Origin of the sequence: Salinivibrio sp. ML323 (assembly GCF_001995745.1) — a bacterium.
GTDB lineage: Bacteria > Pseudomonadota > Gammaproteobacteria > Enterobacterales > Vibrionaceae > Salinivibrio > Salinivibrio kushneri.
Genome location: NZ_MUES01000014.1, coordinates 1 through 57671 on the forward strand (window position 1 = coordinate 1; position 57671 = coordinate 57671).

50 protein-coding genes and 1 rRNA gene (1 of these 51 running past the window's edge) are annotated in these 57671 nt (G+C 51.9%); 32 read left to right on the forward strand and 19 right to left on the reverse strand.

All coding sequences use genetic code 11. The features are described from left to right. A 16S ribosomal RNA gene (locus tag BZG13_RS09690) occupies positions 1–670 on the reverse strand; the annotation flags it as partial. 663 nt (positions 671–1333) lie between these two features. On the opposite strand from BZG13_RS09690, the gene BZG13_RS09695 reads away from it, so the two are divergent. Next, positions 1334–1666, forward strand: a complete 333-nt coding sequence (locus BZG13_RS09695) for an SMR family transporter (protein ID WP_077486472.1) — start codon at positions 1334–1336, stop codon at positions 1664–1666. Between the two features lie 77 nt (positions 1667–1743). Here the strand turns inward: BZG13_RS09695 and groL are convergent, their stop codons facing one another. Together groL and BZG13_RS09705 are read right to left on the reverse strand one after the other, a co-directional pair. Further along, the gene (gene groL / locus BZG13_RS09700) at positions 1744–3393 is read right to left on the reverse strand and encodes a chaperonin GroEL (protein WP_069361508.1); all 1650 of its coding nucleotides are present in this window, start codon (positions 3391–3393) and stop codon (positions 1744–1746) included. A 43-nt stretch (positions 3394–3436) separates the two neighbouring features. Further along, the gene (locus BZG13_RS09705; RefSeq protein ID WP_046074554.1) at positions 3437–3727 is read right to left on the reverse strand and encodes a co-chaperone GroES; all 291 of its coding nucleotides are present in this window, start codon (positions 3725–3727) and stop codon (positions 3437–3439) included. Between the two features lie 218 nt (positions 3728–3945). Between BZG13_RS09705 and BZG13_RS09710 the strand changes: the two genes are divergently transcribed. Beyond that, a complete protein-coding gene (locus BZG13_RS09710) occupies positions 3946–5295 on the forward strand; it encodes an MATE family efflux transporter (protein ID WP_077486473.1) in 1350 nt (449 codons plus the stop codon). Here BZG13_RS09710 and BZG13_RS09715 read toward each other — a convergent pair. Next, positions 5265–5753, reverse strand: coding sequence for a MarR family winged helix-turn-helix transcriptional regulator (locus BZG13_RS09715; RefSeq protein WP_241824795.1), 489 nt, complete (start codon positions 5751–5753; stop codon positions 5265–5267). The two genes, BZG13_RS09710 and BZG13_RS09715, sit on opposite strands and share 31 nt — an antisense overlap. 232 nt (positions 5754–5985) lie before the next feature. Between BZG13_RS09715 and BZG13_RS09720 the strand changes: the two genes are divergently transcribed. Genes BZG13_RS09720 through BZG13_RS09735 form a run of 4 tightly spaced genes read left to right on the forward strand, consistent with a single transcriptional unit; the run spans position 5986 to position 10775 of the window. Further along, a complete protein-coding gene (locus BZG13_RS09720; RefSeq protein ID WP_077486475.1) occupies positions 5986–7125 on the forward strand; it encodes a homogentisate 1,2-dioxygenase in 1140 nt (379 codons plus the stop codon). 14 nt (positions 7126–7139) lie between these two features. Continuing rightward, the gene (locus tag BZG13_RS09725; protein ID WP_077486476.1) at positions 7140–8126 is read left to right on the forward strand and encodes a fumarylacetoacetate hydrolase family protein; all 987 of its coding nucleotides are present in this window, start codon (positions 7140–7142) and stop codon (positions 8124–8126) included. A gap of 60 nt (positions 8127–8186) precedes the next feature. Next, a complete protein-coding gene (gene maiA / locus BZG13_RS09730; protein WP_077486477.1) occupies positions 8187–8807 on the forward strand; it encodes a maleylacetoacetate isomerase in 621 nt (206 codons plus the stop codon). Positions 8808–8816: 9 nt separating this feature from the next. Next, positions 8817–10775 (forward strand): acetoacetate--CoA ligase, encoded by a 1959-nt coding sequence (locus BZG13_RS09735; RefSeq protein ID WP_077486478.1) that lies wholly within the window; start codon positions 8817–8819, stop codon positions 10773–10775. Positions 10776–10847: 72 nt separating this feature from the next. Here the strand turns inward: BZG13_RS09735 and BZG13_RS09740 are convergent, their stop codons facing one another. Next, on the reverse strand, positions 10848–11366 hold the full coding sequence (locus BZG13_RS09740) for an FxsA family protein (protein WP_077486479.1): 519 nt from the start codon (positions 11364–11366) through the stop codon (positions 10848–10850). A gap of 294 nt (positions 11367–11660) precedes the next feature. Between BZG13_RS09740 and aspA the strand changes: the two genes are divergently transcribed. After that, the gene (gene aspA, locus BZG13_RS09745) at positions 11661–13124 is read left to right on the forward strand and encodes an aspartate ammonia-lyase (RefSeq protein WP_077486480.1); all 1464 of its coding nucleotides are present in this window, start codon (positions 11661–11663) and stop codon (positions 13122–13124) included. Positions 13125–13223: 99 nt separating this feature from the next. On the opposite strand, the gene BZG13_RS09750 is transcribed toward aspA, so the two are convergent. Next, on the reverse strand, positions 13224–14534 hold the full coding sequence (locus BZG13_RS09750; RefSeq protein ID WP_077486481.1) for an anaerobic C4-dicarboxylate transporter family protein: 1311 nt from the start codon (positions 14532–14534) through the stop codon (positions 13224–13226). A 355-nt stretch (positions 14535–14889) separates the two neighbouring features. On the opposite strand from BZG13_RS09750, the gene BZG13_RS09755 reads away from it, so the two are divergent. Further along, the gene (locus BZG13_RS09755) at positions 14890–15159 is read left to right on the forward strand and encodes a type B 50S ribosomal protein L31 (protein ID WP_069361518.1); all 270 of its coding nucleotides are present in this window, start codon (positions 14890–14892) and stop codon (positions 15157–15159) included. Further along, complete coding sequence (gene ykgO / locus BZG13_RS09760) at positions 15156–15299, forward strand: type B 50S ribosomal protein L36 (RefSeq protein WP_074214039.1); 144 nt, start codon at positions 15156–15158, stop codon at positions 15297–15299. The genes BZG13_RS09755 and ykgO overlap by 4 nt, the downstream gene beginning before the upstream one ends. On the opposite strand, the gene BZG13_RS09765 is transcribed toward ykgO, so the two are convergent. Both BZG13_RS09765 and BZG13_RS09770 read right to left on the reverse strand, forming a co-directional pair. Next, complete coding sequence (locus BZG13_RS09765) at positions 15296–15589, reverse strand: DUF2218 domain-containing protein (RefSeq protein ID WP_069361520.1); 294 nt, start codon at positions 15587–15589, stop codon at positions 15296–15298. The genes ykgO and BZG13_RS09765 overlap by 4 nt on opposite strands. Positions 15590–15633: 44 nt before the next feature. After that, a complete protein-coding gene (locus BZG13_RS09770) occupies positions 15634–17649 on the reverse strand; it encodes a TonB-dependent receptor domain-containing protein (RefSeq protein ID WP_077486482.1) in 2016 nt (671 codons plus the stop codon). 169 nt (positions 17650–17818) lie between these two features. Between BZG13_RS09770 and BZG13_RS09775 the strand changes: the two genes are divergently transcribed. The 7 genes from BZG13_RS09775 to BZG13_RS09805 all read left to right on the forward strand — a co-directional run bounded on the left by BZG13_RS09775 (position 17819) and on the right by BZG13_RS09805 (position 23509). Beyond that, a complete protein-coding gene (locus BZG13_RS09775; protein WP_069361522.1) occupies positions 17819–18793 on the forward strand; it encodes a helix-turn-helix transcriptional regulator in 975 nt (324 codons plus the stop codon). A gap of 48 nt (positions 18794–18841) precedes the next feature. Continuing rightward, positions 18842–19351 carry a thioredoxin fold domain-containing protein gene (locus tag BZG13_RS09780; protein ID WP_077486484.1) on the forward strand — a complete coding sequence of 170 codons (510 nt, stop codon included), beginning with the start codon at positions 18842–18844 and terminating at the stop codon, positions 19349–19351. 87 nt (positions 19352–19438) lie between these two features. Beyond that, positions 19439–20071 carry a response regulator gene (locus BZG13_RS09785; protein WP_069361524.1) on the forward strand — a complete coding sequence of 211 codons (633 nt, stop codon included), beginning with the start codon at positions 19439–19441 and terminating at the stop codon, positions 20069–20071. Positions 20072–20107: 36 nt separating this feature from the next. Continuing rightward, positions 20108–20740, forward strand: coding sequence for a MarC family protein (locus BZG13_RS09790; protein ID WP_077486485.1), 633 nt, complete (start codon positions 20108–20110; stop codon positions 20738–20740). A 180-nt stretch (positions 20741–20920) separates the two neighbouring features. Further along, positions 20921–21187 carry a DUF4212 domain-containing protein gene (locus BZG13_RS09795; RefSeq protein ID WP_077486486.1) on the forward strand — a complete coding sequence of 89 codons (267 nt, stop codon included), beginning with the start codon at positions 20921–20923 and terminating at the stop codon, positions 21185–21187. Between the two features lie 12 nt (positions 21188–21199). Beyond that, positions 21200–22927, forward strand: coding sequence for a sodium:solute symporter family protein (locus BZG13_RS09800; protein WP_069361526.1), 1728 nt, complete (start codon positions 21200–21202; stop codon positions 22925–22927). Between the two features lie 69 nt (positions 22928–22996). Continuing rightward, complete coding sequence (locus tag BZG13_RS09805) at positions 22997–23509, forward strand: hypothetical protein (RefSeq protein ID WP_241824796.1); 513 nt, start codon at positions 22997–22999, stop codon at positions 23507–23509. Between the two features lie 41 nt (positions 23510–23550). On the opposite strand, the gene BZG13_RS09810 is transcribed toward BZG13_RS09805, so the two are convergent. The 3 genes from BZG13_RS09810 to BZG13_RS09820 form a co-directional block, all read right to left on the reverse strand. Then, positions 23551–23775 (reverse strand): hypothetical protein, encoded by a 225-nt coding sequence (locus BZG13_RS09810; protein WP_069361528.1) that lies wholly within the window; start codon positions 23773–23775, stop codon positions 23551–23553. Further along, entirely contained in the window at positions 23772–27218 is a 3447-nt protein-coding gene (locus BZG13_RS09815) for a PAS domain-containing hybrid sensor histidine kinase/response regulator (RefSeq protein WP_077486488.1), read from the reverse strand. The genes BZG13_RS09810 and BZG13_RS09815 overlap by 4 nt, the downstream gene beginning before the upstream one ends. 150 nt (positions 27219–27368) lie before the next feature. After that, positions 27369–28544 carry a 3-phenylpropionate MFS transporter gene (locus tag BZG13_RS09820; RefSeq protein WP_077486489.1) on the reverse strand — a complete coding sequence of 392 codons (1176 nt, stop codon included), beginning with the start codon at positions 28542–28544 and terminating at the stop codon, positions 27369–27371. 195 nt (positions 28545–28739) lie between these two features. Between BZG13_RS09820 and BZG13_RS09825 the strand changes: the two genes are divergently transcribed. The 10 genes from BZG13_RS09825 (at position 28740) to BZG13_RS09870 (ending at position 40934) form a co-directional block, all read left to right on the forward strand. Continuing rightward, a complete protein-coding gene (locus tag BZG13_RS09825) occupies positions 28740–30536 on the forward strand; it encodes a DUF294 nucleotidyltransferase-like domain-containing protein (protein ID WP_077486490.1) in 1797 nt (598 codons plus the stop codon). 1 nt (position 30537) lies between these two features. Then, a complete protein-coding gene (locus BZG13_RS09830) occupies positions 30538–31161 on the forward strand; it encodes a 3'-5' exonuclease (RefSeq protein WP_077486491.1) in 624 nt (207 codons plus the stop codon). A 243-nt stretch (positions 31162–31404) separates the two neighbouring features. Beyond that, positions 31405–33354, forward strand: a complete 1950-nt coding sequence (acs, locus tag BZG13_RS09835) for an acetate--CoA ligase (RefSeq protein WP_077486492.1) — start codon at positions 31405–31407, stop codon at positions 33352–33354. Between the two features lie 340 nt (positions 33355–33694). Next, positions 33695–34150, forward strand: a complete 456-nt coding sequence (gene aroQ, locus BZG13_RS09840; protein ID WP_077486493.1) for a type II 3-dehydroquinate dehydratase — start codon at positions 33695–33697, stop codon at positions 34148–34150. Between the two features lie 26 nt (positions 34151–34176). After that, positions 34177–34629 (forward strand): acetyl-CoA carboxylase biotin carboxyl carrier protein, encoded by a 453-nt coding sequence (gene accB / locus BZG13_RS09845; RefSeq protein ID WP_069361535.1) that lies wholly within the window; start codon positions 34177–34179, stop codon positions 34627–34629. Positions 34630–34639: 10 nt separating this feature from the next. Beyond that, positions 34640–35983 carry an acetyl-CoA carboxylase biotin carboxylase subunit gene (accC, locus tag BZG13_RS09850; RefSeq protein WP_069361536.1) on the forward strand — a complete coding sequence of 448 codons (1344 nt, stop codon included), beginning with the start codon at positions 34640–34642 and terminating at the stop codon, positions 35981–35983. Between the two features lie 206 nt (positions 35984–36189). Continuing rightward, the gene (gene prmA / locus BZG13_RS09855) at positions 36190–37077 is read left to right on the forward strand and encodes a 50S ribosomal protein L11 methyltransferase (protein WP_077486508.1); all 888 of its coding nucleotides are present in this window, start codon (positions 36190–36192) and stop codon (positions 37075–37077) included. 228 nt (positions 37078–37305) lie between these two features. Then, positions 37306–38271, forward strand: coding sequence for a tRNA dihydrouridine synthase DusB (dusB, locus tag BZG13_RS09860; RefSeq protein WP_069361537.1), 966 nt, complete (start codon positions 37306–37308; stop codon positions 38269–38271). A 22-nt stretch (positions 38272–38293) separates the two neighbouring features. Further along, positions 38294–38590, forward strand: a complete 297-nt coding sequence (fis, locus tag BZG13_RS09865; RefSeq protein ID WP_021024113.1) for a DNA-binding transcriptional regulator Fis — start codon at positions 38294–38296, stop codon at positions 38588–38590. 364 nt (positions 38591–38954) lie between these two features. Then, positions 38955–40934: an ATP-binding protein gene (locus tag BZG13_RS09870; RefSeq protein WP_077486494.1), complete on the forward strand. Its 1980-nt coding sequence runs from the start codon at positions 38955–38957 to the stop codon at positions 40932–40934. A gap of 252 nt (positions 40935–41186) precedes the next feature. Here the strand turns inward: BZG13_RS09870 and zntR are convergent, their stop codons facing one another. Continuing rightward, positions 41187–41612, reverse strand: a complete 426-nt coding sequence (gene zntR, locus BZG13_RS09875; protein WP_415767933.1) for a Zn(2+)-responsive transcriptional regulator — start codon at positions 41610–41612, stop codon at positions 41187–41189. A gap of 270 nt (positions 41613–41882) precedes the next feature. Between zntR and purH the strand changes: the two genes are divergently transcribed. Beyond that, positions 41883–43472 (forward strand): bifunctional phosphoribosylaminoimidazolecarboxamide formyltransferase/IMP cyclohydrolase, encoded by a 1590-nt coding sequence (purH, locus tag BZG13_RS09880; protein ID WP_077486496.1) that lies wholly within the window; start codon positions 41883–41885, stop codon positions 43470–43472. Positions 43473–43493: 21 nt separating this feature from the next. Further along, positions 43494–44789: a phosphoribosylamine--glycine ligase gene (purD, locus tag BZG13_RS09885; protein WP_077486497.1), complete on the forward strand. Its 1296-nt coding sequence runs from the start codon at positions 43494–43496 to the stop codon at positions 44787–44789. 147 nt (positions 44790–44936) lie between these two features. Here purD and BZG13_RS09890 read toward each other — a convergent pair whose 3' ends face one another. Both BZG13_RS09890 and hupA read right to left on the reverse strand, forming a co-directional pair. Then, the gene (locus BZG13_RS09890; protein ID WP_077461886.1) at positions 44937–45611 is read right to left on the reverse strand and encodes a DUF1481 domain-containing protein; all 675 of its coding nucleotides are present in this window, start codon (positions 45609–45611) and stop codon (positions 44937–44939) included. 60 nt (positions 45612–45671) lie between these two features. Beyond that, positions 45672–45944, reverse strand: coding sequence for a nucleoid-associated protein HU-alpha (hupA, locus tag BZG13_RS09895; RefSeq protein ID WP_046074522.1), 273 nt, complete (start codon positions 45942–45944; stop codon positions 45672–45674). A gap of 223 nt (positions 45945–46167) precedes the next feature. Here hupA and BZG13_RS09900 point away from each other — a divergent pair, with 223 nt between their 5' ends. After that, the gene (locus BZG13_RS09900; protein WP_077486498.1) at positions 46168–47256 is read left to right on the forward strand and encodes a CNNM domain-containing protein; all 1089 of its coding nucleotides are present in this window, start codon (positions 46168–46170) and stop codon (positions 47254–47256) included. A gap of 45 nt (positions 47257–47301) precedes the next feature. Here BZG13_RS09900 and BZG13_RS09905 read toward each other — a convergent pair whose 3' ends face one another. Next, on the reverse strand, positions 47302–47892 hold the full coding sequence (locus BZG13_RS09905) for a YjaG family protein (RefSeq protein ID WP_077486499.1): 591 nt from the start codon (positions 47890–47892) through the stop codon (positions 47302–47304). Positions 47893–47983: 91 nt separating this feature from the next. Here BZG13_RS09905 and BZG13_RS09910 point away from each other — a divergent pair, with 91 nt between their 5' ends. After that, complete coding sequence (locus BZG13_RS09910) at positions 47984–48889, forward strand: D-2-hydroxyacid dehydrogenase (protein WP_077486500.1); 906 nt, start codon at positions 47984–47986, stop codon at positions 48887–48889. After that, on the forward strand, positions 48890–49477 hold the full coding sequence (locus BZG13_RS09915; protein ID WP_077486501.1) for a uracil-DNA glycosylase family protein: 588 nt from the start codon (positions 48890–48892) through the stop codon (positions 49475–49477). A 42-nt stretch (positions 49478–49519) separates the two neighbouring features. Here the strand turns inward: BZG13_RS09915 and hemE are convergent, their stop codons facing one another. Then, entirely contained in the window at positions 49520–50584 is a 1065-nt protein-coding gene (gene hemE, locus BZG13_RS09920) for a uroporphyrinogen decarboxylase (RefSeq protein WP_077486502.1), read from the reverse strand. 253 nt (positions 50585–50837) lie between these two features. Further along, positions 50838–51608 (reverse strand): NAD(+) diphosphatase, encoded by a 771-nt coding sequence (gene nudC, locus BZG13_RS09925; RefSeq protein ID WP_077486503.1) that lies wholly within the window; start codon positions 51606–51608, stop codon positions 50838–50840. 144 nt (positions 51609–51752) lie between these two features. Here nudC and BZG13_RS09930 point away from each other — a divergent pair, with 144 nt between their 5' ends. Then, on the forward strand, positions 51753–52238 hold the full coding sequence (locus BZG13_RS09930) for an Rsd/AlgQ family anti-sigma factor (protein WP_077486504.1): 486 nt from the start codon (positions 51753–51755) through the stop codon (positions 52236–52238). Positions 52239–52381: 143 nt separating this feature from the next. Here BZG13_RS09930 and rpoC read toward each other — a convergent pair whose 3' ends face one another. Together rpoC and rpoB are read right to left on the reverse strand one after the other, a co-directional pair. Beyond that, complete coding sequence (rpoC, locus tag BZG13_RS09935; RefSeq protein WP_077486505.1) at positions 52382–56596, reverse strand: DNA-directed RNA polymerase subunit beta'; 4215 nt, start codon at positions 56594–56596, stop codon at positions 52382–52384. A gap of 83 nt (positions 56597–56679) precedes the next feature. Then, positions 56680–57671, reverse strand: the final stretch of a protein-coding gene (gene rpoB / locus BZG13_RS09940) for a DNA-directed RNA polymerase subunit beta (RefSeq protein ID WP_077486506.1). Its footprint extends 3034 nt past the window's final position; only the last 992 of its 4026 coding nucleotides appear in the window; its start codon lies off the right edge, out of view — the gene reads right to left on this strand; it ends in the stop codon at positions 56680–56682.

The window sequence follows — 57671 nt, forward strand, 5'->3', positions numbered from 1 at the left end:
GTTTCAAATGCGGTTCCGAGGTTGAGCCCCGGGCTTTCACATCTGACTTAACAAACCGCCTGCATGCGCTTTACGCCCAGTAATTCCGATTAACGCTCGCACCCTCCGTATTACCGCGGCTGCTGGCACGGAGTTAGCCGGTGCTTCTTCTGCAGCTAACGTCAAGCCRTGCACKTATTAAGTACAYCACCTTCCTCACTGCTGAAAGTGCTTTACAACCCGAAGGCCTTCTTCACACACGCGGCATGGCTGCATCAGGGTCTCCCCCATTGTGCAATATTCCCCACTGCTGCCTCCCGTAGGAGTCTGGGCCGTGTCTCAGTCCCAGTGTGGCTGATCATCCTCTCAAACCAGCTAAGGATCGTYGCCTTGGTAAGCCATTACCTTACCAACTAGCTAATCCTAACTGGGCCCATCCCAACGCGATAGCTTACATGTAGAGGCCACCTTTGGTCCCAGCTCGTAATGAACTRAGACATTATGCGGTATTAGCCGTCGTTTCCAACGGTTATCCCCCKCGTCAGGGCAGGTTCCCAGCCGTTACTCACCCGTCCGCCGCTCGACGTCCAGCAAATCCACCGAAGYTTCAATRCTGCCGTTTCCGCTCGACTTGCATGTGTTAGGCCTGCCGCCAGCGTTCAATCTGAGCCATGATCAAACTCTTCAATTTAAGTTTGGTGTTTCCGTAGAAACTGCTCAATGAATACTGATTACTGTTYATCTCCGAAGAGACAAACGAATTGACTGTGCTCCACCGAAGCTTCAATGCTGCCGTTTCCGCTCGACTTGCATGTGTTAGGCCTGCCGCCAGCGTTCAATCTGAGCCATGATCAAACTCTTCAATTTAAGTTTGGTGTTTCCGTAGAAACTGCTCAATGAATACTGATTACTGTTTATCTCCGAAGAGACAAACGAATTGACTGTGCCGAACAACTRTAAAAGTTGTCGYTTGGTCACTCAGTTCATCGAATAAATCTTTTTGTCTATTCTTAACGAGTGCCCACACAGATTGCATAGGTCAAATTGTTAAAGAGCGTGTTGACTTCGTGGTCGGCATTTCGTGACTTGCGTCTCGTTGCCCCGTCAACAGGAAGCGCAGTATAGAGATCTCAGTTTTTCCCGCAACCCCTTTTTGCAAAAAAAATCTCACCTGAACGAAATTCGTACAAATCGTTTTTTTTGTCTATTTTAACCCTTGTGTTTTGCCGCCAGTGTTCACCTTGGCTTACATCGCTCATCATGCTTTTCACTCTTCTCCACTCAAAATGAGGCATACATCATAAAAATTGGCTGGTAGCATGGCCTGCCTGTTTCTCACTTGGGAGTCATCGATATGAAGCATTGGCTTTTTCTAGGGTTTGCTATTGTGGCAGAGGTGATTGCAACCGCATCACTCAAAAACAGTGACGGCTTTTCTAAGCTCGTTCCTTCGATATTAGTGGTGGTGGGATACAGTTTCTCTTTCTATCTACTCGCCCTCACTTTACGCGCAATTCCTGTAGGCATCGCCTATGCGATATGGGCCGGCGCGGGCGTGACATTGATTGCTTTGATTGGTTGGCTAGTCTTTGACCAAAAACTGGATGCACCGGCGGTGATAGGAATGGCACTGATTGTCTCGGGTGTCGCAGTGATGAATATTTTTTCATCTGCGTCTCCGCACTGAGCCGCGTTATTGGCGTCAGCCCGAGAACGAAAAAACCCAGCCGAAGCTGGGTTTTTTCATTTATGAGGGAAAGGCGATCACATCATGCCGCCCATTCCGCCCATGCCACCCATACCAGCAGCAGCGCCCATATCAGCACCACCGTCTTTTTGTGGCAGATCGGTAACCATGGCTTCAGTGGTGATCATCAGACCCGCAACAGAGGCAGCGAACTGTAGTGCACTACGTGTTACTTTGGTTGGGTCAAGAATACCCATCTCAATCATGTCACCGTATTCGCCAGTTGATGCATTGTAGCCAAAGTGGTTATCGCCAGATTTCACTTTGTTAGCAACCACTGAGTCTTCATCACCTGCGTTGGTCGCGATTTGACGAAGCGGTGATTCCATCGCACGCAGTGCAACACGGATACCTACGTTTTGCTCTTCGTTGTCACCTTTCAGCTCGCCAACTTTGCTCGCCGCACGGATTAGGGCAACACCACCACCGGCAACCACGCCTTCTTCAACCGCCGCACGTGTTGCGTGCAGGGCATCTTCAACGCGATCTTTCTTCTCTTTCATCTCGACTTCAGTCGCCGCACCGACTTTGATCACTGCAACACCGCCAGCCAGTTTAGCGACGCGCTCTTGCAGTTTTTCTTTGTCGTAGTCTGAGGTTGCTTCTTCGATTTGCTGGCGAATCTGCGCAACACGCCCTTCAATCGCCGCTTCCTCACCGACACCGTCAACGATAGTGGTGTTGTCTTTAGTGACAGTGACACGCTTGGCTTGACCTAGGTCTTCCAGCGTCACTTTCTCAAGATCCATACCGATCTCTTCAGACACGACAGTACCTGCAGTCAGGGTCGCGATATCTTGCAGCATCGCTTTACGACGGTCACCAAAGCCAGGGGCTTTCACGGCAGCGACTTTGACGATGCCACGCATGTTGTTGACAACCAATGTCGCCAGCGCTTCACCTTCAAGATCTTCTGCAATGATCAGCAGAGGACGAGACGCTTTAGAAACCGCTTCAAGGGTTGGTAGCAGCTCGCGGATATTCGAGACTTTTTTGTCGATCAGTAGGATAAATGGGTTATCCAGCTCAACGTTACCGGCTTCTTGGTTATTGATGAAGTAAGGAGATAGGTAACCACGATCGAACTGCATGCCTTCTACGACGCTCAGTTCGTCTTGCAGTGATTGACCTTCTTCAACGGTAATAACACCGTCACGACCGACTTTTTCCATCGCTTGAGCGATAATCTTACCAACAGTGTGGTCAGAGTTCGCAGAAATGGTACCCACTTGCTCAATCGCATTGTTGCTGGTGCAAGGCGCAGACAGTTTTTTCAACTCTTCAACCGCCGCAACAACCGCTTTGTCGATACCGCGCTTTAGATCCATTGGGTTCATGCCCGCCGCGACTGCTTTCAAGCCTTCATTGACGATAGATTGCGCCAATACAGTTGCAGTTGTCGTTCCGTCACCCGCAGCGTCGTTCGACTGAGACGCCACTTCTTTCACCATTTGTGCGCCCATGTTCTGGAATTTGTCTTCCAGTTCAATTTCACGCGCAACAGAGACGCCATCTTTGGTGATGGTTGGGGCACCGAATGATTTGTCTAGTACTACGTTGCGGCCTTTAGGGCCTAGTGTGACTTTCACGGCATCAGCCAGAACATTCACACCTTCGAGCATTTTCGCACGCGCGTCGTCACTAAATTTAACGTCTTTAGCAGCCATGATTCTATTCCTTTCTTACATTATTGATTGGAGGTGAAATGAATTATTCAACGATTGCCATAATGTCGCTTTCAGACAAGATCAGAACTTCTTGACCCTCGATTTTTTCCGTCTTGGTGCCAAAGCCTTCAGAGAAGATAACAGTGTCACCCACTTGAACGTCCAATGGCTGCACATTGCCGTTTTCAAGAATACGGCCTTTGCCTACCGCCAGCACTTTACCGCGGGTAGACTTTTCTGCAGCAGAACCAGTTAACACGATGCCGCCCGCTGATTTAGACTCAGCTTCTTGGCGCTCAACGATAACGCGATCATGTAGTGGACGAATGTTCATCGGTCGTCTCCTGAATTAGTAATGATGTTCCGTTTGATGAAGTAAGTATGCACACWGGCCGTACATGCGTCCGGTTCCTGATGTAACTCCCTATGTGGGGACGCCCTTTTTCTTTCCCAAGGGTTTTACAGTAATTTTTTTGTTTTTTTAGACTGGCAACTTTCTCCGATTGTGAGGATCCGCTAGGGTAAGCCGTCCCAACCCAGTGATAAGCGATTATGAACGACAAACACGGGCTGCTCTCCGCCCCGATCAACCTCACATTGCGTAAGATGACCGTGCCCATGGTATTTGGGCTGTTCGCGATCATCATGTTCAATGTGGTGGATACATTCTTTATTTCACTGCTTGGCACGGAAGCACTAGCTGCGGTGAGCTTCACCTTCCCCATCACCTTTGCGGTTAACTCCATCACGCTCGGGTTAGGGGTCGGCATTGCCGCCTTGGTGGCGCGATTGCTTGGTCAAGGCGATCATCAAGATGCCGCGCGGGTGTCGAGTCACGGCTTGATCTTGGCGGTATTCATAGTGATGGCCGTCGGTTGGCTGGGGGCGGTTACCATCAATCCAGTGTTCTCCGCACTCGGGGCAAGCGACAACTTATTGCCGTTGATCCACGACTATATGCAGGTATGGTACCTCACCATTCCATTACTCGTGGTACCCATGGCAGGAAACGCCGCTATCCGCGCCACGGGCGACACCAAAACGCCGGCGAAAATCATGATGGTCTCCGGCCTGATTAATGGGACGCTCGACCCCTTACTGATTTTTGGCTTGGGTCCGTTTCCCGAGCTGGGCGTAAAAGGGGCCGCCATCGCCAGCGCCGTCAGTTGGGCGGGGGCATTGATAGCCGCGCTAAGTATACTGATTCGCCGTGAACGGCTACTAATCGCACCACAATGGACCAAACTGGCGACTGACGTCCGTCAAATCCTTAAAATTGGCATGCCCGCTGGGATGACCAATGCCTTAAACCCGGCGGCAGGTGCCATTTTAATGATGATGCTCGCCTCACAAGGCACAGAAAGCGTTGCCGCCTATGGCGCCGCGCAACGCATTGAAGCCATTTTATTAATTGTGATGATGGCGATGACGTCATCGCTCACGCCCTTAATGTCGCAAAACTTTGGCGCGCAATACCATCAACGGGCCTTTCAGGCACTGTTTAGCGCGATGCGCTTTGCCATCTTGTTCCAGTTTGCCCTGTACTTGTCGCTGTGGCCTTTTATCGATCTGATTGCGAATTTGTTCAGTGACGATGTGCGGGTTCAACAAGAAATTGCCCACTATTTGATGGTGGTTCCGGCCAGTTACGGCTTACAAGGCACCTTGATGTTATTGGTCGGCGGCCTGAATGCTATGAAGCGTTCATTGCATTCGTTCGCCTGCAACCTCGTCCGTTTGTTTGTCTTCTTGGTGCCCTGTGCGTGGCTGGGCGGCATGGTCAACGGCACCCATGGCCTGTTTGCGGGAATAGCCATTGCTAATCTACTGGCCGGTATTATGGCGTACCTGTATGCCGTGGTGCTGCGCCGTCAGACACTCGCGGCATCATTGTCCGTCTGAGCCAACTCATGAACGCGGTGCTGCAGAGCGTCTAACGCCTGATAAAGCGCTTGATACTGCGCCGCACTGAGTCCCTCAAGCATGGCTGTTTCCCACTCCAACACCTTGGGGACAATAGTCTGATAATGGGTGCGTCCTTTATCGGTCAAATGGACTAACGCGGCGCGCTGATCACCTTGGCACGCGCGTCGCTCTACCAGTTGGTGCTGCTCTAAACGGGTAAGCAAGCGCGACACTTTTACTTTATCCAGCCGCGTTTCTGYGGCTAAATCTTTCGCCATCACGCCATCCCGTGCCCCCAAAGAGGCCAGCACGCGCCATTCTGGACGCGATAATCCAAACTCTGCTTCATAACGTGCCGCAAGACTATCGGCCACCAACTCCGCCGTGTGGACCAACTTATAAGGCAAAAAGCTATCGAGTGCTAAATGAGGAAGGGTCATATCAGTTAGTTTCAAATGAAATCATATAACCTACTTTACGAGAGGCTTCGATAAGATGCAAAGGTAGTGCTTTGTTTACACTTACGATTTTTAGGCGGCAAAAATACTGAACACTCAAAGTAAAATATTTGTTAACAGAGCGTTGCTTTTTCTCGTCTCTGATCGCTAGTATAAACGGATAGATTGTTTCTTTTGAAACTATTTGGCCGTACCGGTGACCACGGCCGCCCAGCACAAGGAGCGAGATATGCGAAAGTGGTTTTCATTCCCCATTCGTGAAGGGGACGCCTCACGTCAAGCCCACTGCGACTTTCCCGAAGGAACCTACGAGCGCGAATGTGGCAAGGAAGGCTTTTTTGGCCCGGCCAGTCATATGTATCACCGCCACCCTCCGACTGGCTGGAGTGAGTGGGAAGGCCCATTGCGACCGCATGCTTTTGACACCAACCGGGTTGAAACGCAAGGCACGTCGCCAATGGATGCACCTGTGCTGTTATTTAATGCCAATGTTCAGGTTCGCTTATGGCGCACCGATACCGCCATGTCTTATCTGGTGCGCAACAGCGATGGCGACGATTGCTTGTTTGTCCATCAGGGCGAAGGCTCGCTATATTGCGATTATGGCCACTTGCGCTACACCAAAGGCGATTATTTGATCATTCCTCGTGCCACCAGCTGGCGACTGGTGCCGGATGACGCCACCACTTTGCTGATGATTGAAGCAACTCATGGCTCCTACATGAGCGCCGAACGAGGCATCGTCGGCGAACATGCGGTGTTTGACCCTGCGGTGTTAGAACATGCACGCATTGACGATAGCTTTAAAGCCCAGCAATCCGATAACGAAAGCTGGCAGGTGATGATCAAATCGCGCCAACAGCTTAACCGCGTCACTTATCCTTATAACCCACTCGATGCTGTGGGCTGGAAGGGCAACCTCACTGTATTCCGGCTCAACTGGCGAGATATCCGCCCGTTGATGAGCCATCGTTATCACTTGCCGCCATCCGCGCACACCACCTTTGTCGCGCAAGGTTTTGTGATTTGCACCTTTGTCCCCCGCCCAATCGAGTCGGATCCTGGCGCACTGAAGGTGCCTTTCTACCACAACAACGATGACTATGATGAGGTGCTTTTCTATCACCAAGGTGACTTTTTCAGCCGCGATAACATTGATGCCGGCATGGTGACCCTACACCCTTGTGGCTTCCCACATGGCCCTCACCCAAAAGCGTTCGCCGCGGGCAAAAAACATCAGAAAAAAGAGACCGATGAAGTGGCGGTGATGATCGATACCCGCATGCCCCTTGATATGGGCGACGCGGCGAAAGCCACCGAACTGACCGATTATGTTTACTCTTGGCGCACGCCAAGTGACGCAGAATAGCGAAGGAGAAAGCAATGAAACTGGCTTCACTCAAACACGGACGTGATGGCAAATTGATTTTGGTCTCTCGTGACCTTACTCGCGCCGTCCACGCCGACGATATTGCACCCACACTACAAGCGGCACTCGATAATTGGGCGACACTGGCGCCCAAACTGACTCAGCGCTACGACGCGCTCAACGACAACCAAGTCAGTGAGTCCTTTGCCTTTGACCCAAGCGTCTGCGACTCACCACTGCCCCGCGCCTATCAGTGGGCGGATGGTAGCGCCTACGTTAACCACGTTGAACTGGTGCGCAAAGCACGCGGCGCACAAATGCCTGAGAGTTTTTGGACTGATCCATTGATGTACCAAGGCATGTCTGATGGCTTTCTCGGCCCACGTGACGAGATTGAATTGGTCGATGATGCGTGGGGCTGTGACTTTGAAGCCGAGCTTGCCGTCGTCACCGATGATGTGCCCATGCACCTTAGTGCTGACAAAGCGGGCCAACACATTAAACTGCTGATGCTGGTCAACGACGTTTCCCTGCGCAACCTGATCCCCGGCGAGCTTGCCAAAGGGTTCGGCTTTTTCCAATCTAAGCCCGCCTCTGCATTTTCACCGGTGGCGGTTACCCCAGATGAGCTGGGCGATCACTGGCGCGACCATAAAGTCCACTTACCGATGCATGTCACCCTCAACGGCGAATGGTTCGGGTCACCCGATGCGGGTGTCGATATGACCTTTGATTTTGCCGAGCTGGTCGCGCATGTGGCGAAAAGCCGCCATGTCAGCGCTGGGACCATTATTGGCTCTGGCACCGTCTCCAATAACGATCGCAGTAAAGGCTCTTGCTGCTTAGCCGAAAAGCGCATGCTGGAAATTATCGACCAAGGCGAGGCCAAAACCCCGTTTATGACCTTTGGCGATAGCGTGACTATCGATATGCGCGACAGCCAAGATGCGTCTATTTTCGGTGCCATTGAGCAAACCGTAACCCGTTACATCGCAGAGTAACTTTGATGCGCGCCCGGTGCCTCTGGGCGCGCTTGACGTTGACGCCGTCTAGGAGCTTGTATGCTGCTTTATGATTACAGTAAGTCGACCGCGGCCTACCGCGTCCGCATCGCCCTTGGCCTTAAAGGCCTCAGCTACCAACGAGAAACCGTGTCCCTGCTTGATAAACACCAGCACAGCGACGCCTATCGTTCGCTCAACCCCGCCGGTTTAGTGCCTACCTTGGTCGATGGCGATGTCACCTTGAGCCAATCGCTCGCCATTATCGAATACCTCGACGAGCGCTATCCACAGGTCAAACTGCTCCCCAGTGATCCAGTGCAAAAAGCCCAGTGTCGATCACTGGCGCTCGACATTGCCTGTGATGTGCATCCACTCAATAACTTGCGGGTTCTGCAATACTTAACCGGCCCCTTTGGCCACAGTGATGACGACAAAATCACTTGGTATCACCATTGGCTAAAACAAGGGTTCGATGGTTTGGAAGCCAAATTACAAGGATTAGACAGCCCCTTTATTGGCGGCGAAGCGCCCAATTTGGCCGATATTTGTTTGGTCGCGCAGCTGTTTAATGCACGCCGATTTGCGTTTGATTTAACGGCCTACCCAACCCTGACGCGCATTGAATCACAATGCCAAGCGCTGGATGCATTTATACAGGCACACCCTGATAAGAGCTAAGGAGAGGACATGAAAGACGGATTGTTGTGGGCGCCGGATAAGGAACGTCAAACCCACACCTTACTCGCCGCGTTTATCCGTGCCGTGAATCAAGATCACGACACCCAGCTGAGTGGCTATGACGATCTTTATGCATGGTCAGTACGCCAAAGCGGCGATTTTTGGCAACAGTTATGGCAATTTTCCGGCGTGATCGGCGATCCGGGCGAGAGTGTGTGCGATATCAACCCCGAGCACCCTAATCGGGATAGCCAGTGGTTTCCCACCGCACGTCTGAACTATGCCGAAAATCTGCTCAAACACGCCGAGCAGTATGCCGACCAACCAGCGATGATTTTTAGCGGTGAGCATGAGGTAGCACGAACCCTCACTTGGCGTGAGCTCGTCGATCAGATCGCGGCCATCCGTCACTACCTAGAGACGCAAGGTGTTCAGCCGGGCGATGTGGTTGCTGGCTATTTACCTAACCTGCCTGAAACCGTGATTGCGATGCTTGCCACCGCGGCACTGGGCGCGATTTGGACCTCAACCTCACCGGACTTTGGCGTCGACAGCGTGTTGGACCGTTTTGGCCAAACCGAGCCCAAAGTGCTGTTTACCACCGATCACTATCACTACAACGGCAAAACCTATGACTGCCTGAATAAAGCGCAGCAGGTGGTGGATAAGGTACCGGCCATTGAGCGCCTAGTGGTGATCCCTTTTGATGGTGATCGACCTTCTTTACCCGCTGGCGTGGATAATTGGCAAGATTTATTAGCCCACGACGCGCCGCCGCTTCGCTTTACCCGCGTGGCATTCAATGCCCCACTCTTTGTGCTTTACTCTTCCGGCACCACGGGTAAGCCCAAGTGCATTATTCATTCGGTAGGGGGGATATTGCTCAATCACCTGAAAGAGCATCAACTCCATTCAGATGTGCGCCCCGGCGATCGCTTTTTCTACTTCACCACCTGCGGCTGGATGATGTGGAATTGGCAGGTCAGTGCCTTGGCAAGCGGCGCGACCTTGGTGCTCTATGATGGCTCGCCGTTTTATCCGGATGCAGGCGTACTTTGGCGACTGGCCGAGCAGCATCAGATCACCCTTTTTGGCACGGCGGCGAAATACTTAGAAGCATTGGAAAAACAAGGGGTGGCGCCGAAAGATGATTACTCGCTGGCGTCGCTGCGCGTCCTATGTTCGACCGGCTCAGTACTTGCGCCCGAGCAGTTTGATTATGTCTATCAAAAGATAAAGTCTAATCTGCAGTTAAGCTCGATTGCGGGTGGTACCGACATTTGTGGCTGTTTTGTTCTTGGCAGTCCACTGTCACCGGTTTATCGCGGCGAAAGCCAAAAGCGCGGCTTGGCGCTGGATGTACAAGTGTTTAACCCCCAAGGCCAAGCAGTTGAGGAGCAGAAAGGGGAGCTGGTGTGTTGCAATAGCTTCCCCAACCAGCCGGTTGGCTTTTGGCACGATACCGATGGCAGTCGCTATCACAATGCCTATTGGAACAAGATTGATGACATCTGGTTCCATGGTGACTATGTGCGCCTGACCGCACAAGGTGGCATGGTGTTTTATGGTCGGTCTGATGCGGTACTAAACCCAGGCGGGGTACGAATTGGTACGGCGGAGATCTATCGCCATGTAAATCAGCTTAGCGAGATCATGGATTCAGTGGTCATCGGTCAGCAATGGAAAAACGATGTCCGCGTAGTGCTATTCGTCAAACTCGCTGCTGGTGTGACACTGGATGAACCACTCAAGCAAACCATCAAAAAAACCATCCGCACCCAGTGCACGCCGCGTCATGTTCCCGCCGTGATTGCCGAGGTGAGCGATATTCCGCGCACCAAGTCAGGGAAACTGGCCGAATTGGCGGTACGCGATGTGGTCCATGGGCAAGACGTGGCACAGTTAAGCGCCTTGGATAACCCAGCATCACTCGATCAATACCGTCATCGCCCCGAGCTCACCCAATAAGCGGACGTTATGATCGAAAAAGGCCGCTTCCTCATGATGCGGCCTTTTTGCTGGGTTTAACTCCGAAATGGCTTAGCGCAGACGATGGTCATCCTCGTCGTCATCTTTGCGCTCATATTCCCCCTCAAAGGTGTCGCCATCGTCACCACGGCCTCCGCGACGGAAAGGATCTTCCCCAAAAGGTCCTTGCGCATTGCCCCCTTGATGGAAGCCACCTTGGCTAAAGCCTGCTTGAGAGACAGTGACGCGTTTCATCACTTGTTTGGCGAGCGCGGCACGCGGTGCTGGTAGCAGCACCAACATCCCCATCGCATCGGTCATAAAGCCTGGCGTTAACAGCAGCACGCCAGCGACGGCCAGCATCACGCCTTCAAGGATTTGCTGGGCGGGCAATTCTCCGCGATTAAGCCTGTCTTGCACCGAGGCCAAGGTCATCAGTCCTTGGCTGCGCACCAAGGAGGCTCCGACGAATGCGGTGATCAAAACCAGCGCCAGTGTGGGCCACAATCCCAACCAACCACCAACCTGAATAAACAGGCCGATTTCAATCACTGGGACCAGAATAAATAGCAGCAATAAGATTGGAAACACGATTCACCTCGCGCTGGAAATGGACTTTTCATCCTAACATCAAAATCCGCCAAACGCCGAACAACGAAACCGAATTTAGCGCTTGAATCAATGTGCAAGAAAGCGCATTTTGTCTATGCGCCATGCTACAGCTGTGACCGGGGTCAGCCCTTTTCACCGCATTATATGCTGTAATGGCGGCTGAAAGGATGTAACAGATAATACATCCAGCCAAAATCTCTGAGGAATGGATTCTACAGCAAAATTTGTGGCGACGTTTTAATCATTATAATAACTTGATGTTAAGGCCAACGCATGTCTCAGACGATTGTAACACCCAATGAAACCTCGATCCTCACTACTGCAACCCGTTTAGAAGAAGATTTACTCGGCCAACGCGCGGTACCTGCCGATGCCTACTACGGTATCCATACGTTGCGGGCAGTGGAAAACTTTACCATTTCCGGTACCCGGATTTCTGATATCCCCGATTTCGTTCGCGGCATGGTTTACACCAAAAAAGCCGCTGCGATGGCAAACCAAGAGCTTGGTGTTATTCCTGCCGATGTCGGTGATTACATCATCAAAGCCTGTGACCAGATTTTAGAAACCGGCAAATGCATGGATCAGTTCCCCTCGGATGTCTTCCAAGGCGGCGCAGGCACCTCGGTAAACATGAATGCCAACGAGGTGATTGCCAACCTTGCGCTTGAACTGATGGGGCACGAGAAAGGTGACTATGATGTGATTAACCCCAATGATCACGTCAATAAGAGCCAATCCACCAACTGTGCGTACCCAACAGGCTTCCGTATTGCCGTTTACAACAGCATTCTCAAGCTAATGGATGCGATTGATTACCTGCAAAAAGAATTCGATGCCAAAGCTGAAGCCTATGCGCATGTCATCAAAATGGGCCGCACCCAGCTACAAGACGCGGTACCGATGACGGTCGGGCAAGAATTCAAAGCCTTCTCAGTACTACTGCGCGAAGAAATCAAAAACATTAAATATACCGCCGCGCTACTGTTAGAGGTCAACCTCGGCGCCACCGCGATTGGCACCAAACTGAATGCCGCAGAAGGCTATCAGCAACTGGCGGTGAAACGCCTAGCTGAAATCACAGGCTTGCCGTGTATCCCAGCAGAAGATTTGATTGAAGCCACGTCAGACTGTGGATCGTATGTGATGGTCCATGGTGCGCTAAAACGCCTGGCGGTGAAATTGTCGAAGATTTGTAACGACCTCCGACTGCTCTCCTCGGGCCCACGTGCCGGGCTCAATGAAATTAACCTACCTGAAATGCAGGCCGGTTCATCCATCATGCCCGCTAAGGTTAACCCGGTGATCCCAGAAGTGGTGAACCAGGTTTGCTATCGCGTGATGGGGAATGACACCACCATCACCTTTGCTGCCGAAGCCGGTCAATTGCAACTTAACGTAATGGAGCCGGTGATTGGGCAGGCGCTGTTTGAGTCTATCTCGATTTTAGCCAATGGTTGCCGCAATCTCGGTGAAAAATGTGTGAGCGGGATCACCGTTAACCAAGCCGTGTGCGAACACTACGTGCTTAACTCGATTGGCATCATCACTTATCTTAACCCCTTTATCGGCCACCATGAAGGCGATATTGTCGGTAAGATTTGCGCCGAAACGGGCAAGAGCGTCAAAGAGGTGGTACTCGAGCGTGGTTTAATGACCGAGGGGGARCTGGACGAGATCTTCTCGGTTGAAAACCTGATGCATCCTAAGTATCGCGGTAAACGCTTTAACGCCTAGTGGGTCAGTCATCAGTCGGTCACTCACAACAGACACCAACCACCTACAGAGACAACAAAGGGCGCTGACAGCGCCCTTCTTTTATACCTTCAATTGCCCTTACAACACCTGGGTAATCAGCAAACCACAAGCGATACTGAACACCATACTCAGCAAGCCTGGTGCCATAAAGCTGTGATTAAAAATATACTTACCAATCCGCGTGGTGCCGGTTCGGTCAAAGTCGATGGAGGCAATGATCGGCCCGTAGTTAGGAATAAAGAAGTAGCCATTCACCGCTACAAAGGTCGCAATAATCATCGAAGGCGGCAGCCCCAAGGTAATCGCCACAGGCACCAACACCGCTGTCGTTGCACCTTGGCTGTTCACCATGACTGACAAAGCGAACAGCGCAAACGCAAATGTCCACGGTGCCATCTCAACCAAGCCAGACACCGCCTCTTTTACCATCTCGCCATGGCCACCAATCAAAGTATCACCGAGCCAAGCAATACCAAAGATAGCGACAATCGCACGCATCCCGGCATGGAATACCGAACCTTGGCTAATCGCATTGCCGTCCGGCTTACAGGTCAAAATGATCAATGCACCCACTGACAGCATCACGATTTCAATGGTATGCGCCATCCCCATTGGCTCGCCATCAAAGGCCGGGCGCAGGGTTGGGAATGCCCCCATGATGACCACGGCTAAGGCACCAAATAAGAACAAGCCAACCGATTTCTTCGCCTCCGGCGTGACTTCGATATCTTCAACGGCCAAATCCGCTTCCATTTCTCGACGAAAGTCGGGATCTTGTAAACGGCGTTGATATTCAGGATCGTCTTTAAGCTCTTTACCCAGCTTATTAACAATCACACATGCCAAGGCAAGACCAATAAAGGTGCTGGGAATGGTAACCGACAGCACATCAGCAAGGGTAATCCCTTGCGGCTCTAAAAAGGCCACACACGCCACCACCGCAGCGGCGATGGGGCTGGCCACAATCGCAAATTGCGAGGCAATGACCGCCATCCCTAACGGACGAGCCGGACGAATGCCGCTTTTACGACTGACTTCAGCAATCACCGGTAAGACCGAATAGGCAACGTGTCCGGTTCCCGCCATCATAGTGAAGACATAAGTCACTAAAGGGGCAACAAAGGTAATGTGACGTGGGTTTTTACGTAATATATTGGTGGCAATTTTAATTAAAAAATCCAAGCCACCTGCTGCTTGCATGGTGGCTGCCGCGGCGACCACCGCCATAATCATTAATAAAACATCAATCGGCGGATGCGTGGGCTGTAAACCAAACCCAAAACTTAAGACAGCGAGCCCGACCCCGCCCATCACACCTAAACCAATGCCGCCGATACGGGCACCAATTAAGATGCAGCTGAGTACCACTAATAACTCAACCAAGAACATAACTTTCTCCTATTTTGGATAGACGTCCCCACGCGTCCGTTCACATGCATTCATTGTCTATGGCACGCCCATGGCGTATTGGGGGTAGATACGATATGACGGCTCCTCCGTCGGCCTATCGCCACTAATAAGCACCATCCTTGGTGGGAGATGTGAGCAACCGCGCTCAGCACCATGGCCAAATCCTAACCAGATGCCGTCACGCGCATGTTGATTCAGGTAAGAAAAAGTAACACTTTTCGCGAACTGACAACAAAAAGTTCGGGAAATGAGATCTTTAACCTGGACGCTGATGGACTTTTCATTCTTTCTTAGTGGTGTTATGTTATATCATAACAAACAACGGGGAGTCGTTATGAAAGCCAATATCCATCCCGAATACCGTTCTGTCGTTTTTCATGACACCAGTGTTGACGCCTATTTTATTGTCGGCTCAACCTTGCAAACATCACGTACCATCGAGTGGCAAGATGGCAAAACCTATCCTTACTACCCACTGGATATCTCGAGCGCCTCACACCCGGTATATACCGGGAAGGCACGAGCGACGAACAAAGAAGGGCGCGCGGCACACTTCGCGCGTAAGTTTGGCCAAGTCGGCCGCCGCAAAAAGGCATCGTCATGAAGGTCGTTAACTCACTAAAAAGCGCCCGCCAGCGCCACCCTGATTGTCAGGTTGTCCGTCGTCGCGGGCGCATGTTCGTCATCTGCAAAACCAATCCACGTTTTAAGGCCGTACAAGGCCGCGCGAAAAAACGCGCCTAAGCGTCGGCGACGCACTGCCACTGATGGGGCAGTGCTTCTCGGCGTGCAAACATCTTGATATGGCTACTGACCGTCTCAGTCACCAAGGTTAAGCTCGCTTCATCATCGGCATGGCATGTAACACGCAACTGGGTTCCTTGCACCTGCATATCACACACTCCCGCAGGGAAATGTACGCGTCCTGTTTGCTCATCCCAGCTCGCCTCGACTTTGCGACCAAAGTGACGACACAAGGTCTGCAAGTAACGTGGGGCATGCTCGGAGTCAATCATAGTCGTCATACTAGGCATCAATGCTCCTTGATAGGTGGGCGCAAGCGCCCACCTCTTTGCGATTAAAATTGATAGGATGCCGTCAATTTAATATTGCGACCGGGCTCGTAATCGAGAATTTCTGCGCCTCGTTTACCTGACGTTGACGCATGCGAGCGATAGCGACTGTCAAACAGGTTGTCGACCCCTGCCGTCAAAGTGAACCCGTCTACTGCCATCGGTTGCCACTGAGCGAACACGTTGTGGACTGTGTAGCCCGGCTTGGTCAAGTTGCTATCAGGAACGGTGGTCGATCGCTGAATTTGGGTGTTCCACCCCAGCAGCACATCCCAACGGGTCAACGCGTAATCCGCATTCAAGGCTACGGTATCGCCGAGGTGGCGGGCGCGACCAAAAATCTGATCCAGTTGATACGCCTCTGAATAACTCACATCCGTGCGACTATAACTGGCTGACGCCGTCCACTGCTGCCATGCCCAATAGGTACTCGCCTCAAAACCGCGATAAGTGACATCGCCACGGTTGGTGGTTTCATAAGCCCAGTTGCCACCGCCATCTTTGTAGCTGCGCACCACAATTTCATCATCGAGTTCAGTGCGAAACACCGTCAAATTGGCGGTCAACAAGTAGTCTTTTTGCGCCGCTGCATTAGACAGGCGCACGCCAGTCTCATCGGTCCGGCCATGCTCGGCTTTCAAGTCTTTATCCGCGCTTTCACTCAGTGCTGTGGTGGTAAATGACTCGTTCAATGGTGGCGCTTTGTGCAGCTCCCGGCTATTGGCAAACACGGTGAGATAGTCGTTAGCGACAAACTCGGCCCCCAATGCCAACGACACATCATCATAACGCTGACTCGAGCTGGTCGCTCGGCGATCAAAGCTGTCATAACGCGCCGCGGGCGTCACCGAAAAACGTGGGGTCAGCGCTATCTTGTCTTCCACATACAGCGCAATCTTGTCGGCCGATTCCAAAATCTGTACACCCGGTTTGGCAAATTGGGTGTCGTTGTCTTGATTTTCATAGTGCGCACCGTACGCGAGTTGGTGATCGCCAATACGCTGTGACACACTGAGTTTTACCCCAAGGTTCGTGTCTTCCGCCACGTTGACGCCTTTGCGGTCAGCCAGAAATGGGTGGGTGGCAAATTCGGTTTCATCACGGGTGAGTGACAGCTGGTTATAATAGGCCAGCGCTTTCAATTCGATAGCTTGTGACGGGGTGTATTCGTAATTGATCGTGGCGGTATCGCGATCGTAGGTCACTGGCAGTATCATTTCACCGGTACGATTGCGGTTGAAGCTTACACCCATATCAGGACGCGGCAGATAGTCGCCCTTATCGCGATACTTATCATAACTGAGTTCAAAGCGATGCCCACTTGCAGGCTCCCAGCCTACTTTTACTAAGCCATTAGTGATCTCTCCCTCACCGCCAAAGGTGCGATTACCGTCACCATCTTTAAAGTTGTCCCGATCAAAACGGCTAATATATGCCATCGCATCCCATTCATCACTCAACAACCCATAAACGGTCAACGAGCCTTGTTGGGAGTCATTACTGCCCCAACCAGCACTTAGGCGTGCTCCAAATGTCTCATTCGCACGCAAGAGATCGTAGGGATCTTTGGTTTCAAACGCGACCGCGCCCCCCAGCTCGCTGGTGAGAATCGACGAGGCGCCCACCGCGACATCAACACGCTGCAAAATGTCAGGGTTTAAAGTGAGGTTGCTGATGTGGTGGAACATTTTACCGCCTTGAGAGGCGCCATCGACGGTGATATCCAGATCTTGTTCGGTAAAACCACGGATATTAATGCGCTGGGTGAGCGAGTGCGTGCCCCCCACATCCACACCGGGGATATCACGCAATAGATCAGAGAGGTGATCCGGTTGCTTGACGGTGAGATCCGTTTCTCCCAGGTAACGGGATGAGCTGGACACTTGCGTCCCCCATACTGAGACAGTTTCTATGCTTTCATCCTCAAGATTATCAGCAGCCACCGCAGGGGCACATAGAGCACTGGCTATACTAAGCGTCAGCAAGCCCAGACGTGCTGGGACAGGTAGTAACAACGTCATACTTATTTCCTTCGTGGATAACCCAAACAACTAAATGATACTAATTCGCATTTATGTTACTATTTCAGTGCTTTTCAGGAAGAAAAAACAATTATGCGCACGCATCAAGCTTTTATGCGCAGAGCGTTTATGCATAGCACGTTTATGCGGCGTGTTACGGAGGAATACGATGGCAGCACCCGTCTCTGTTGTTTGCACACAGCGAGAGTCCAGCGCAGATGGTCACGCCGAGATCATGGCTAATCACTCAAAACGGACGCAATCCTTGGTACGGGGACAGTTTTCACATACTTCATGTCCGGGTGGGTTGCATATCGATAGCGGGATCACCGATGAATTATGTGATGCCAATGTCCTCCACCGTGCCCATCAGGGGATCATGCTAGTGATAGTCCTCGAGGGCGTGCTGGAGTTTGCCTACGATGACCACACGTATCGGTGCAATGCATGCCACCAGCCCCAAGCACTTGCCGTCTCCGTGTGCCGTGACAGCACTTTTCGTCGTCGCTTAATTGCAGGGAATCACCTTAAAAAAGTGAATATATTGCTTCCGCCCGAGTGGCTTGATGGGTATGCAGACGAGCAAGCCTTGCCACTGCTTAGTGCCTTGCATCGTCATCATTTAGGCTGTGTACGCTGGCAACCTAGTACCGCCATATTCGACCCCATTCACGCCTTATTACCCCGCTTTAGTAGGCAAAACGAGGCTGATCCCCTGACCCAGCACCTCCATGCACTCACCATCATCAAGCACCTGTGTGAGCAAGCCTCTCATCTCACCATTGAGTCTGTTACCGAACTCATCCCTGCCACCTATGAGCCACAAATCGCAAAAGCCGTCGCGTATATTGAAACTAAGCTGCACACCGCATTAACCTTATCGACCATTGCACACGCATGCGGCCTGAGTCGCAGCACACTGCAGCGCCGTTTTCGTACCCATCTAGGCGTGCCCGTTTCAGATTACATCCGTCGTCGTCGGTTGGTGGTGGTCAAAGAAAAGTTACTGCATGAGGCGATTTCAATTGGCGAAGCGGCTTACTGGGCGGGCTACCATCATCCCTCTAATTTTGTTACCGCCTTTAAGCGTCAGTTTGGCATGACCCCCGGCCAATTGATTCAATCGCAAACCCATACAATGTGATCATGGTATGCGTGTATACTCATCCTATTGGCATGAAAAGGAAAAAGTATGAGACAGGGTCGCCGCTTTGCACTAACGGCTGGGTTATTGATTGCCGCACTGTGTGCTGGTGCGCTTTACATCGTTCGCTCGCAACAAGTCACCGCGCCGCCGAAAGCGTCTGACACCGCACCGGCATTTATCACCGTCAACTCGCAAGCCGCGCTTGATGCAGAGCTCGCCAGCGCCGCGGCTAATCAGCAAATCGCTTTGGTTGATTACTACGCCGATTGGTGCATTCCGTGTAAACAATTCGCGCAAAAAACCTTCACTGACCCGGCAGTGGCTCAGCAGCTTAGCCACATGCACCGGATTAAAGTGAACCTGAGTGAAAACCGTCCGGAAGATTTTGCGTTAATGCGCAGCCAAGACGTGGCCGGGCTACCCACACTCGACTTTTGGTTAGCCAATGGAGAGCGTAATGCGACCGCCCGCATTACCGGCTTTTTAGCCCCTCAAGCTTTCATGGCGCACCTACGTCAGCATGGATTGCAGCATGAAGTAAAAAGCGAGCACTGATCAATCTCTTAGTTCTCTTGTTACAAAATTGATAAACCCCATATCTGGTGGTAGTTTTATTGAAAACAAAGGGAAGATAGCCGCATTATGGAAGCGCAACACACCATCGTTATCGCCGACGATCATCCACTGTTTCGGAATGCCCTCTTTCAATCCGTGCATATGGCGATAAGCGGTGCCAATCTGCTAGAGGCAGACAGCTTAGACAGTCTAAATCAGATCTTGGCGCGAGAGGCTGAGGTCGACTTGGTGCTACTGGATCTAAAAATGCCGGGCGCCAATGGTATGTCGGGCTTAATTGCGCTGCGTCACCATTATCCTACCCTGCCGATTGTGGTGATCTCTGCCAGTGAAGAGCCGAGCGTGATCCGCCAGGTACGCGCTCATGGTGCCTTTGGCTTTATTCCTAAATCCAGCGATATGCGTGCATTGGTACAATCGTTAACCCAAGTGCTCGAAGGCACCCCCTGCTTTCCTGATGATCTCGGCGAAGACGATGAAAGCGAGCGCTTATCTGACAAACTCGCCACACTGACGCCACAGCAGTATAAGGTGTTGCGGATGCTATGCGACGGGCTTTTGAACAAACAAATCGCCTACGACCTGTCGGTTTCCGAGGCGACTATTAAAGCGCACATGACAGCCATCTTTCGTAAGCTAGGAGTAAAAAACCGCACTCAAGCGGTGATTTTATTGCAGCAATCTAATATCGAACTTTGATACGCTAGCGCCCCAGACGCCGACTTTGGAGCGCTTATGTTAAGTATTCTTGCTACGCAATTCGTGATTTTATGGGCCGTGATCGACCCTGTCGGTAGCGTGCCCATTTATCTCTCACAAACCAGCCACATGTCCGCCAAACAAAAACGCCGTGTCGCGGTGAAAGCCGTGGCAATTGCCTTTGCTATTTTGCTGTTCTTTTTAATTATCGGTCAGATTTTGCTCGAAGCCATGCAAATCCCCTTGCCCGCGTTCCAAGCAGCTGGTGGTTTGGTATTACTGTTGTTTTCGTTAACCATGATTTTCGGTGAAGGAAAACCCGGCCAAGAAGCCAAAATGCTGAGTGAAAACGTGGATAAAGCCGAAATTGCCGCCACCGCAGTTTATCCGCTCGCCGTCCCTTCCATTGCTTCTCCTGGCGCCATGATGGCGGTGGTCATGCTCACAGATAACAATCGGTACGCCATTGCTGAACAAGCGGTGACCGCTGGGGTGATGTTTTTTGTATTGATCGCGACCTTGGTCTTACTCCTCGGGGCCAATGTGATTCACAAAGTGATTGGCAACGTCGGCGCGTCGATTATCAGCCGCGTCATGGGGCTGATACTTGCCTCGGTCGCCGTTGCTAATTTGCTCGAAGGGATCCAAAAGTTTTACCACTTAACTTAGACCTTTGGCGCAAATCTTAGCTGGCTCAACCCGAGCCAGCCGTACCTAGCTCACAAAAACCCTGCTTTTTCCGATCATTATCACTTACTGCGCTCGACTAAAGTTGCAATGTCGCGCTGTTCATCCCCTGCTATCGTCTTCAAGTAACATTCCATTAACGTACTAAACAAGGAGAAGGCGATGGCGTTTCAAAGCAAGGAACACGCGAAAGCCTACTGGGACAGAAACGTAAAACTGATGGTCAGTCTGCTGATTGTCTGGTTTGTTGTCTCATTCGGCTGTGGGATCTTATTCGTGGATGCCCTCAATACCATTCAAATTGGTGGCTATAAACTTGGATTCTGGTTTGCTCAGCAAGGATCGATTTATACCTTCCTCGGCATCATATTTGTGTATGCCAAACAAATGCGCAAACTCGATCGCGAGTTCGGCGTGGACGACGAGTAAKAGGACTAACACATGGATTTAAGAACCATTACTTATATTGTTGTCGGGTTCACGTTCGCCCTCTATATCGGGATTGCGATCTGGGCACGCGCAGGCTCCACCAAAGAGTTTTATGTCGCCGGTGGCGGGGTTAACCCTGTGGCCAACGGGATGGCAACCGCTGCCGACTGGATGTCAGCCGCGTCCTTTATCTCTATGGCTGGCTTGATCTCATTCATGGGCTATGGCGGTTCGGTGTTTTTGATGGGCTGGACCGGCGGTTTCGTGCTTCTCGCACTGTTGCTCGCCCCTTATCTACGTAAATTTGGCAAATTTACCGTGCCAGAGTTTGTCGGTGAACGCTTCTACTCAAAAACCGCGCGCATTGTTGCCGTCGTTTGCTTGATCATCGCTTCTGTCACCTATGTTATCGGCCAGATGAAAGGGGTCGGGGTGGCTTTTGGTCGCTTCCTAGAAGTGGACTATTCCACCGGGCTTTTAATCGGGATGGTGATTGTGTTTATGTATTCCGTGATGGGCGGGATGAAGGGCATTACCTACACCCAAATTGCTCAGTATTGCGTACTCATTTTGGCTTACACTATTCCCGCAATCTTCATCTCCCTCAAACTGACAGGCAACCCATTCCCACAGCTTGGTCTAGGCAGCACCATGGCAGGCACGGATCAGTACTTGCTCGACCGGCTTGATCAGGTGGTGACCGAGCTCGGCTTTGTCGAGTACACCACCGCGGTGCGCGGCAGTACACTCAACATGTTTGCCTACACCATGTCACTGATGATAGGTACCGCCGGTTTGCCCCACGTTATTATTCGCTTCTTTACGGTGCCTAAAGTGCGTGATGCACGGACATCCGCCGGTTGGGCGCTGTTCTTTATCGCGATTTTATACACCTCAGCACCTGCGGTGGCGGCGATGGCGCGCTTGAACTTAATGGACACCGTCAATCTGCCTAATGGCGACAACCTTGTCTATGACGAGCGTCCAGACTGGTTTAAAAACTGGGAAACCACCGGGCTTTTGGGCTTTGAAGACAAAAACGGTGACGACAAGATCCAATACACTTCGAACCCAGACACCAATGAGCTACGTGTTGACCGCGATATCATGGTGCTGGCAAACCCAGAGATTGCCAAACTCCCTAACTGGGTGATTGCCCTGGTCGCCGCCGGGGGCTTAGCCGCTGCCTTGTCGACCGCGGCTGGGCTGTTACTCGCGATCTCGTCAGCGATATCCCATGACTTGATAAAGGGGGTTGTTAATCCGAATATCAGTGAAAAAGGCGAGCTACTGGCAAGCCGGATATCCATGGCATTAGCGATAGCGGGTGCAGGCTATTTGGGGCTCAATCCACCAGGCTTTGCGGCCGGGACAGTGGCCCTGGCGTTCGGCTTGGCCGCATCATCGATTTTCCCGGTGCTGATGATGGGGATCTTCACCAAAACCATTAACAAAGAAGGGGCGATTGCAGGTATGGTCGCGGGGATCAGCGTCACCCTGTTCTATGTATTCCAGCATAAAGGGATTCTGTTTGTCGCGGATTGGACCTACTTAGAAAGCCTGGGTAGCAACTGGATACTGGGTATCGAGCCAAATGCCTTTGGCGCGGTGGGCGCTGTATGTAACTTTGTGGTGGCAATCATTGTTTCACGCCTGACCAAAGAAACACCGCAAGAGGTACAAGATTTGGTCGAGCACGTTCGTATGCCATCTGGAGCCGGTGATGCGCAATCACACTAATCCGGTGTTCATCTATCAAGCCCCTTCGGGGGCTTTTACACGGTTTGTAACTTCCAGCCAAGGAGAGGCATGATGTCAACGGTCACGCGTTTACTCACCAATAAACATGTGGTTATTGCGATGCTGGTTGCGCCAGTATTAGCGGTGATCACCTATTTTGCCGTCGATGCCAGTGTGTCTGAGCCGCCTAAAGCCGCTCAGCCAGGACAGAGTTACCCGCTGGCGGTCCGTTCTAACTGTCGCTATACCAGTGGCTTCTGTCAGCTCGAAAATGGTGATATGAAACTCAAACTGGAATCGCAGGGGGTTGATAACAACCGGCTAACGCTGCGGTTAGTCAGCGAGCTGCCGTTGGAGGGCGCACAAATCGGCCTGACAGACATCACACCGCAAACCATGCAAATCCGCGATGAAACAGGCACGACCTGGACGGTTACCCTCCCTGCTCCAAGCAGCGAGGAGACGCAAATCCGTCTAGCCGTCAGTATGAAGGGGAGCCACTATTACGCAGAAACGCCAGTGACATTTATCGAGCATGAAACATTTTATACCGAGCACCAACAATCTCAGGACGCTTCATAGCGTCAGCCTCGTCATACGGCGTCAGTACGATAGGTAACCACTTACGCATCAGGCGACATCAAGGATGCTCGGATCGCCGCCACGATGGTGGCGATTTTGTTTTCATACGCTTGCTCCGTTAGCCAATGACTGACATCCGCCCAGCCATCACCGTCCAGGTGGGCGAGCTCATCAAGGTCAATATGTCCATCAACCGGATTAAAGTGCCCTGCCACTTTAACGATGCCAACATCGGTTTCTAAACGGGGTAACGAAAAAGGGGTCATGATTTTCCTCGCTGTTGTAGTAACGCACGCAACTTGAGCGGCTTTACCGGTTTGGAGAGATACATAAAGCCTAGTCCAGTCACGGTCTGTTGTGTCTCGGCACTGCGGTCAGCACTGATGATCACTCCCTGAAAGCAACACCCTAGTTTTAATTGGCATTGTTGAAGCACTTGCAGCCCGGTTTGCTGGTTCGCCAAATGGTAATCGCTCAGTACAAACTCAGGCTGCCATTGGTCACCGATCGTCTTGATCGCGCCACTCACATCGGGGGCGCAGCGAACGTCGCATCCCCACCGTGATAAAAGCTGCGCCATTCCATCTAAGATCTCTTGCTCATTGTCTACACATAAGACACGGCAACCTTCGAGCTCTCGCGCCGAAGCGGTGGTAGGCAACACCGGGCTTGACTCAATCTTTTCCGCTTGGCTCGCATTCACTGTCATTGAGAACACCGTGCCCCGACCCGGCCAGGACTGCAATGCCAGAGGCTGAGAGAGGATTTGGCTAATGCCCTTCGCGATCGCCAACCCTAAGCCCAGCCCCTGCTCGGCCCCTTCGCGGTCAATGCGGGTGAACTCTTGAAAGATATCTTGCTGACGCTCAAGGGGGATCCCATCACCGTCGTCCCATACCTCAATACGGTAGTCTCGCCCTGCCCGTCGCACACCTAACACCACTCGGCCCTCAGGATTGTAGCGAAAGGCATTGGTCAAAAAGTTTTGTAGTACTCGGCGCAGCAAGTTCTTATCAGACTGAACCCAAACCTGGCTGGTCACAACGCGAAAGTCCAACCCTTGGCGACGCGCTAACACCCCAAATTCCGCTTCAAGCGCATCAAAGACTTCACACAATGGAAAGGATTCAATCCGTGCTTTCATTTTGCCCGACTCCAGGCGCGAGATATCGAGCAAGTCACCAATCAACACTTCCGCACTTTCTAGTGCGCTCTCTATATGCTGAGCAACGGCTTCGGTCTCTCGATTGGCCGCCATTTCACTGAGTGATGAAGCAAACAAACGTGCTGCGTTAAGTGGCTGCATCAAGTCGTGACTGACAGCGGCTAAAAAGCGACTCTTCGACTGTGAGGCCGATTCGGCCTTGCGGGTAGCATCAATCAACTGGCTATTCAGTCGCTCCAATTCCCGCGTTCGCGCTGTCACCCGCGCTTCAAGGGTTTCATTAGACTGCTTGAGCGCCGCTTCCGCATCCCGAAACGCGGTAATATCGGTGAAGGTCATGACAAACCCCCCGCCTGGCATCGGATTGCCCTGCAACTCAATCACCCGTCCGTCTGGATGCACACGCGAAGAGGTATGCGGCTTTCGTCGTGTTAAGTGCAGCACCCGCTTGCTGACATGTTCTTCCGGATCACCCGGCCCACAGAGTCCGCGCTGGGCATTGAATCGAATTAAGTCCGCGACCGGTCGCCCGACCTGGATAAGCCCGGGTGGAAACTGAAACATATCAATGTAGCGCTGATTCCATGCCACCAGCCGCAGTTGCTTATCCACCACAGAGATCCCTTGATTGATATGCTCAATCGCCCCTTGCAGTAATCCCCGCGAGAAATCGAACAACTCAGAGGCTTCATCAACAATGGTGGCAATTTCTTCCAATTGCATGTTGCGCCCCTGCAAGGCTGATGAAAGGACTAAGCGTGCCGATGACGAGCCAAATACCCCAGCCAACACCCGCTCGGTATGACGGATCAGCGGTGCGCTGGCTTGTTGCTGGGGCATCAGCTCTTCACCACGCTGCTCGGCAAATTGGCTAAACGCCTGACGCATACGCCGACGGCCAACAAAGCGTGCCGCGAGCATTTCCAGCTCCGCCACGGTGACTCGGCTTTGATACAAGCGCGCGTCATCGTTTTCCGGCAGTGGCATGCCAACAAACGCAGCAGCCTGTAAACGCTCACTGAGTGAGGGGCGCGTGAGTAAAGACACCACCACAAAGCCCAGGGCATTCATTAACACACTGAAGGCCAGCCCCCAATCCACGGTATTGAGGAGAGTAAAAGGTGCAAAGTTGGGAGGGGTAATAAGCCAAATCAATAGATTAGATTGCCCATCCCCTGCCAGCATGCCGGTTTGAGTCATCATGGTCACCAGCCATAGTGAAAACCCTATCAGTAAGCCCGCATAAACGCCTTTTTTGTTGCCTTGACGCCAGTACAAGGCACCAATCATCGCAGGGGCAAACTGCGCGATGGCCGCGAAGGAGAGAAAGCCGATTTCCGACAACGTGGGCACAGTAAGGATGAGATGATAGAAGCCCCACGCTGCAATTAAGATCAAAAAGATCAGCGCACGGCGAACATTGAGTAACAGCCCAGAGAACTGCGCAAAGTTACGTGATTTCAGTTTCATGCGCCGCAACAACAGGGGCATCACCAAGTCATTGGATACCATGATCGCCAGCGCAATGGTGGAAACAATCACCATCCCGCTGGCAGCCGATGCCCCACCCATAAACGCTAGTAGCGCCACTCCCTCAGCTCCTACCGATAGCGGCAACCGAATCACGTGAGTATCGGCAGGCGCCCCAGGTAACAACGCTTGCCCCGCGTAGGCGAGCGGCAGGACAAAAATCAACATCAGCAACAAGTAGGTCGGGAAGACTTTACGCGCGGTATTCAAATCACTCGCGCGCGTGTTCTCCACCACCATGGTGTGAAACTGGCGCGGCAAGCAAATGATCGCCGCGCCCGTCAAAAACGTGTGGATGATTAAGCTACCCACATCCGGGCGACCAATCACGCCAGAGTCCTCCAAACTCACAGGCAGGCTCGGCGCTTGAAATAACAGCCACACCACAAAGATCCCCACCCCAAGAAATGCGACCAGCTTGACGATCGACTCGAACGCGACTGCCATCATCATCCCTCGGTGGTGCTCCGTACTGTCGATATGCCGCGTACCAAATAACACGGTAAATACGGCCAAGGAGATACACACAAGCCAGGCGATTTGGGGTTGAGCCAAGCCAACGCTTTGCCCTAGCTCTGGGGAAAGCACATCAAGTCCCATGGCGATCCCGCGCAGTTGCAACGCGATATAAGGCAGCACGCCCACCACGGCAATCAAGGTCACCATCACCGCTAAGCCCTGCGATTTGCCATATCGCGCCGCGATAAAGTCGGCAATAGAGGTAATGTGCTCGCGCTTGGCGATCAAAATCATGCGGGCAAGAAAACGCCACCCAAGGGTAAACACCAGAATAGGGGCAAGATAAATCGGAAGAAATGACCATGGCGAGCTGGACGCTTGCCCAACTGTGCCGAAAAAGGTCCAAGAGGTGCAATACACCGCAATAGAAAGGCTATAAATCCATGGACGCCATGAGCGTAACCAGCGCGGCTGACGATCACCATACCAAGCAATCGCAAACAGTGCGCCCATATAAAGCAGTGAAACAGAGACAATTACCCAGCCTTGTGTCATGGCTCCCTTCCTGACGCAATCCTTTGCCGAATCCTTGAGCTGGGTGTAACACGGTATCGGCGCCCACTCAATCGTCTCGTATTCGCTTTGTGGGCACCCTAGCTAACTTTACTGCAAGCCTAAACATGGTCTATTACAGTTTAGGTCTGCCTATGCCACCTTAGCTTGCTTGGCACGCCAAAATGCCGGTTCACGCAGCGGTAAAACAAAAACAGGCAGCGCGAGCAGTGCCATGGTATAGAAAGTGCCAGAGGGCGATACCGCATAAATCCACCCGCTTGCCGTGGTCAGCGCCGCCACCACTGCGCCCATTGGCAACGCATTGTACGCCGCTTGTGTGGCCACCAATCGCGCCCCACACTCGCGCTGAATATACTGCATCGCGCCCAAGTGCGCGCCGGCAAACGTAATGCCGTGGAGCAGTTGCACCAGGATCACTGGCACCGCGGCGGTCGTCGTCCCTGTGATCCCCCAACGCAGCAATACACCCACAGCCGCCAATTGGAACAAGGCTTTGGATGACCAGCCATTAAAAAGCCGCGCGCCTAAGGCAAAGACGGCTACTTCCGCCACCACCCCGAGGCTCCACAAATAGCCGACAATGCTCTCGCTATATCCAGCCTGCTTCCAGTAGATCGCACTAAAACTGTAATACGCTGCGTGGCTGCCTTGCAGTAGGGAGGCGATTAACAAGAACACGATCACCTGACGGTCGCGAAAAAGCTGACGCATCGAGACTTTGCTATTGGTCATATCGCGCTCGCTTTGTGGCATCAATGTCGGCCGACGCAACGTCAGCAACAAACAGGCAGACAAGCCGCCAATTGCAACCCAAGGAATAATCGCCGCCGATTGCTCGGTCACCAGCCACCCGGTCAAACTCGACCCAACAATAAAGGCGATCGATCCCCAAAGACGGGTTCGACCGTAGTCGATAACTTTATGGCGCGCATAATAGTTGGCAAGCGCATCTGACAGCGGGACGGAGGGCCCAATGGCAAGATTAAACAACACAGTCACCAAAGCAAGCCACCACACATTGGCTCCCATTAAGGGGTGCAATACACACGTCACTAACGCCATGAGCGTCAATGCCCTCAGAGCGGGCAGCAAGGCTTCAACCTGTTGCACACGCGGTGTAAAGACTAAGTTAGCCACACAACGGGTCGCGAAACCGAGTCCTATCAAGGTACCGATCACACCTGAATTTAGGCCTAAGTACTCAAACCATACCGCCCAAAACGGCAGATACACACCATAGGAAAAAAAGAAGCCACCAAAGTATTCTGACAGCCAGCGAAACGGAGAACATTGGGTTACGGTCATCTCATTACTTCACATTAAGATAGATACCCGCTAAGTGTCGCAGCTCTGTGCGAGGAAAAAAAGACACGTGCACCACGAATGTCGACAAATGCGTGGGGGTGGCCAATCCGTATACGTCCTTGGCTAGACTAAAGTCGGCTAGCGAGATCGAAAAGGGTGAGACACACTGTGGATACCACAGTGAGGAGTGCGACTATGCCTGAACCTTTTGACACCTCTCATGCGCCCTTTGACTGCCTAACCGCATCACAAGTCAAACAATGCCGCCAAGCACTCGACGTTGCCTACTTTCGCCGTGGCGACACCCTGATCCAACCCGGTGATACGGGCGAGCAGCTCTTTATCATTATTAAAGGCAGCGTGGAAGAAGTGTCAGAAGACGGTAAGGAAGTATTTTCTCATTATACCACCGACGACTTATTTGACGTGCCAGCGCTGCTTAATGGCACCGCCAAACATCGATACCGTGCGCTAGAAGATACCCTCTGTCATTTATTGCCTGCTGAGGTGTTTCTCGCCATTTATCATCATAATCACGCGTTTCGCGGCTACTTTGATACCAACCTTCAGCGCCGACAAACGCTGATGGTGCAAGCGCGTCAGCAGCAAAACCTCGCCGAGTTTATGCTGACAAGAATTGATGACAGCAATATTCAACCTGCCTTGTGTGTCGCCTCCGACGTCCCCCTGCATGTTGCCACCGCCCAGATGAAAGCCGAGCGCTGCGACTGCGCCTTGGTGGATGATGAAAATGGCGACTGCGGCATTATTACCCGCACCAATTTGCTTCATGCGCTCGTGCTAGAGGGCTACGATCAATCCGTGCCTGTTGGCGAGGTGGCCACACGTCCGGTGATCAGTGTCGAACGCGGCGACTTTCTCTTTCACGCCATGATTAAGATGACACGCCAGCGCGTAAAACGCGTCCGGGTCGTCAGTGAACACGGAAACACAGCAGGGATGCTCGATCTTCCTCAGGTACTGAGCCTCTTTTCCACTCACTCTCACGTACTTAACTTACAGATTGCCCGCGCACAAACCATCGACGAACTGGTGATCGCCGCAAACAGCCAGAGCAAGCTGGTACACACCTTATTTAATAATGGCATTCACACCCGCTTTGTGATGCAGCTTATCGCCACCGTGAATGAGCAAATCATGGAAAAAGCGTTCCGCTTGTTAGTGCCCGAGGCTTACCAAAGCCAGTGCTGCTTGGTGGTAATGGGCTCTGAAGGACGCGGCGAGCAAGTGCTTAAGACCGACCAAGACAACGCCTTGATTCTCGCCGACGATCTCAACTGGCCCGATTGCCAGCAAGTGATGGAGACCTTTTCACATACACTGTATCAACTCGGTTACCCGCCCTGTCCGGGTCACGTGATGGTCAGTAACCCCAAATGGGTGAAAACCGCCACGCAATGGCAGCAAACCGTGCGTAATCTGGCACAAAGTGCCAATCATCAAAGCGTCATGGACTTGGCGATCCTCGCTGACAGCCAGCCGATCGCCGGCGATCTGAGTCTGATTGATGCGATCCAATCCCCCCTCAACGACACCTTGACCGACAATATGTTGACGCTCAACACCTTTGTCCGCCCTGCACTCGCCTTTCGCGTCCCTCTTACCGTGTTTGGCTCGCTCAAAAGCAGTAAAGAAGGGCTAGATATCAAAAAAGGCGGGATTTTCCCCATCGTCCATGGCGTGAGAACCATGAGTTTAGAAAAGGGCGTGCGCCACACCAACACCTTTGAGCGGCTGGAGCAGCTTGCCAACCTAGGGGCACTGGCGGAAGAAACGGCGGAAAACCTCTCCGAGGCCTTGAAGCTGTTTATCCGATTACGTTTAAGGCAACAATTGAGTGGCGAGCCACAAAGCAATTACCTCGACGTGGCTCACCTCCCTTCGAGCGAACGCGACTTGCTACGCCACGGGCTGCATGTGGTGAAAAAGTTTAAAGAGTCACTCGCTTTCCATTATCACGTGAGGGACTAATTTGAACTGGCTGACTCGGCATTGGTACCGTCATCGTCTACGACACTCACCCTATCGGGACTTATTTTTGCCTCCCGACTCAAACACGCTGATTTCACTGGACTGTGAGACCACCAGCTTGGATCCGCATCGTGCAGAGTTGGTTACGATTGCGGCCACCCCGATCAAAGGCAACCGGATCCTCACCAGTCACGCCCTCACCTTGACACTGGCCGCGCCAGAAAGTCTGAGCGCCGGCTCGGTCAGAATTCACCAACTCCGCCACCAAGATCTCACCCATGGAGTCAGTGGGGAACAGGCGATCACTGCGCTGGTCGACTTTATTGGTAACCACCCCTTAGTTGGTTACCATATCCGTTACGATAAATGCATTCTTGATCGTTACGCGCGCCAGTATCTTGGCTTTCCACTGCCCAATCCTCTGATTGAAGTCAGTGATATTTATCAACGCAAACTCGAACGCCTGCTTCCTAATGCCTATCACGACATCAGCATGGAGGCCATTAGTCGTCACCTCGATATCCCTTTGCCGGCCCGGCATGATGCGTTGGATGATGCGCTCGCCGCGGCATTGATTTATGTCCGCCTCACCCAAGGTGAGATGCCCATGCTGCAATCCAAATAACGCATCGAAGCCGCGACTGGCGCACGAACGCAACGACAAAGTGGGATCCAGCCCCCACTATCTGGCCTGACAACTGCGCAAATCGCTTAAAAATCAATGGGGTCATCCTAAAGTCTAATTGTCGGACGACCCGATATGTCACACCTTTACTGCATGGTTTTCGTTTGCCAGGCAGCGGTAACGCCTGACATCTCATGACATGGAAGCGCCGCGTGGAGCATCGCGGACACGAGGAGAAACAGGATGAGCGATAGTCACGTATACCCCGTCATGCCTTCAATTGCACAAAAGGCACACGCGGATGAAGCCAAGTATCAAGCACTCTATCAGCAGTCAGTGAGCGACCCGGAAGGCTTTTGGCGCGAGCACGGGCAAATTCTGGATTGGATGACGCCTTATACCAAAGTCAAACACACCTCGTTTGATACCGGCCATGTGGATATCCGCTGGTTTGAAGATGGTACCTTGAACGTGGCATCCAACTGTATTGACCGTCATCTTAAAGACAAAGGCGATCAGGTTGCCTTAATTTGGGAAGGCGACGATCCAAAGGACGATGCCACGCTCACTTATCACCAACTCCACCAGCAAGTATGCCAATTTGCCAATGTCTTAAAAGACAACGGTGTCAGAAAAGGCGATGTGGTGTGTCTGTACATGCCAATGGTGATGGAAGCGGCGGTGGCGATGCTGGCCTGTGCCCGTATTGGTGCCGTGCATACCGTGGTGTTTGGCGGCTTTTCTCCCGAAGCACTGGCAGGCCGGATTATTGACTCCAATGCCAAGGTAGTGGTGACCGCCGATGAAGGAATACGTGGTGGCCGTGCGGTGCCCCTGAAGAAAAACGTCGATGATGCCCTCGCCAATCCCAATGTGAAGTCGATTGAAAAAGTGGTGGTCTACCAACGCACCGGCGGCGATATTGACTGGCACAATCATCGTGATGTCTGGTGGCACGAGGCCACTGCGAAGGTGTCTGATAACTGCCCTGCTGAAGAGATGAAAGCCGAAGATCCTTTGTTTATTCTCTATACATCTGGCTCCACAGGCACGCCAAAAGGGGTACTGCATACGACCGGTGGCTATCTGGTGTATGCGGCGATGACCTTTAAGTATGTCTTCGACTATCAAGAGGGAGACGTGTTCTGGTGTACCGCGGATGTTGGTTGGATCACCGGCCACAGCTACTTGGTATACGGGCCGCTGGCCAACGGCGCGAAAACAATCTTATTTGAAGGCGTCCCCACTTATCCAAGCACCGCACGAATGAGTGAAGTCGTCGATAAGCACCAAGTGAATATTCTTTACACCGCGCCGACCGCCATCCGTGCATTGATGGCCAAAGGCAATGAAGCCGTCGCTGGCACCCAACGCGACTCACTGCGGATCATGGGCTCGGTGGGTGAACCTATTAACCCAGAGGCGTGGGAGTGGTATCACAGCACCATTGGCAACCAAGCTTGTCCGATTGTCGACACCTGGTGGCAAACGGAAACCGGTGGGATCTTGATCACCCCACTGCCCGGTGCCACCGCACTGAAACCGGGCTCTGCAACGCGTCCTTTCTTTGGCGTACAGCCGGCCTTGGTGGATAACATGGGCCATATACTCGAGGGCGCCACCGAGGGTAACCTCGTGATGCTCGACTCGTGGCCAGGACAGATGCGTACCGTCTTTGGCGATCACGACCGCTTCGAGCAAACTTATTTCTCCACCTTTAAAGGCATGTACTTTACCGGTGACGGGGCGCGTCGTGATGAAGACGGCTATTACTGGATCACCGGGCGCGTCGATGATGTCCTCAATATCTCGGGTCACCGAATGGGTACCGCCGAAGTCGAATCCGCGCTCGTCGCATTCGATAAAATTGCCGAAGCCGCGATTGTTGGTGTGCCACACGATATCAAAGGCCAAGCGATCTATGCCTATATCACCCTTAATGCCGGTGAAGTGCCCAGTGCCGAACTCCACAAGGAAGTCAAAGAGTGGGTGCGCAAAGAAATTGGCCCAATTGCGACGCCCGACTTCATCCACTGGACGGATGCACTGCCTAAAACCCGTTCAGGCAAAATCATGCGTCGTATTCTGCGCAAAATCGCCACCGGTGATACCGGTAGTCTGGGCGATACCTCGACATTGGCCGATCCCAGTGTGGTGGATAAGCTTATCGCAGAAAAAGAAAGTGTGGTCTAACCCTCACGAAAGATTGCTTAGCAACCTTTGCCGCCTGCGGGCGGCTTTTTTGATCCCCAGCACACGGGAAACGGAACTCTTTCCCTCCCTCGCAATCACACAAAAAGTAGGGGCATGAGGGGTCACCTCGCGTCAAACCGCCCGTCACTCACCATTTTTTGATAGCAAAAGGACAAAGTGTGCTGATTAGACCAGTATTTTGCTGCGATTTGCGCTGAAGTCTCTATAATTGCTGTCAGTAAGGACAAATTTGCATGGTATGCGCCGTCATAACATGCCCACCGGCTGGAATCCGCATTAAGCTGCACAATAACAGCGAATAGGAGAAGTAAGCGTCAAGATGTCTACAAAAAACCAAGTTTTAGTTTTAAATGGCCCAAACCTCAATTTGCTTGGCAAGCGTGAGCCCGAGCATTACGGCGCCCAGACCCTTAGCCAAATCATGGCGGGTTTAGAGGCACAAGCCGCTACCTTGAGTCTCAGTCTTGAACACTTTCAATCCAATAGCGAAGCTAGCCTCATCGATAAAGTCCACCAAGCCATGGAGACCGTGGACTTTATCATTATCAACCCAGCAGCGCTGACCCATACCTCTGTCGCCCTGCGTGACGCCCTATTAGGGGTCGACATCCCTTTTATCGAAGTGCACTTGTCGAATGTCTACGCACGTGAGTCCTTCCGGCATCACTCGTACTTTTCGGATAAAGCCGTCGGGGTGCTCAGCGGCTTTGGTGCTGATGGTTATGAATTCGCCTTAACAGCGGCCGCGCGTCATTTGGCGTTTGCGGCTGAGTAAAACAAAACATAAAGAAGAGACCTATCATGGATATCCGTAAGATTAAGAAACTGATCGAGCTTGTTGAAGAGTCAGGCATCTCTGAGCTAGAGATTGCCGAAGGCGAAGAGTCAGTTCGTATCAGCCGCTCTTCCCCAGCGGCGCCTGCGCAAATGGCTGCGCCACAATACGCACCGGCACCCGCACCGGCACCCGCCGCGCCTGAAGCACCTGCCGCCGAACCTGCAAGCGCACCGCAACCGAGCGGGCATCAAGTGCTTTCACCGATGGTCGGTACCTTCTATCGTGCACCAAGCCCAGAATCGGCCGCATTTGTCGAAGTCGGTAGCCACGTGCAAGAAGGCGACGCCTTGTGTATTGTCGAAGCGATGAAGATGATGAACCAAATCCAAGCCGACAAGAGCGGTGTGGTCAAAGCGATTCTCTGTGAAGACGGTCAGCCCGTTGAATTCGACGAACCACTCGTGATCATCGAATAAGCGAGGGCGCATGTTAGATAAAATTGTAATTGCTAACCGCGGTGAAATTGCATTGCGCATTTTGCGTGCGTGCAAAGAGCTGGGGATTAAAACCGTCGCGGTGCACTCGACCGCTGACCGCGATCTTAAACACGTGTTGCTCGCCGATGAAACCGTCTGTATCGGCCCTGCACCGAGTAACCAAAGCTATCTGAATATTCCTCGCATCATCAGCGCCGCTGAAATTACCGGCGCGGTGGCCATTCACCCCGGTTACGGCTTCCTATCCGAAAACGCTGATTTTGCCGAGCAGGTTGAGCGTTCAGGGTTTGTCTTTGTCGGCCCCAAAGCCGAAACCATCCGCCTGATGGGCGATAAGGTATCGGCGATTGAAGCGATGAAGAAAGCAGGGGTGCCCTGTGTCCCGGGTTCAGATGGCCCGCTGGGTAGCGATCAGGAAAAAAACAAAACCATTGCCAAACGTATTGGCTATCCGGTGATCATCAAAGCATCCGGTGGCGGCGGTGGCCGGGGGATGCGCGTGGTGCGCTCTGAAGCAGAGCTTATCGATGCGATTGCCATGACCCGCGCCGAAGCCAAATCTGCATTTAGCAACGACATGGTTTACATGGAAAAATTCCTTGAGAACCCTCGTCATGTTGAAGTGCAAGTCTTGGCCGACGGTCAAGGCGGGGCGATTCACCTGGGTGAACGCGATTGCTCAATGCAGCGCCGTCACCAAAAAGTGGTTGAAGAAGCGCCAGCACCAGGTATCACTGCTGAAATGCGTAAATTCATTGGCGAGCGCTGCTGCCGCGCATGTGTTGAGATTGGTTATCGCGGCGCAGGTACCTTTGAGTTCTTATATGAAAACGGCGAGTTCTACTTTATTGAAATGAACACTCGCATCCAGGTCGAACATCCTGTTACCGAAATGGTGACTGGCGTCGACTTAGTCAAAGAACAACTCCGCATTGCGGCGGGTCAGCCACTGTCGTTCACCCAAGACGACATCCAAATTCGCGGCCACGCGGTGGAATGCCGGATCAACGCTGAAGATCCAGAGCGCTTTATCCCGAGCCCAGGCAAAATTGAACGCTTCCACTCACCAGGCGGAATGGGCGTGCGTTGGGAGTCACACGTGTACGCGGGCTATCAGGTTCCGCCCCATTATGACTCCATGGTTGGCAAGCTTATCTGTTACGGCGAGAACCGTGACGTCGCGATTGCGCGTATGCGGAATGCCCTCGCGGAAACCGTGATTGATGGGATTAAAACCAATATTCCTCTCCAGCTCGATATTATGAATGACGAGCACTTCCAACACGGCGGTGCCAACATTCATTATCTCGAGAAGAAACTCGGCTTGTCGTAATCATGCCGCTGGCCATCATCGAGGCCATGCCATCAACGTTAGCAACCAAACCGCCGTTAATCGGCGGTTTTTTGCATAAAACCCGCGCTAACTGGCAAAAAATCCCACCCACCCTCAATGCTCATCATGCTGTCATCATCTTGTGCAGCGAGCACAGTACGGATCTGGTAAAATCGCCGTATTCCTTTTCCGACACGAGACTCACCATGCCTTGGATCCAACTCAAATTGAATGCGACGTCTGATAACGCCGAAGCGATTGGCGACCTGCTAATGGAAGAAACCGGCGCGCTGTCTGTCACCTTCTTAGACGCGAAAGACACACCGGTTTTTGAGCCCTTACCCGGTGAAACCCGCTTATGGGGCGAGACAGATATCATGGCCTTGTATGATGCGCACACTGACATGAGTGATGTATTGGCCATGATCAGCACCAGCCCACTGCTCGCTGATGACTTTGCCCATAAAGTAGAGCAACTGGAAGACAAAGACTGGACGCGCGCATGGATGGATAACTTTAAGCCCATTCAATGTGGCCAGCGACTTTGGATCTGTCCAACCTGGTGTGAAGTGCCTGATGATAAAGCTGTGAACGTGATGCTCGACCCGGGCCTCGCCTTTGGCACCGGCTCACACCCAACCACCGCACTGTGCTTGGAATGGCTTGATAGCCTAGATCTAAGTGGCAAAACCGTGGTCGATTTTGGCTGTGGATCCGGCATTCTCGCGATTGCGGCGATTAAACTGGGTGCCGAGCGTGTGATTGGTATTGATATTGACCCACAAGCGCTGTTGGCATCAAAAGACAACGCCGAGCGCAATGGTGTCGCCGACCAACTTCACCTCTATCTTCCTAAGGACCAACCGGCCGATCTCAAAGCCGATGTGGTGGTTGCTAACATTCTTGCCGGACCGTTGCGTGAATTATCGAGTGTCATCAAAGGCCTGATCAAACCCGGCGGTCAGCTAGCGATGTCTGGCGTGCTAGAAACTCAAGCGGATGATGTGGCGAACCATTACCGTGACAGTCTCACTATCGACCCGATTGTCGAGCGCGAAGAGTGGTGCCGCATAAGCGGGGATTTACCTGCTTAAACAGCTCATTGGCACCCATAAAGCCTGACACACTCGCCACGCCAGTGCATCAGGCTTATTTAATGAGCATACCGAACTGCTTGATTAATCAGCGAAACGCCATCGATACAAAAAGAACTGTAAAAATCAAGCCATCAATGCTCAAATATTGTCCTTTTCAGATACTGAAAAAATGCGTAAAATGCGCGCCCTTGCTGACTCAGAGCGGCTGAAGAGGATTTAGAGCTTTTGCGTATCGGACCCTACACCCTGGATGTCCCCTTGATCGTGGCCCCAATGGCCGGCGTGACAGATAGACCATTTCGTGAGTTATGCCTTGCACATGGTGCGGGCATGGCGATCAGTGAAATGATGTCGTCGAATCCGGCGTTGTGGCGAACGAGCAAGTCGCAAAAGCGCATGGTTCATATTGACGAATCCGGTCTGCGTTCAGTGCAAATCGCGGGAGCTGAACCCGAGCTTATGGCTGACGCGGCGCAGTTTTGTGTGGAGAACGGGGCGCAAATTATTGACATCAACATGGGTTGTCCAATGAAAAAGGTCAACAAAAAGTTAGCAGGCTCTGCCTTGCTAACGCGGCCTGATCTCATTGAACAAATCCTCAAAGCCACGGTAAACGCGGTGGATGTTCCCGTGACACTCAAAACACGTACAGGCTGGGATCCGGACAATAAGAATTGTGTTGAGATCGCCCGGATGGCGGAAGATTGTGGCATCCAAGCCCTTGCACTACATGGCCGCACGCGTGCCTGTATGTACAAAGGTGAAGCAGAATACGACAGCATTAAGGCTGCCAAGGCAGCGGTATCCATTCCGGTGATTGCCAATGGCGACATTGACTCACCAGAAAAAGCCCAGTATGTCCTCGACTACACGGGTGCGGATGCGGTAATGATTGGTCGCCCTGCTCAGGGACGCCCGTGGATTTTTCGCGAAATCCACCACTATCTCACCACAGGTGAGCACTTGCCTGCCCCTTCGTTAGAAGAGGTTAGGACGATTTTGTTGGGTCATGTTCAAGAGCTTCATCAGTTTTATGGGGAGCTCAAAGGGTTACGTATTGCCCGTAAACACGTGGGCTGGTACCTAAAAGAGCATGACCAAATTGGCGACTTTCGCCGCACCTTCAACGCAATCGAAGATGCACCACAGCAGATCGATGCGCTGCAAGGCTACTTCGACAACGTTGCATAAATACGAGAAGAGCTGACAGAATATGTTCGAACAAAACCTGACTTCCGAAACATTGACAGTAACGACTGTAACTTCACAAGATCAAATTACGCAAAAGCCACTTCGTGACTCTGTAAAAGCGTCCTTGAAGAACTACCTCGCGCAATTGAATGGCCAGGAAGTCAACGATCTGTATGAGCTTGTCCTCGCAGAAGTTGAGCAGCCACTGCTGGATACCATCATGCAATACACGCGCGGCAACCAAACCCGTGCAGCCACCATGATGGGCATCAACCGCGGTACATTGCGTAAGAAACTGAAAAAATACGGCATGAACTGATTGCCAAGACACAAGCTACCGATTTAAAAGCCGCGCCTTCTTTCTTGGTGCGGCTTTTTTATCACACGAAAAACCATGATTCTCTCTAACTTGCTAGCAGTTCGAATACACACTCTGCTCCAAGGATAAACAATCTGTACGAGTTATTGCACAAACTTTCACACAAGAATACGCATCAGTTATTGGCGAAAAGAGCGACACTCGATAACCTAAGGCTCAAGCCCACCTACGAATAGGCTGTACTTTAAAAGTTTAACAGACCGAAAATTGTCTTTGCCTCGGTTAGCTGAACAACAAAACCGATGCCACAGAGTATATCAGTCAGTTCAAAAAGCTTACCGCTACAGTGTTTGTATGAGGAGCCATGGAAGAGTTAACACTGAATAACCAAGAAGATGTCCAATCACTGCAAGAAAGCGCTGAAGTAGAGTGCAAACTCGCGGGAGGCCGAGACGGTAAAGGTGCTGTCCCGAATGATATGTGGGAAACCTACAGCGCGTTCGCTAACACCCGTGGTGGCGTCATTCTGCTTGGCATCAAAGAAAAACGCGGTCAATTTATCCTTGAAGGCATCGCAAACCCTGGCCCATTAGTTAAGAACATCGTTGATACCGTCAATAATCCCAACAAGGTTAGTTGTAACTTGCTCAGTGAGCGGGACGTGCACGTTGAGGTTATCGATGGAAAGTCTATTGTTTGCATTAACGTGGCGAGAGCCCCGCGTAAAGAGCGCCCAGTTTACATCAATGGCAACCCGCTCATGGGAAGTTTTGTACGTCTTTACGAAGCCGACCAGAAGTGTTCTTCAGATACCGTTAAACAAATGATGGCGGAGCAAGAGAATGAGCGTGACCAAAGAGTTTTAGAACACTTCACCATTGATGACATAGAGCTTGAGAGCTTACGTGTTTATCGACAAATGTTTAAAGACGTGAAACCTCAGCACCCTTATTTAGAACTCTCAGACCAAGAGTTTTTACGCTCTATTCGTGCTTGGCGACGAGATCGCACGTCTGGCACTGAAGGGTTAACTTTAGCGGGGCTAGTGATGTTTGGACGCTGGGACGCGCTACAAGATGCCTTCCCGGCATACTCTCTCGACTACCAAGAAAAAGACGATAGTTCTCATCGCTGGATTGACCGTCTTTATACTGATGGTTCTTGGTCAGGCAATGCCTTTGATTTCTACCGCAAGGTTTATCGTAAGCTCACCGCCGATTTAAAAGTTGGCTTTCAGCTTAGTGATGGGCAACGCCTTGATACATCTCCGGCACACGAAGCCATTCGAGAAGCCTTGGTCAACACGCTCGCGCACGCTAACTTTAACTCTGAAGACAATATCCTGATCGAAAAGCATCCAGATTTTATTGGGTTTCGTAATCCTGGCTTAATGAGAATTCCTGTTCAAGAAGCAATTGCTGGTGGGAACAGCCAATGCCGCAACCCGGCCATTCATCAAATGTTTTTGAATATTGGGCTGAGTGAAAAAGCAGGGTCCGGCATTCCTAAAATTTACAGTAACTGCCGCAGCCAAAACTGGCAGCCGCCGCACCTCTATGAAAAATACGAACTCGACCAAACTCTGCTTGAACTGCGGATGGTCAATATACTATCACCGGAGCTCCATCAGCAGCTCGTAGACCTTTTTGGTGAAAACTACAAACAATTGAGTGAGCTTAAACGCACAATACTGGTCACGGCTGTTACTGAATCTTGGTTTAATCATGAGCGTATATGTTCTCTCACGTCTGAACACACCCGTGAGGTAACCTTGGCCCTCAGTCAATTGGTCTCAGCTGGGTATTTAGAATCAGCAGGAAAACATAAAGGCAAAATCTATCATCTGAAAGGGATTGAAGTGCCAACCCCAGACAACGATGCAGGCAAGAGCATTAGCTTTGTCGCTTCTCCTAGTGCTACGCAGCTGTCTCTGTTTGGTGGAGAAGGCGAAGTGCCGGACTTGCACTCTCAAGATCCGGACCTAACTCCGGACCTAACTCCGGACCTAACTCCGGACCAACACGGCAAATTTGATCAACAAGCGCAAAGTCTATGGGCTGAACTCAAAAAGATAGCAAATCCAGTCGCTAAACTCACTGGCAGGAAGAAGTCTAAGGCGACCGTTGAGCAAGCTCTCATTGCGTTATGCCAAGCTGCTGAGCCTCAGTGCCTGAAGCTCGCAGACATCGCCAACTTACTCGATATGAAACCAGACACGCTCAGAAAAAACTACCTAAGTCAGATGGTAAAACAGCAACAACTTTACTTAGTCTACCCGACGATCCCAAACCATCCAGAGCAAGGCTATACCACGAAAAACAATATCAAGCAGGAAGGCAAGTGAGAACAATGGTTTATCAATCAGAACAGTTGCTAGAAGATAATCTGAGCGCGTAATTTATAGCGCTTGGTTCCCCGTGTCGTTGTTGATTTACATTACAAGCAAGAATATGACCGACAGCATGATATCGGGCCGAGGAAACGCACTTGCGTGCAAGCTATCTTCGAATACAAGTGGTTAGATCAACCCCATACCAAGAGGATGGCTGAAGCATATTGCTCACACTTACTAACAACCCAAAACTGGCTTACAGGCTTAACACATTGGATCAGCATCTTCGCTGTCCGCAAGGGTTTCCAATATCGAGCAATGGGTCGCGTCATCGTCGTCCATCCCGCAGCAGGCGGCATTTAAACGCGTAAGGGCATGCTTGACCCGCTCAAGCGCGGCTATCTTCTCTGAGACCTCATTCAGGCGCCGCTGGGTGATCCCTTTTACTTCTGCACAGGTGTGTAGCGTCGCTTCTTCGCGAATGTCAGACAGCTCGTGAATTTCATCAAGCGATAGTCCCATCTCTTTGCCGCGTAAAATGAACATCACTTGGCTAATGGCCTCATCGGCATAAAGCCGGTATCCACCCTCTGTGCGCGCACTCGGTGCGAGCAAGCCAGATTTTTCATAAAAGCGCAGCGTATCGGTGGAGACACCACAGTGCTTGGCTAACTCACCTATTTGCAGCAACTTGGTCATCACCGCTCCTTTTCATGTTGGATGAACTCTCTTTTTGTAGCAAAGGCGGGCCCTTATGACCAGCGTTGCATGAGAACCAGAAAGCACTGAGGTGTAAAAACAATAAAAATGTCGCCATCAGCAAATAGCAATCGATTGCGCAGAGGAAATCAGATAGAATGGCGCCGTTTTGGCGCTTGCCGGTTTAATAAAGCTCACCCCTGTTGTTATACATAGTGAGCTTTGATAAGCATTCAATCTGTCAGTGAAGAGAACTAAGCCATGGAAAATCTGCGTCCTATTCGTCGCGCGTTACTGAGCGTGTCTGATAAAACCGGTGTGGTCGAGTTTGCCCAAGCACTCGCCCAACGCGGTGTCGAACTGCTATCGACCGGCGGCACGGCCCGTTTACTCGCAGAAAACGGCCTTGCGGTCACCGAAGTCTCCGAGCATACCGGTTTCCCAGAAATGATGGATGGCCGCGTGAAAACCCTTCACCCGAAAATTCACGGCGGCATTTTGGGCCGACGCGGTCAAGACGATGCGGTGATGGAGCAGCATCAGATCGCACCGATTGATATGGTAGTAGTGAACCTCTACCCGTTCGCACAAACCGTTGCCAACCCAGATTGCACACGCGAGCAAGCCATCGAGAATATCGATATCGGCGGCCCAACCATGGTGCGCTCAGCGGCGAAAAACCATGCCGACGTCACCATTGTGGTGAACAGCCAAGATTATGATCGCGTGCTCACCGAGATGGAACAGCACCAGCAGTCTTTGACACATGCCACGCGCTTTGATTTAGCCATTGCCGCGTTTGAGCACACCGCGGCCTACGATGCCATGATTGCGAATTACTTTGGCACCCAAGTCCCTGCCTATCATCACGCAGAAGACAGCCAAGACTCGCCATTCCCACGCACCCTGAGCCAACATTGGGTTAAAAAGCAAGACATGCGCTATGGCGAGAACAGCCATCAGGCAGGCGCATTTTATACTGAAGCCCAACCGCAAGAGGCCTCGGTGGCGACGGCTACCCAACTGCAGGGCAAGGCGCTGTCTTATAACAATATCGCTGACACCGATGCGGCATTAGAGTGCGTGAAAGAATTTGAACAGCCTGCCTGCGTGATTGTAAAACACGCCAACCCCTGTGGCGTTGCCATTGGCGAAGACTTACTCAGCGCCTATCAGCGTGCTTATCAGACCGATCCGACCTCAGCATTTGGCGGCATTATTGCCTTTAACCGTGAACTAGACAGCGACACGGCACACGCCATTGTCGAGCGCCAATTTGTTGAAGTGATCATCGCGCCACGTGTCAGTGATGCGGCGAAAGCGGTGGTTGCGGCAAAGAAAAATGTCCGCCTTCTCGAGTGTGGCCAATGGCAAGCGCGCACCACAGGTTGGGACAGCAAACGGGTTAACGGAGGCTTGTTAGTCCAAGCTCGCGACCAAGGGATGGTCGGTTTAGACGATTTGCGTATCGTCTCTGAGCGCCAGCCCACAGACAAAGAGCTGAACGATGCGCTATTTTGCTGGAAAGTGGCAAAATACGTGAAATCAAACGCGATTGTGTATGCCAAAGACAGCATGACCATTGGCGTGGGCGCCGGCCAAATGAGCCGCGTCTACTCGGCAAAAATAGCCGGCATCAAAGCGGCCGATGAGCAGCTCGAAGTGGCCGGTAGCGTGATGGCCTCTGATGCTTTCTTCCCTTTCCGTGACGGCATTGATGCCGCAGCCGACGCTGGGATCACCTGCGTGATCCAACCGGGTGGCTCGATGCGTGATGAAGAAGTGATTGCCGCCGCCAATGAGCATGGCATGGCGATGGTCTTTACCGGTATGCGCCATTTCCGCCACTAAGTGGCTGAGGAAGGAGAGAATATGAAGGTTTTAGTGATTGGTGGCGGTGGCCGCGAACATGCCCTAGCGTGGAAAGCCGCGCAGTCATCGAACGTCGACACCGTTTACTGCGCACCGGGTAATGCCGGCACCGCGCATGAGAAAAAAGTCAGCAATATTGCCATCGCCGCTGATGACGTCGAGGGGTTGCTGGCCTTTGCCCGCGAGCAACAGATTGATTTAACCATCGTCGGCCCTGAAGCGCCCTTGGTGTTGGGTGTGGTCGATGCCTTCCGTGAACACGGCTTGGCCATTTTTGGCCCAACCCAAGCAGCGGCGCAACTTGAAGGCTCTAAAGCCTTCAGCAAAGACTTTTTGGCGCGTCACGGCATTCCCACTGCCGACTACCAAACCTTTTCGACGGTTGAGCCCGCGCTAGCCTACATCGCGGAAAAAGGTGCGCCCATTGTGGTCAAAGCCGATGGCCTCGCCGCCGGTAAAGGGGTCATTGTGGCGATGACCGAGCAAGAAGCCACCGAGGCGGTGCGCGATATGCTCTCGGGCAATGCGTTTGGTGAAGCCGGGCACCGCGTGGTCATCGAGGAATTCCTGCAAGGTGAAGAAGCAAGCTTTATCGTCATGGTGGATGGTGAGCATGTGCTCCCCATGGCCACCAGCCAAGACCACAAACGGGTTGGAGAGGGCGATACTGGCCTCAATACCGGCGGGATGGGCGCATACTCGCCTGCCCCTGTGGTGACCGATGCCATTCACCAACGCGTGATGGACGAGGTGATTATGCCCACCGTAGAGGGAATGCATGCAGATGGCATCCCCTACACCGGCTTTTTGTACGCGGGACTCATGATTACCGCCGATGGCAAGCCAAAAGTGATTGAGTTTAACTGTCGCTTTGGCGATCCGGAAACCCAGCCGATTATGATGCGCTTGCAATCAGACTTGGTTGCGCTTTGCTTGGCAGGTAGCGAAGGGCGTCTTGATAAGGTCGAGTCTCACTGGGATCCGCGTGCAGCCGTGGGTGTGGTCTTAGCCGCTGGCGGCTATCCAGGTGAGTATCGAAAAGGCGATCGTATCACGGGGCTACCCACCGATAGTGAGACAGCCAAAGTGTTTCATGCCGGTACCGCGCTGAAAGACGGTGATATCGTGACTGCTGGCGGACGTGTGCTCTGTGCGACCGCATTAGGTGAGAATGTGACTACGGCAAAACAAGGGGCTGACGCGCTCGCGGCCTTGATTCATTGGCCAGGTTGCTTCTACCGCAATGACATCGCCCACCGCGCGGTATCTCGCGAAAAAGCTGATTTATCGACTTAATGTTACATCGCGGCATGCCGCATCCAGCAAGCCAGACCCGATAAATGCGCCACCAAGGCGCATTTTTTATATCCGCGGTTTTTACGTGTCGACGAGCTTTTTTGCTTCGATAGGGTTTTGTTCATCGAGCGTCTATTCATCGAGCTTTTATTCGTCAAGTAAGCGAGGGCGCTGCAAACAGGCTTTGTTATTATCGACATACACAAGAAAGTCGATGTTATCGCGTAGGATACCTGAATCGCCACCTGCAACCACAAAGGTGCCGGGCTGACTTATCTGCGAAACCACGCTGGGATCAATCGTGTCAGAAAATGTCCAACGCTGGGTATCGCCACGACAATCGACCCAACGGTCGCCCTGACGCTGCGCTTGCCACACTGATACATCACGTGACAACTGCGTTTTTGCTTGCTGCTGTACTTGATTGGCTTCTTGATAAAGGCGGGTCAGTGTCGCGCTACTCAAGGGGAGTAAGGTTTCATCTTGCTGATAGCGCTGAAAGACAGGCTCACCACTGGCATCAAATCGAACATAGATAGAGAAGGGAGCTAATGCGGCGCCCGCCAGCTGTGTGCCCTCTCGTTTGATTGCACGCAAGCTGCCGTCTCGCCAGACATACTCGCTACGATAACGACCATAATCGCCCTGCCACACTTGCTCGGCTAAACCAATCACCTGCCCTTGCTGACTATCCAACCAGTAAACAGCGCGATAATCGCCGGCGGAAGCGGCGGTCATATGTGTGACCGGCTTGGAAGGCTGCCCACTTGAGCATCCAACCAGGATGGCCATCAACGCGACTATCCAAAATTTAGAACGCATCACGAGTCCACATACAAAAACGCCATAGCGAGAAGGCTATGGCGACATGAGCATGCGTGCTTACTTAACAGCGTCTTTTAACGCTTTACCTGCGACAAACGCAGGGACGTTTGCCGCAGCGATTTGAATTTCTTGACCCGTTTGTGGGTTACGACCGGTGCGTGCTGCACGGTGGTTAAGCTTAAACGTACCGAAGCCAATCAGTTGTACCTGCTCGCCTTCTTTCAAGGCGCCTTCAATACCGCCCAAAGTCGCTTCCAAAGCTGTTTTCGCTTGTGCTTTTGAAAGGTCCGCTTTTTCTGCGATCAGGTCGATCAGTTGGGTCTTGTTCATTATGTCTTCCCTTCTAGGTTTTTTAGAGACGAAGTCACTCTAATTCAAAAGAAGCCCGGCTGGCAAAGGTTTGTGGCGATGAGTGTGGCTGTATGGAGGCTCTTTAACCACAAACTGAGCGCGATCTCACAATTTGTTGCGTTTTTTCTCAGTTGAATGGTTGTAAAAGCCCGCCAATGGCCTGATCTTTAGGGTGTTGATTGGCTTTTAACTCCGGAAATCTATGCTCATTCTGGTTCTTTTTATCTCGCTTTCGATTGGCGTCTCCTTCATTTGCTCCGTACTTGAGGCGGTACTGCTCAGTATCACACCCAGCTACATTGCGAACCTCCGCCACCAAGGGCACCCTGCGGCCGAGCGCCTCAATGCGCTTAAAAAGGATATTGATCGCCCCTTGGCCTCGATTCTGACCCTCAACACCATTGCACATACTGTGGGGGCAGCCGGCGCGGGGGCACAAGCGGCTCACGTGTTTGGTGATGCTTGGGTCGGGGTATTCTCCGCCGTTCTTACACTGGCGATTCTTCTTTTATCAGAAATCATTCCTAAAACCATTGGCGCCAACTTCTGGCCCCAATTAGCCCCTGGCGCGGCACTGGTACTCAAGTGGATGGTGTGGGCACTGACGCCATTCGTTTGGCTGTCTGAGCAGATCACCAAGCGGCTCAGCGCGGATACCACCCATGTTAAACTACGTGATGAAATCTCAGCGATGGCAATGCTGGCATCAGAAAGTGGGGAAATGGGGGAAGACGAAACACAAATGCTTCATAACATGCTGAAGTTACGTGACCTGCCCGCAACACAGCTGATGACACCGCGCCCGGTCCTGTTTCGCATTCCTGCCGAGATGGATGTGAATACCTTCCTTGACGAGCATGGTGACTGCCCGTTCTCTCGTCCGCTGGTTTACGGTGAGCAGCGTGACGATATTCTAGGCTTTGTCCACAAGTCCAATATCTATGAAGCCAAAACCCAAGGCGCAGGCCAAACGCCGATAGGCAATCTCATGCGCCCCCTCGCGGTGATCCTTCCCGGGAACAGTGTTTTGCAAGCGTTTGATATCTTAATGATCCGCCGCGCTCAGTTGGCGATGATTGTCGATGAATATGGCACGGTGCAAGGTATTATCACCTTGGAGGATGTGTTTGAGTACTTAACCGGGCGAGAAATTATCGATGAGGCAGACACGGTAACTGATATGCAACAGCTCGCGTATCAACGTTGGGATGCATGGAAGAAGCAGCACAACATGATTGAAAGCCAAGATGACGATGAACCACCGGTCCAGCGACATACGGATGAGTCATGATCAGAAAAGGCGGCTCGCGCCGCCTTTTTATCGGGTGACGCGTGCTTACTCGACACCTAATCCAAGGTTACTGACGCCCGCCTCACGCAGCTCTTGGCGGATGCTTTTGATCATCTCCACATCACGGCTTTCCGCACTTTTTAGCACACGGAAAATCGCCCATTGGGCATCCCACTCTTCACAAACCGCTTCAAACCTCTTTTGATTCTCATCCGTCACCGCCTCACCGGTCTGCGCTTCTTCAAGCTGCGCTACGCTGAGGACCGACTGCTGAGAAACTTTTAATGTAATGGGCAAGATTTCATCACGATCTAACAAAGCGTGAATAAGCTGAGACAAGGCGATGCAGGCATCAATCGCCGGATAAGTCAGATAAATGGCATCCTCATCAGCGACCGGAATTAATGGCTCTAGCTTTTCCAATTGTCGTTCGAAGTCAATTTTGGCACTTTTAACCGTCTGCGATTCCCATACCGCATCGAGAATATTGCGAAACGCTTGCGGGTCGGCAAATCCAGTTTGGGCACAGTAGAGCGCATAGTTAGGGACCATACGTTCCACCAGCGCAGCCATAAAACTAATGTGCTGCCAGTTTTCACATTTTTCCAAACGCAGTTGTAAAGGGTTTCGTAACATAGTCAGTGAGTCTTTAATAACGGGAAGGTATGTTGTCCTCATGGAATGCGGCCAGTGTACTTGATTCCCCCCACCATAAAAAGGAGCCTTTGTGGATAAAATCTACGTTATCAGCGAGCATGTCGAGACGTATCACCAGTTGCTTGAAACGGCTCAACTTCCCGATCTCGCTATCACCTCATCCGCAGAGGAGGCCAGTATCTGGTTGGCCGATCCGCCGCTTGCGGCCCCGCTATTGCCCAAAGCCAAGGCCTTGCGTTGGCTCCAGTCGACCTTTGCCGGTACCGATGCCCTGATTAAAGCCCCTTTCCGTCATTATCAACTCACCAACGTGCGCGGCATATTCGGGGCACTGATGGCCGAATATATCTTCGGGTTTGTGCTCAATGAAAGCCGGCATATAAGCCAGTATGCCGAACAGCAAGCACAGCGTTGCTGGCAGCCACAGCCCTATCAGTCGTTGCGAGGACAAACGCTCGCCGTCTTAGGCACAGGGGCGATTGGCCAGCATATCGCGACCGTCGCACACGCCTTTGGCATGACCGTACTTGGCGTCAACCAAGATGGGCGGCCCGTCGATAGTTTTGATCACACTCTGACACTGCCAGCATTAGAGCAACGCTTAGACAAGATGGATGTGCTGGTCAGTACCTTGCCCGCCACGCCTGAGACGGATAAATGTTTGAATGCGGATTTTTGGCGACAGGCAAAAGACCTCATATTCATCAACGTTGGACGGGGTGCCACCTTGGATGAGGCCGCCCTGCTCCACGCGTTAGATAACAAAAAACTCGGCTTGGCGGTCTTGGATGTAATGCAACAAGAGCCACTGCCAAAGCAGCATCCCTTTTGGACACACCCAGACGTGAGAGTGACACCCCATATTGCGGCTGTCAGTTTTCCTGAGCAGGTTTTTGCGCTATTTGCCGATAACTATTGCCGCTGGCATGCAGGCGAACCGCTCATGCACTCAGTCGATTTTGACAAAGGTTACTAGATGCTTTTCGAGGATTTAGACACGGCTTTAGCCGCGGCCCGAGCGTGTCGGTTATGCCAACACTGGCTACCCGATGGGCCTCGCCCTGTTATCCAAGCCAGTGCTAACGCGCGAGTACTGATTATCGGCCAAGCACCAGGACAACGTGTGCATGAGAGTGGGCTGCCATTTAATGACCCTAGTGGTGATCGTTTGCGGGAATGGCTGGGGGTCACTCGCGAGCAGTTTTACCAGCCAGATTTATTTGCCATCATGCCCATGGGTTTTTGTTATCCCGGCAAAGGTCAATCGGGCGATTTGCCACCGGCACGTATCTGCGCGCCTGTTTGGCACCAGGCAATCAAAGCGCATCTTCCTCACGTTGCGGTAACCTTGCTGATTGGCCAATATGCACAGCGGTACCATTTAGCCAATAAACCAAAAACATTGACCGAGACCGTCAAGCACTGGCAAAAGTGGGCGCCTCACACCTTTGCGCTGCCTCACCCTTCCCCCAGAAACACCTTGTGGTTACGCCGCAATCCGTGGTTTGAAGAGGAGGTGGTGCCTGCCATACGCTATCACGTTCAACAGGCTTTATACGATTGAGGCTAAAAAGAACAACGCTCGCCAGTTGGCGAGCGTGTTTTACTAATCGTGGTAAGGACGCGAGAGTTCATGCACCGCATCAATGAAGGCACCTGCGTTTTCTGGCGGCACATCCAAATGAATGCCATGTCCAAGGTTAAACACATGGCCCGTGCCCTCTCCAAATCCTTCTAGGATGGTGGCAACCTCTTGGCGAATGCGTTCTGGGCTGGCATATAACATCGACGGATCCATATTACCTTGTAGAGCAACATTGTCGCCAATCCGTGCTTTGGCATCAGCCATGTTAATGGTCCAATCAAGCCCAACACCATCACACCCGGTCGCGGCAATGCGTTCCAACCACATACCCGCATTTTTAGTAAATAAGGTCACTGGCACGCGGCGCCCGTCATGCTCTCGGATCAGACCGTCGACAATTTTCTGCATATACTGCAAAGAGAAGTCATTATAATCGCGCGGCGTGAGCACGCCACCCCAGGTATCAAAGACCATGACAGACTGCGCACCCGCCTTAATCTGCGCGTTTAGATAACTAATCACACTGTCGGCGAGCTTGTCGAGTAAGGCGTGTAACGTCTGCGGCTCGGCATACATCATCTTTTTGATCTTGGTAAAGGCTTTCGAGGTGCCACCTTCTACCATGTAAGTTGCCAGTGTCCATGGACTGCCAGAGAAGCCAATCAAGGGAACTTCACCCGCCAATTCTTTGCGGATAGTACGCACCGCATTCATCACGTATTGCAATTCCCCTTCGGGATCGGGCATACCGATTTTATCGACATCCGCTTTACAGGTGATGGGACGAGAAAACTTGGGGCCTTCTCCCGTTTCAAAGTACAGCCCTAATCCCATTGCATCAGGAATAGTGAGAATATCTGAAAATAAGATAGCGGCATCCAAATCAAAGCGACGCAACGGCTGCATGGTCACTTCACAGGCCAATTCCGCATTTTTACACAACGACAAAAAGTCACCCGCCTGCGCACGTAATTCTCGATATTCAGGAAGGTAGCGACCCGCTTGGCGCATCATCCACACGGGCGTGCAATCTACCGGTTGCTTATAAAGGGCGCGTAAATAACGATCGTTTTTCAATTCGGTCATTGTGTTTAAACCTGTGTGCGAAAAGTGGCCGCCATTGTATCACTGTAAAATGGCAACAAAAGCGAAGCTTTGTTAACAGGATCATAAAACGGCCACCCAAGGACCACGAACGATTGCTGGTGATTTAACCGCATGGTAAAACCATCCTATAACGACAATAGATCTACAAAAGACAATAGATCTACAAAAGACATAGGTCTACAAAAGACAACATGTTCGCATCTTACCCCGGCTCCCCTACGGCCGGGTTTTTTTATGCCTGCGTCAAGGTGCAGCTGGCCTCAATCAAGCGTCGAGCAATCGTTCCTGTTGGTGCGACTAACGGTAACTGGTCCATATCAAACCATTGTGCATCGGTGAGCTCCTCATAGTCGGGGTTTAGATCCCCTCCGGCATAATCGGCGAGAAACCCCATCATCACATTAGAAGGAAACGCCCAGGGCTGGCTTTCCATGTAACGAATATTGGTTATCGATAGGCCCGTTTCTTCTTTCACCTCACGCGCCACACATTGCTCGAGCGTTTCGCCAGTCTCAACAAACCCCGCAATCACGGTATACATGCCCGTTTTATGACGAGGGTGCTGAGCAAGCAACAAACGTTTACCATCGCGCACGGCAACAATCACACACGGCGATACGCGTGGATAATCATGACGCTGGCAGCTTGAGCACCACATCGCTACCGCCTGCGCGTTAAATTCCGTACGCTGACCACAGCGACCACAAAATGCTTGCTGATGGCGCATATGATCGAGCTGGACGACCCGCCCGACTAACGCAAATAAGTCCGCTGACAGATAGGGGAGTAAGTCCCGAAAGCCTGCCATCTCGTCATCGGGAAGCATGGCGTTACAATTAAATACCCCCACCACCGGTGTCTGCTGATAGTCACCGACAGTCACTGTATCACCACCAGCAAACGGCAGCTGCGACAAGGGCATACATGGCAATTGACCACCTGGCAGCCAAAGTTTGCTCTTGCTAACTACACATACATAGACGGCTTTTTGATTCTGAGACATGGTCACTTCCTTAGCCTTGCAGCTACACTTGAATACTGGCAATCTAGTTTCATAACGTGATGCAAAGGATTGAGCAGCCCGTTAATTTTCAGCCGGCCTTATATAGTGCCATTCATTCGCTGATCGATCACGAGGACACCGATCATGCTGAGAAAACTTGAACGTACCAAAGCCCAATGGAGCGGTTACGACGAGGTTATTGATTACTGGCTTGAGTTACGCCGCCAATTATTGGTGGAGTATTACAATGTGGCTGGCGTGGCCGCCAAAAAAAAACAATCGCTGCCAACAAAAGCAGAACTCGATAATTTCTGTGATCATCTTGTCGACTATATCTCGACCGGCCACTTCAAGATCTACAACATGGTCATGGAGCGTTGGCAGTCAACAGGGTTCGCGGCGACGAAAGAGACCGATAACCTTTATTATCGCATCGTTGATACGACAGACCCTCTGTTAGACTTTAATGATAGATTCAGTGCGGTAGACTTGGACGACGAAGATTATGACGCCACCGATTTTGACCAAGATATGTCTGCGATTGGTGAGTGGCTTGAGCAACGCTTTGAGTTGGAAGATACTTTAATTCGATTGATTGCTGACAGCCTGGCTCACCCGCCGGGCGCCTAAAACGCATCACCTAATATCAATAGAAACGCCGCCTCTTGAGATGCGGCGTTTTTTGTGCGCTGAATGAACACAAAAACAAAAGGCATCTCCGAAGAGATGCCTTTTTATTCGACTTAGCTTATCGCGCTAATTATTTCACTCGCTTAGCTGTCGTCGTTCAAGCCCGCATTAAGCAACGCCGCTAGATCTTGTGATGCTTGCTCTGCATCGACCTGAGGAGCGACTGGCTGCTCTGGCTCTGCACGCTTAGCTTGACGGTCTTTGTGATACGCGAAGCCAGTACCGGCTGGGATCAGACGACCCACGATCACGTTTTCTTTCAGACCGCGCAAGTCATCACGCTTACCTGCCACCGCGGCTTCTGTCAGCACACGCGTGGTTTCTTGGAACGAAGCCGCTGAGATAAAGGACTCAGTCGCCAACGATGCTTTGGTAATACCCAAGAGATCACGGCCAAATGTAGCTGGCTGCTTACCTTCGATTTCAAGATCACGGTTAGCAATCATGACACGAGAGTATTCAACCTGCTCGCCTTCCAAGAACTCAGTATCACCTGCAGACTTAATCGTCACCTTACGCAGCATCTGACGAACAATCGTCTCAATGTGCTTATCGTTGATCTTAACGCCTTGCAGACGGTAAACGTCTTGTACTTCGTTGGTGATGTATTCCGCCACCGCATGGATACCACGCAGACGTAGGATGTCGTGTGGTGATTCTGGACCATCTGCGATCACATCACCTTTCTCGACTTTTTCACCTTCGAAGACGTTGAGCTGACGCCACTTTGGAATCATCTCTTCGTACGCTTTACCTTCTTCTGGTGTGATAACCAGACGACGCTTGCCTTTGGTTTCTTTACCAAAGGACACCGTACCGGTGATCTCTGCCAGAATCGCTGGCTCTTTCGGCTTACGCGCTTCAAACAGGTCAGCAACGCGAGGCAGACCACCGGTGATATCCTTGGTACCGCCGCTTTCTTGCGGGATACGCGCTAGGGTGTCACCAATGCCAACACTCGCACCGTCATCTAGTTGCACGATGGCTTTACCTGGCAAGAAGTATTGAACCGGCATATCAGTACCCGGCACCATCACATCATTACCTTGCGCATCCACCAGCTTCACCGCAGGACGCTTGTCTTTACCGGATGTTGGACGCTCTGAGGCATCCATGACCACGATAGAAGACAGACCCGTTAGCTCGTCAGTTTGACGTTGCATGGTCGCGCCATCAATCATATCCACGAAGCGAAGGCTACCTTCTACCTCAGTGATGATTGGCATGGTGTGTGGGTCCCAGTTAGCGACTACGTCACCGGCTGCCACGGCTTCGCCGTCTTGCTTGCCAAGGATTGCACCATAAGGCACTTTGTAGCTTTCTTTGGTACGGCCAAACTCATCAACAATGGTCATTTCTGTCGCACGCGAGGTAATCACGAGCTTACCGTCGCTGTTGGTAACAGATTTGGCATTGTGCAGGTGCATAGAACCTTTGTTCTTCACCTGGATGTTGTTTTCTGCCGCTGCACGCGATGCGGCACCACCGATGTGGAACGTACGCATGGTCAGCTGTGTACCAGGCTCACCGATAGACTGTGCTGCAATAACACCGACAGACTCACCGTGATTAACCAAGTGACCACGAGCCAGGTCGCGACCATAACAGTTGGCACAACAACCAAAGTCGGTTTCACAGGTTACAACAGAACGCACTTTCACTTTATCGACGGAATGATGCTCAAGAATGTCACACCATTTTTCGTCCAACAGCGTGTTGCGTGGTGCCAGGACTTCTTCCGAGCCAGGCTTGAGCACATCTTCTGCCACAACACGGCCTAGAACACGCTCACGCAGGGCTTCTTTAACGTCACCACCTTCGATAACCGCCATCATGTGGATACCGCCTTGGGTGCCACAATCGGTTTCGGTCACAACCACGTCTTGCGCGACATCGACCAGACGACGCGTCAGATAACCTGAGTTCGCGGTCTTCAGTGCCGTATCCGCCAGACCCTTACGGGCACCGTGCGTTGAAATAAAGTACTGAAGTACGTTCAGACCTTCACGGAAGTTCGCGGTGATTGGCGTTTCGATGATGGAGCCATCCGGCTTCGCCATCAGACCACGCATACCCGCTAGCTGACGGATCTGTGCGGCAGAACCACGTGCACCTGAGTCAGCCATCATGTAGACGCTGTTAAACGATGTTTGCGTTTCTTCTTCGCCATCACGGTTAATCACTGTCTCGGTAGACAGGTTATCCATCATCGCTTTGGCAACTTGTTCGTTCGCAGCCGCCCAGATATCGATCACTTTGTTATAGCGCTCGCCGGCCGTCACTAGGCCTGACTGGAACTGCTCTTGAATTTCCGCGACTTCAGCTTCAGCAGCTTCGATCAAGTCGTACTTCGCTTGTGGGATCACCATGTCGTCGATACCGACAGACGTGCCCGACAGCGCTGAATACGCAAAACCTGTGTACATGATTTGGTCAGCGAAGATAACAGTATCTTTCAGACCCAGCTTGCGGTAGCAGGTGTTTAGCAAGTTAGAAATTTGCTTTTTACCTAATGGCTGGTTCACCAAGTCATACGGCAAGCCGTCAGGAACAATGGTCCATAGCATGGCACGGCCCACGGTGGTATCCACCAATGACACTTTTTCCGTGCGTGTACCCATCTCATCGATGTCGATTTGCTTGATACGTACTTTTACACGGCTGTGCAGTTCAGCATGACCGGTACGGTATACTTTTTCTGCTTCACCTGGACCAGCCAGGTACATGCCTTCGCCTTTGCCGTTGACCTTTTCACGGGTCATATAATACAGACCCAATACCACGTCCTGCGACGGAACGATGATAGGATCACCAGACGCTGGCGACAGAATGTTGTTGGTTGACATCATCAACGCACGCGCTTCGAGCTGAGCTTCCAGCGTTAGCGGCACGTGAACAGCCATTTGGTCACCATCGAAGTCAGCGTTATACGCCGCACACACCAACGGGTGCAGCTGGATCGCTTTACCTTCGATAAGCACAGGTTCAAACGCTTGGATACCCAAACGGTGAAGTGTTGGTGCACGGTTAAGCATCACTGGGTGTTCACGGATGACATCATCCAAGATATCCCATACGACCGCTTCTTCGCGCTCAACCATCTTCTTAGCGGCTTTGATAGTGGTCGCTAGACCACGAGTCTCAAGCTTGCCGTAGATAAACGGTTTAAACAGCTCTAGTGCCATTTTCTTTGGCAGACCACACTGATGCAGACGCAAGTATGGACCCACGGTAATCACCGAACGACCAGAGTAATCAACACGTTTACCCAGCAGGTTCTGACGGAAACGCCCCTGCTTACCTTTGATCATGTCAGCCAGTGATTTCAGCGGACGCTTATTCGAGCCGGTAATGGCGCGACCACGACGGCCGTTATCCAGCATGGCATCGACAGACTCTTGCAGCATACGCTTTTCGTTACGCACGATAATATCTGGCGCAGCAAGATCAAGTAGACGCTTCAAGCGGTTGTTACGGTTAATCACACGGCGGTACAGGTCGTTGAGATCCGAGGTCGCAAAACGACCACCATCCAACGGGACCAATGGACGCAGATCGGGCGGCAACACAGGCAGCACGGTCAAAATCATCCACTCAGGGTTGTTACCTGATTGTAAGAAGGACTCAACCAGCTTCAAACGCTTGGTGATCTTCTTACGCTTGGTCTCAGAGTTCGTCTCTTCGAGCTGTTCACGCATTTGCTCTGTCTCAACCGACAGATCCATGTTCGCGAGCAGTGCTTTGACTGCTTCTGCGCCCATGCGCGCGTCAAATTCGTCGCCCCACTCTTCGAGTGCGTCTAAATATTGTTCTTCAGACATCATCTGACCGCGCTCTAGGCTGGTCATGCCTGGTTCAATAACAATATACGACTCAAAGTAAAGCACACGTTCGATGTCACGCAGTGGCATGTCCATCAACAAGCCGATGCGCGATGGCAGCGACTTCAGGAACCAAATGTGGGCAACAGGAGAAGCAAGCTCAATGTGACCCATGCGCTCACGGCGCACTTTGGTCTGAGTGACTTCAACGCCACATTTTTCACAAATGACGCCGCGGTGCTTGAGGCGCTTATACTTACCACAAAGACACTCATAGTCTTTGACCGGGCCAAAGATACGTGCACAGAACAAACCGTCACGTTCAGGCTTAAAGGTACGGTAGTTGATGGTTTCTGGCTTTTTCACTTCACCAAACGACCATGAACGAATCATGTCCGGTGAGGCAAGACCGATTTTGATCGAGTCAAATTCTTCGGTCTTATGTTGTGCTTTCAGAAACTTAAGTAAGTCTTTCACAATCGGCTCCTGTGAGGAGTTGACCCATAAAGGCGCTGACAGGCAGCGCCTTCATATTCTTACCGGAGAGAGTAGCTCGAGGCTTACTCGTCTTCCAGCTCGATGTTGATACCCAACGAGCGGATTTCTTTCAGCAATACGTTGAAAGATTCCGGCATGCCCGGCTCCATACGATGGTCGCCATCTACGATGTTTTTATACATCTTAGTACGGCCATTAACGTCATCCGACTTCACGGTGAGCATTTCTTGYAGGGTATAGGCAGCACCGTATGCTTCCAGAGCCCAAACTTCCATCTCACCGAAGCGCTGACCACCGAACTGTGCCTTACCACCCAACGGTTGCTGCGTCACCAAGCTGYAAGAACCGGTTGAACGGGCGTGCATCTTGTCGTCAACAAGGTGGTTCAGTTTCAGCATGTACATGTAACCCACGGTTACTGGACGCTCAAACTTCTCACCCGTGCGGCCATCGTAAAGGTCAAGTTGACCTGACTCTGGCAAATCACCCAGTTTCAATAGCTCTTTGACAACCGGCTCAGGCGCACCATCAAAGACAGGAGATGCGGTTGGCAGACCATCACGCAGGTTATTGATCAACGTGCGAATTTCCTCGTCAGTCAGTTTACTGATGTCCACTTCCTGACGGGTCTCACCCAGATCATAGACCTTCTGCAAGAACTCACGGAATTTCGCCAGTTCCTGCTGCTCTTTAAGCATGCGGTTGATCTTGTCACCAATACCTTTCGCCGCCAGACCCAAGTGCGTTTCTAGGATCTGACCGATGTTCATCCGCGAAGGTACACCCAATGGGTTCAGTACCAAGTCAACAGGCTCGCCTGACTCATCGTAAGGCATATCTTCGATCGGGTTGATCTTCGAGATAACACCTTTGTTACCGTGACGACCGGCCATCTTATCGCCTGGCTGAATGCGACGTTTCACCGCAAGGTAGACTTTAACAATCTTCAACACGCCTGGGGCAAGGTCATCACCTTGAGTGATCTTGCGACGCTTGGTATCGAATTTCTTATCAAAGTCGGCTTTGATTTCGTCGTATTGCTCAGCCAATTGCT

Coding starts and splice junctions, on each gene's coding strand:
- BZG13_RS09815 (WP_077486488.1), bottom strand. CDS start 27,218: ATGACACAAGGCTGGGTAATTGTCTCTGTTTCACTGCTTTATATGGGC.
- BZG13_RS09800 (WP_069361526.1), top strand. CDS start 21,200: ATGGATTTAAGAACCATTACTTATATTGTTGTCGGGTTCACGTTCGCC.
- BZG13_RS09820 (WP_077486489.1), bottom strand. CDS start 28,544: ATGACCGTAACCCAATGTTCTCCGTTTCGCTGGCTGTCAGAATACTTT.
- hemE (WP_077486502.1), bottom strand. CDS start 50,584: ATGACCGAATTGAAAAACGATCGTTATTTACGCGCCCTTTATAAGCAA.
- BZG13_RS09710 (WP_077486473.1), top strand. CDS start 3,946: ATGAACGACAAACACGGGCTGCTCTCCGCCCCGATCAACCTCACATTG.
- BZG13_RS09825 (WP_077486490.1), top strand. CDS start 28,740: ATGCCTGAACCTTTTGACACCTCTCATGCGCCCTTTGACTGCCTAACC.
- BZG13_RS09805 (WP_241824796.1), top strand. CDS start 22,997: ATGATGTCAACGGTCACGCGTTTACTCACCAATAAACATGTGGTTATT.
- BZG13_RS09770 (WP_077486482.1), bottom strand. CDS start 17,649: ATGACGTTGTTACTACCTGTCCCAGCACGTCTGGGCTTGCTGACGCTT.
- hupA (WP_046074522.1), bottom strand. CDS start 45,944: ATGAACAAGACCCAACTGATCGACCTGATCGCAGAAAAAGCGGACCTT.
- BZG13_RS09775 (WP_069361522.1), top strand. CDS start 17,819: ATGGCAGCACCCGTCTCTGTTGTTTGCACACAGCGAGAGTCCAGCGCA.
- BZG13_RS09780 (WP_077486484.1), top strand. CDS start 18,842: ATGAGACAGGGTCGCCGCTTTGCACTAACGGCTGGGTTATTGATTGCC.
- BZG13_RS09905 (WP_077486499.1), bottom strand. CDS start 47,892: ATGTTACGAAACCCTTTACAACTGCGTTTGGAAAAATGTGAAAACTGG.
- BZG13_RS09755 (WP_069361518.1), top strand. CDS start 14,890: ATGAAAGCCAATATCCATCCCGAATACCGTTCTGTCGTTTTTCATGAC.
- acs (WP_077486492.1), top strand. CDS start 31,405: ATGAGCGATAGTCACGTATACCCCGTCATGCCTTCAATTGCACAAAAG.
- BZG13_RS09695 (WP_077486472.1), top strand. CDS start 1,334: ATGAAGCATTGGCTTTTTCTAGGGTTTGCTATTGTGGCAGAGGTGATT.
- nudC (WP_077486503.1), bottom strand. CDS start 51,608: ATGTCTCAGAATCAAAAAGCCGTCTATGTATGTGTAGTTAGCAAGAGC.
- fis (WP_021024113.1), top strand. CDS start 38,294: ATGTTCGAACAAAACCTGACTTCCGAAACATTGACAGTAACGACTGTA.
- groL (WP_069361508.1), bottom strand. CDS start 3,393: ATGGCTGCTAAAGACGTTAAATTTAGTGACGACGCGCGTGCGAAAATG.
- BZG13_RS09750 (WP_077486481.1), bottom strand. CDS start 14,534: ATGTTCTTGGTTGAGTTATTAGTGGTACTCAGCTGCATCTTAATTGGT.
- BZG13_RS09915 (WP_077486501.1), top strand. CDS start 48,890: ATGCTTTTCGAGGATTTAGACACGGCTTTAGCCGCGGCCCGAGCGTGT.
- prmA (WP_077486508.1), top strand. CDS start 36,190: ATGCCTTGGATCCAACTCAAATTGAATGCGACGTCTGATAACGCCGAA.
- accB (WP_069361535.1), top strand. CDS start 34,177: ATGGATATCCGTAAGATTAAGAAACTGATCGAGCTTGTTGAAGAGTCA.
- BZG13_RS09765 (WP_069361520.1), bottom strand. CDS start 15,589: ATGCCTAGTATGACGACTATGATTGACTCCGAGCATGCCCCACGTTAC.
- BZG13_RS09930 (WP_077486504.1), top strand. CDS start 51,753: ATGCTGAGAAAACTTGAACGTACCAAAGCCCAATGGAGCGGTTACGAC.
- BZG13_RS09785 (WP_069361524.1), top strand. CDS start 19,439: ATGGAAGCGCAACACACCATCGTTATCGCCGACGATCATCCACTGTTT.
- ykgO (WP_074214039.1), top strand. CDS start 15,156: ATGAAGGTCGTTAACTCACTAAAAAGCGCCCGCCAGCGCCACCCTGAT.
- BZG13_RS09795 (WP_077486486.1), top strand. CDS start 20,921: ATGGCGTTTCAAAGCAAGGAACACGCGAAAGCCTACTGGGACAGAAAC.
- purD (WP_077486497.1), top strand. CDS start 43,494: ATGAAGGTTTTAGTGATTGGTGGCGGTGGCCGCGAACATGCCCTAGCG.
- BZG13_RS09870 (WP_077486494.1), top strand. CDS start 38,955: ATGGAAGAGTTAACACTGAATAACCAAGAAGATGTCCAATCACTGCAA.
- BZG13_RS09790 (WP_077486485.1), top strand. CDS start 20,108: ATGTTAAGTATTCTTGCTACGCAATTCGTGATTTTATGGGCCGTGATC.
- BZG13_RS09725 (WP_077486476.1), top strand. CDS start 7,140: ATGAAACTGGCTTCACTCAAACACGGACGTGATGGCAAATTGATTTTG.
- BZG13_RS09735 (WP_077486478.1), top strand. CDS start 8,817: ATGAAAGACGGATTGTTGTGGGCGCCGGATAAGGAACGTCAAACCCAC.
- maiA (WP_077486477.1), top strand. CDS start 8,187: ATGCTGCTTTATGATTACAGTAAGTCGACCGCGGCCTACCGCGTCCGC.
- accC (WP_069361536.1), top strand. CDS start 34,640: ATGTTAGATAAAATTGTAATTGCTAACCGCGGTGAAATTGCATTGCGC.
- BZG13_RS09900 (WP_077486498.1), top strand. CDS start 46,168: ATGCTCATTCTGGTTCTTTTTATCTCGCTTTCGATTGGCGTCTCCTTC.
- purH (WP_077486496.1), top strand. CDS start 41,883: ATGGAAAATCTGCGTCCTATTCGTCGCGCGTTACTGAGCGTGTCTGAT.
- BZG13_RS09705 (WP_046074554.1), bottom strand. CDS start 3,727: ATGAACATTCGTCCACTACATGATCGCGTTATCGTTGAGCGCCAAGAA.
- BZG13_RS09810 (WP_069361528.1), bottom strand. CDS start 23,775: ATGACCCCTTTTTCGTTACCCCGTTTAGAAACCGATGTTGGCATCGTT.
- aroQ (WP_077486493.1), top strand. CDS start 33,695: ATGTCTACAAAAAACCAAGTTTTAGTTTTAAATGGCCCAAACCTCAAT.
- BZG13_RS09720 (WP_077486475.1), top strand. CDS start 5,986: ATGCGAAAGTGGTTTTCATTCCCCATTCGTGAAGGGGACGCCTCACGT.
- BZG13_RS09890 (WP_077461886.1), bottom strand. CDS start 45,611: ATGCGTTCTAAATTTTGGATAGTCGCGTTGATGGCCATCCTGGTTGGA.